The 57,545-nt window shown below is 31.9% G+C and carries 69 protein-coding genes (1 of these 69 running past the window's edge); 13 read left to right on the forward strand and 56 right to left on the reverse strand.

What is annotated here, in order from left to right:
• The 6 genes from A3GU_RS09810 to A3GU_RS0108545 form a co-directional block, all read right to left on the reverse strand.
• Positions 1–1,793: LysM peptidoglycan-binding domain-containing protein (locus A3GU_RS09810; RefSeq protein ID WP_040805696.1), on the reverse strand; the 1,793-nt coding region annotated here is incomplete at its 3' end.
• A gap of 583 nt (positions 1,794–2,376) precedes the next feature.
• Complete coding sequence (locus tag A3GU_RS10545) at positions 2,377–3,552, reverse strand: tyrosine-type recombinase/integrase (protein WP_018367113.1); 1,176 nt, start codon at positions 3,550–3,552, stop codon at positions 2,377–2,379.
• Entirely contained in the window at positions 3,545–3,733 is a 189-nt protein-coding gene (locus A3GU_RS0108530; protein ID WP_018367114.1) for a DUF3173 family protein, read from the reverse strand. Before A3GU_RS0108530 ends, A3GU_RS10545 begins: the two co-directional genes overlap by 8 nt.
• A 108-nt stretch (positions 3,734–3,841) precedes the next feature.
• Entirely contained in the window at positions 3,842–4,603 is a 762-nt protein-coding gene (locus A3GU_RS0108535; protein WP_018367115.1) for an LPXTG cell wall anchor domain-containing protein, read from the reverse strand.
• Positions 4,604–4,626: 23 nt separating this feature from the next.
• Complete coding sequence (locus tag A3GU_RS0108540) at positions 4,627–5,181, reverse strand: hypothetical protein (RefSeq protein ID WP_018367116.1); 555 nt, start codon at positions 5,179–5,181, stop codon at positions 4,627–4,629.
• A 2-nt stretch (positions 5,182–5,183) separates the two neighbouring features.
• Entirely contained in the window at positions 5,184–6,545 is a 1,362-nt protein-coding gene (locus A3GU_RS0108545; protein ID WP_018367117.1) for a phage tail tip lysozyme, read from the reverse strand.
• 180 nt (positions 6,546–6,725) lie between these two features.
• On the opposite strand from A3GU_RS0108545, the gene A3GU_RS10120 reads away from it, so the two are divergent.
• Positions 6,726–6,830: a putative holin-like toxin gene (locus tag A3GU_RS10120; RefSeq protein WP_018367118.1), complete on the forward strand. Its 105-nt coding sequence runs from the start codon at positions 6,726–6,728 to the stop codon at positions 6,828–6,830.
• A gap of 157 nt (positions 6,831–6,987) precedes the next feature.
• Here A3GU_RS10120 and A3GU_RS0108555 read toward each other — a convergent pair whose 3' ends face one another.
• The 18 genes from A3GU_RS0108555 to A3GU_RS0108650 all read right to left on the reverse strand — a co-directional run bounded on the left by A3GU_RS0108555 (position 6,988) and on the right by A3GU_RS0108650 (position 20,228).
• Positions 6,988–9,012 carry a hypothetical protein gene (locus A3GU_RS0108555; protein ID WP_018367119.1) on the reverse strand — a complete coding sequence of 675 codons (2,025 nt, stop codon included), beginning with the start codon at positions 9,010–9,012 and terminating at the stop codon, positions 6,988–6,990.
• 11 nt (positions 9,013–9,023) lie between these two features.
• Positions 9,024–11,525: an ATP-binding protein gene (locus tag A3GU_RS0108560; protein WP_018367120.1), complete on the reverse strand. Its 2,502-nt coding sequence runs from the start codon at positions 11,523–11,525 to the stop codon at positions 9,024–9,026.
• Positions 11,526–11,545: 20 nt separating this feature from the next.
• On the reverse strand, positions 11,546–11,956 hold the full coding sequence (locus A3GU_RS0108565) for a conjugal transfer protein (protein ID WP_018367121.1): 411 nt from the start codon (positions 11,954–11,956) through the stop codon (positions 11,546–11,548).
• Positions 11,957–11,959: 3 nt separating this feature from the next.
• A complete protein-coding gene (locus A3GU_RS0108570) occupies positions 11,960–12,226 on the reverse strand; it encodes a hypothetical protein (RefSeq protein WP_018367122.1) in 267 nt (88 codons plus the stop codon).
• Positions 12,227–12,246: 20 nt separating this feature from the next.
• The gene (locus tag A3GU_RS0108575) at positions 12,247–13,200 is read right to left on the reverse strand and encodes a conjugal transfer protein (RefSeq protein WP_018367123.1); all 954 of its coding nucleotides are present in this window, start codon (positions 13,198–13,200) and stop codon (positions 12,247–12,249) included.
• Positions 13,201–13,252: 52 nt separating this feature from the next.
• The gene (locus A3GU_RS0108580) at positions 13,253–13,507 is read right to left on the reverse strand and encodes a Txe/YoeB family addiction module toxin (RefSeq protein ID WP_018367124.1); all 255 of its coding nucleotides are present in this window, start codon (positions 13,505–13,507) and stop codon (positions 13,253–13,255) included.
• Positions 13,500–13,766, reverse strand: coding sequence for a type II toxin-antitoxin system Phd/YefM family antitoxin (locus tag A3GU_RS0108585; protein WP_018367125.1), 267 nt, complete (start codon positions 13,764–13,766; stop codon positions 13,500–13,502). Before A3GU_RS0108585 ends, A3GU_RS0108580 begins: the two co-directional genes overlap by 8 nt.
• A gap of 393 nt (positions 13,767–14,159) precedes the next feature.
• Positions 14,160–14,627, reverse strand: coding sequence for a hypothetical protein (locus A3GU_RS0108595; protein WP_018367127.1), 468 nt, complete (start codon positions 14,625–14,627; stop codon positions 14,160–14,162).
• Positions 14,628–14,636: 9 nt separating this feature from the next.
• On the reverse strand, positions 14,637–15,005 hold the full coding sequence (locus A3GU_RS0108600) for a hypothetical protein (protein ID WP_018367128.1): 369 nt from the start codon (positions 15,003–15,005) through the stop codon (positions 14,637–14,639).
• A gap of 4 nt (positions 15,006–15,009) precedes the next feature.
• A complete protein-coding gene (locus tag A3GU_RS0108605) occupies positions 15,010–15,234 on the reverse strand; it encodes a hypothetical protein (protein ID WP_018367129.1) in 225 nt (74 codons plus the stop codon).
• A gap of 30 nt (positions 15,235–15,264) precedes the next feature.
• Positions 15,265–15,705: a hypothetical protein gene (locus tag A3GU_RS0108610; RefSeq protein ID WP_018367130.1), complete on the reverse strand. Its 441-nt coding sequence runs from the start codon at positions 15,703–15,705 to the stop codon at positions 15,265–15,267.
• A 100-nt stretch (positions 15,706–15,805) separates the two neighbouring features.
• The gene (locus A3GU_RS0108615) at positions 15,806–16,078 is read right to left on the reverse strand and encodes a hypothetical protein (RefSeq protein ID WP_018367131.1); all 273 of its coding nucleotides are present in this window, start codon (positions 16,076–16,078) and stop codon (positions 15,806–15,808) included.
• 136 nt (positions 16,079–16,214) lie between these two features.
• The gene (locus A3GU_RS0108620; protein WP_018367132.1) at positions 16,215–16,736 is read right to left on the reverse strand and encodes an AAA family ATPase; all 522 of its coding nucleotides are present in this window, start codon (positions 16,734–16,736) and stop codon (positions 16,215–16,217) included.
• On the reverse strand, positions 16,736–17,119 hold the full coding sequence (locus A3GU_RS0108625; protein WP_018367133.1) for an ASCH domain-containing protein: 384 nt from the start codon (positions 17,117–17,119) through the stop codon (positions 16,736–16,738). The genes A3GU_RS0108620 and A3GU_RS0108625 overlap by 1 nt, the downstream gene beginning before the upstream one ends.
• Entirely contained in the window at positions 17,097–18,146 is a 1,050-nt protein-coding gene (locus tag A3GU_RS0108630) for a hypothetical protein (RefSeq protein ID WP_018367134.1), read from the reverse strand. Before A3GU_RS0108630 ends, A3GU_RS0108625 begins: the two co-directional genes overlap by 23 nt.
• A 127-nt stretch (positions 18,147–18,273) precedes the next feature.
• Positions 18,274–18,618, reverse strand: coding sequence for a hypothetical protein (locus A3GU_RS0108640; RefSeq protein WP_018367136.1), 345 nt, complete (start codon positions 18,616–18,618; stop codon positions 18,274–18,276).
• Positions 18,619–18,628: 10 nt separating this feature from the next.
• Positions 18,629–18,988: a hypothetical protein gene (locus tag A3GU_RS0108645; RefSeq protein WP_018367137.1), complete on the reverse strand. Its 360-nt coding sequence runs from the start codon at positions 18,986–18,988 to the stop codon at positions 18,629–18,631.
• Entirely contained in the window at positions 18,972–20,228 is a 1,257-nt protein-coding gene (locus tag A3GU_RS0108650) for a replication initiation factor domain-containing protein (protein ID WP_018367138.1), read from the reverse strand. The genes A3GU_RS0108645 and A3GU_RS0108650 overlap by 17 nt, the downstream gene beginning before the upstream one ends.
• Positions 20,229–20,362: 134 nt before the next feature.
• On the opposite strand from A3GU_RS0108650, the gene A3GU_RS09815 reads away from it, so the two are divergent.
• Positions 20,363–21,223, forward strand: coding sequence for an ImmA/IrrE family metallo-endopeptidase (locus A3GU_RS09815; RefSeq protein ID WP_018367139.1), 861 nt, complete (start codon positions 20,363–20,365; stop codon positions 21,221–21,223).
• Between the two features lie 19 nt (positions 21,224–21,242).
• Here A3GU_RS09815 and A3GU_RS0108660 read toward each other — a convergent pair whose 3' ends face one another.
• The 13 genes from A3GU_RS0108660 to A3GU_RS0108730 all read right to left on the reverse strand — a co-directional run bounded on the left by A3GU_RS0108660 (position 21,243) and on the right by A3GU_RS0108730 (position 30,172).
• A complete protein-coding gene (locus tag A3GU_RS0108660) occupies positions 21,243–21,614 on the reverse strand; it encodes a hypothetical protein (RefSeq protein WP_018367140.1) in 372 nt (123 codons plus the stop codon).
• A 2-nt stretch (positions 21,615–21,616) separates the two neighbouring features.
• Entirely contained in the window at positions 21,617–21,829 is a 213-nt protein-coding gene (locus A3GU_RS0108665; protein ID WP_018367141.1) for a type II toxin-antitoxin system RelB/DinJ family antitoxin, read from the reverse strand.
• Positions 21,830–22,374: 545 nt separating this feature from the next.
• On the reverse strand, positions 22,375–22,683 hold the full coding sequence (locus A3GU_RS10550; protein ID WP_245537493.1) for a hypothetical protein: 309 nt from the start codon (positions 22,681–22,683) through the stop codon (positions 22,375–22,377).
• Positions 22,684–23,616: 933 nt separating this feature from the next.
• On the reverse strand, positions 23,617–23,922 hold the full coding sequence (locus A3GU_RS0108680; protein ID WP_018367145.1) for a hypothetical protein: 306 nt from the start codon (positions 23,920–23,922) through the stop codon (positions 23,617–23,619).
• Complete coding sequence (locus A3GU_RS0108685) at positions 23,909–24,307, reverse strand: hypothetical protein (protein WP_018367146.1); 399 nt, start codon at positions 24,305–24,307, stop codon at positions 23,909–23,911. The genes A3GU_RS0108680 and A3GU_RS0108685 overlap by 14 nt, the downstream gene beginning before the upstream one ends.
• Complete coding sequence (locus A3GU_RS09825) at positions 24,295–24,705, reverse strand: hypothetical protein (protein WP_245537494.1); 411 nt, start codon at positions 24,703–24,705, stop codon at positions 24,295–24,297. Before A3GU_RS09825 ends, A3GU_RS0108685 begins: the two co-directional genes overlap by 13 nt.
• A gap of 47 nt (positions 24,706–24,752) precedes the next feature.
• Complete coding sequence (locus A3GU_RS10700; RefSeq protein ID WP_018367148.1) at positions 24,753–25,004, reverse strand: lipase family protein; 252 nt, start codon at positions 25,002–25,004, stop codon at positions 24,753–24,755.
• 409 nt (positions 25,005–25,413) lie between these two features.
• Positions 25,414–25,557 carry a hypothetical protein gene (locus tag A3GU_RS10705; RefSeq protein WP_245537495.1) on the reverse strand — a complete coding sequence of 48 codons (144 nt, stop codon included), beginning with the start codon at positions 25,555–25,557 and terminating at the stop codon, positions 25,414–25,416.
• Positions 25,558–25,997: 440 nt separating this feature from the next.
• Positions 25,998–27,341 carry a sensor histidine kinase gene (locus A3GU_RS0108710; RefSeq protein ID WP_018367149.1) on the reverse strand — a complete coding sequence of 448 codons (1,344 nt, stop codon included), beginning with the start codon at positions 27,339–27,341 and terminating at the stop codon, positions 25,998–26,000.
• Complete coding sequence (locus A3GU_RS0108715; protein WP_018367150.1) at positions 27,320–27,988, reverse strand: response regulator transcription factor; 669 nt, start codon at positions 27,986–27,988, stop codon at positions 27,320–27,322. The genes A3GU_RS0108710 and A3GU_RS0108715 overlap by 22 nt, the downstream gene beginning before the upstream one ends.
• A 1-nt stretch (position 27,989) precedes the next feature.
• Positions 27,990–28,724 carry an ABC-2 family transporter permease gene (locus A3GU_RS0108720; protein WP_018367151.1) on the reverse strand — a complete coding sequence of 245 codons (735 nt, stop codon included), beginning with the start codon at positions 28,722–28,724 and terminating at the stop codon, positions 27,990–27,992.
• On the reverse strand, positions 28,717–29,472 hold the full coding sequence (locus A3GU_RS0108725) for a lantibiotic immunity ABC transporter MutE/EpiE family permease subunit (protein WP_018367152.1): 756 nt from the start codon (positions 29,470–29,472) through the stop codon (positions 28,717–28,719). Before A3GU_RS0108725 ends, A3GU_RS0108720 begins: the two co-directional genes overlap by 8 nt.
• Position 29,473: 1 nt before the next feature.
• Positions 29,474–30,172, reverse strand: coding sequence for a lantibiotic protection ABC transporter ATP-binding subunit (locus tag A3GU_RS0108730; RefSeq protein WP_018367153.1), 699 nt, complete (start codon positions 30,170–30,172; stop codon positions 29,474–29,476).
• Between the two features lie 145 nt (positions 30,173–30,317).
• Here A3GU_RS0108730 and A3GU_RS10710 point away from each other — a divergent pair, with 145 nt between their 5' ends.
• Together A3GU_RS10710 and A3GU_RS10715 are read left to right on the forward strand one after the other, a co-directional pair.
• Positions 30,318–30,698 (forward strand): IS3 family transposase, encoded by a 381-nt coding sequence (locus A3GU_RS10710; RefSeq protein ID WP_371130779.1) that lies wholly within the window; start codon positions 30,318–30,320, stop codon positions 30,696–30,698.
• A complete protein-coding gene (locus A3GU_RS10715; protein WP_156812704.1) occupies positions 30,695–31,075 on the forward strand; it encodes an IS3 family transposase in 381 nt (126 codons plus the stop codon). The genes A3GU_RS10710 and A3GU_RS10715 overlap by 4 nt, the downstream gene beginning before the upstream one ends.
• Before the next feature lie 184 nt (positions 31,076–31,259).
• Here the strand turns inward: A3GU_RS10715 and A3GU_RS0108740 are convergent, their stop codons facing one another.
• From A3GU_RS0108740 to A3GU_RS0108750, 3 genes are all read right to left on the reverse strand, one after another.
• Entirely contained in the window at positions 31,260–32,087 is an 828-nt protein-coding gene (locus A3GU_RS0108740) for an alpha/beta hydrolase (protein ID WP_018367154.1), read from the reverse strand.
• Positions 32,080–33,279 carry a PTS sugar transporter subunit IIC gene (locus A3GU_RS0108745; RefSeq protein WP_018367155.1) on the reverse strand — a complete coding sequence of 400 codons (1,200 nt, stop codon included), beginning with the start codon at positions 33,277–33,279 and terminating at the stop codon, positions 32,080–32,082. Before A3GU_RS0108745 ends, A3GU_RS0108740 begins: the two co-directional genes overlap by 8 nt.
• Positions 33,280–33,551: 272 nt before the next feature.
• Positions 33,552–34,265, reverse strand: coding sequence for a trypsin-like serine peptidase (locus tag A3GU_RS0108750; RefSeq protein WP_018367156.1), 714 nt, complete (start codon positions 34,263–34,265; stop codon positions 33,552–33,554).
• 220 nt (positions 34,266–34,485) lie between these two features.
• Here A3GU_RS0108750 and A3GU_RS10375 point away from each other — a divergent pair, with 220 nt between their 5' ends.
• Positions 34,486–34,911, forward strand: a complete 426-nt coding sequence (locus A3GU_RS10375) for an LD-carboxypeptidase (protein ID WP_211205198.1) — start codon at positions 34,486–34,488, stop codon at positions 34,909–34,911.
• A 206-nt stretch (positions 34,912–35,117) separates the two neighbouring features.
• Positions 35,118–35,441 (forward strand): S66 peptidase family protein, encoded by a 324-nt coding sequence (locus A3GU_RS10380; protein WP_306676038.1) that lies wholly within the window; start codon positions 35,118–35,120, stop codon positions 35,439–35,441.
• 376 nt (positions 35,442–35,817) lie between these two features.
• Here A3GU_RS10380 and A3GU_RS0108760 read toward each other — a convergent pair whose 3' ends face one another.
• Together A3GU_RS0108760 and A3GU_RS0108765 are read right to left on the reverse strand one after the other, a co-directional pair.
• On the reverse strand, positions 35,818–36,117 hold the full coding sequence (locus tag A3GU_RS0108760) for a Spi family protease inhibitor (RefSeq protein WP_018367157.1): 300 nt from the start codon (positions 36,115–36,117) through the stop codon (positions 35,818–35,820).
• Position 36,118: 1 nt separating this feature from the next.
• A complete protein-coding gene (locus A3GU_RS0108765) occupies positions 36,119–37,324 on the reverse strand; it encodes a C10 family peptidase (RefSeq protein ID WP_018367158.1) in 1,206 nt (401 codons plus the stop codon).
• Positions 37,325–38,049: 725 nt separating this feature from the next.
• Here A3GU_RS0108765 and A3GU_RS0108770 point away from each other — a divergent pair.
• Both A3GU_RS0108770 and A3GU_RS0108775 read left to right on the forward strand, forming a co-directional pair.
• Positions 38,050–38,889 (forward strand): Rgg family transcriptional regulator, encoded by an 840-nt coding sequence (locus A3GU_RS0108770; RefSeq protein ID WP_018367159.1) that lies wholly within the window; start codon positions 38,050–38,052, stop codon positions 38,887–38,889.
• 259 nt (positions 38,890–39,148) lie between these two features.
• Positions 39,149–40,666 (forward strand): amidase family protein, encoded by a 1,518-nt coding sequence (locus A3GU_RS0108775; protein ID WP_018367160.1) that lies wholly within the window; start codon positions 39,149–39,151, stop codon positions 40,664–40,666.
• Between the two features lie 398 nt (positions 40,667–41,064).
• On the opposite strand, the gene A3GU_RS0108780 is transcribed toward A3GU_RS0108775, so the two are convergent.
• The 3 genes from A3GU_RS0108780 to A3GU_RS0108790 form a co-directional block, all read right to left on the reverse strand.
• Positions 41,065–41,859, reverse strand: a complete 795-nt coding sequence (locus tag A3GU_RS0108780; RefSeq protein ID WP_018367161.1) for a cation efflux transmembrane domain-containing protein — start codon at positions 41,857–41,859, stop codon at positions 41,065–41,067.
• A 166-nt stretch (positions 41,860–42,025) separates the two neighbouring features.
• Positions 42,026–42,553 (reverse strand): SA1002 family membrane protein, encoded by a 528-nt coding sequence (locus A3GU_RS10330; RefSeq protein ID WP_018367162.1) that lies wholly within the window; start codon positions 42,551–42,553, stop codon positions 42,026–42,028.
• A gap of 143 nt (positions 42,554–42,696) precedes the next feature.
• Positions 42,697–43,284: a DNA-3-methyladenine glycosylase gene (locus A3GU_RS0108790; RefSeq protein ID WP_018367163.1), complete on the reverse strand. Its 588-nt coding sequence runs from the start codon at positions 43,282–43,284 to the stop codon at positions 42,697–42,699.
• A 212-nt stretch (positions 43,285–43,496) separates the two neighbouring features.
• Between A3GU_RS0108790 and A3GU_RS0108795 the strand changes: the two genes are divergently transcribed.
• Complete coding sequence (locus tag A3GU_RS0108795; protein ID WP_040805703.1) at positions 43,497–44,969, forward strand: FAD/NAD(P)-binding protein; 1,473 nt, start codon at positions 43,497–43,499, stop codon at positions 44,967–44,969.
• Here the strand turns inward: A3GU_RS0108795 and A3GU_RS0108800 are convergent.
• From A3GU_RS0108800 to A3GU_RS0108825, 6 genes are read right to left on the reverse strand one after another with little or no spacing between them, the layout of a single operon-like run.
• Complete coding sequence (locus A3GU_RS0108800) at positions 44,930–45,199, reverse strand: hypothetical protein (protein ID WP_018367165.1); 270 nt, start codon at positions 45,197–45,199, stop codon at positions 44,930–44,932. The two genes, A3GU_RS0108795 and A3GU_RS0108800, sit on opposite strands and share 40 nt — an antisense overlap.
• 5 nt (positions 45,200–45,204) lie before the next feature.
• On the reverse strand, positions 45,205–45,609 hold the full coding sequence (locus A3GU_RS0108805; RefSeq protein ID WP_018367166.1) for a PTS sugar transporter subunit IIA: 405 nt from the start codon (positions 45,607–45,609) through the stop codon (positions 45,205–45,207).
• 1 nt (position 45,610) lies between these two features.
• Positions 45,611–46,429 (reverse strand): PTS system mannose/fructose/sorbose family transporter subunit IID, encoded by an 819-nt coding sequence (locus tag A3GU_RS0108810; protein ID WP_018367167.1) that lies wholly within the window; start codon positions 46,427–46,429, stop codon positions 45,611–45,613.
• The gene (locus A3GU_RS0108815; RefSeq protein ID WP_018367168.1) at positions 46,416–47,297 is read right to left on the reverse strand and encodes a PTS mannose/fructose/sorbose/N-acetylgalactosamine transporter subunit IIC; all 882 of its coding nucleotides are present in this window, start codon (positions 47,295–47,297) and stop codon (positions 46,416–46,418) included. The genes A3GU_RS0108810 and A3GU_RS0108815 overlap by 14 nt, the downstream gene beginning before the upstream one ends.
• Before the next feature lie 24 nt (positions 47,298–47,321).
• Positions 47,322–47,810 (reverse strand): PTS sugar transporter subunit IIB, encoded by a 489-nt coding sequence (locus A3GU_RS0108820; protein WP_018367169.1) that lies wholly within the window; start codon positions 47,808–47,810, stop codon positions 47,322–47,324.
• Positions 47,807–49,591, reverse strand: coding sequence for a glycoside hydrolase family 35 protein (locus A3GU_RS0108825; RefSeq protein ID WP_018367170.1), 1,785 nt, complete (start codon positions 49,589–49,591; stop codon positions 47,807–47,809). Before A3GU_RS0108825 ends, A3GU_RS0108820 begins: the two co-directional genes overlap by 4 nt.
• 158 nt (positions 49,592–49,749) lie before the next feature.
• Between A3GU_RS0108825 and A3GU_RS0108830 the strand changes: the two genes are divergently transcribed.
• Positions 49,750–50,469 carry a GntR family transcriptional regulator gene (locus A3GU_RS0108830; RefSeq protein ID WP_018367171.1) on the forward strand — a complete coding sequence of 240 codons (720 nt, stop codon included), beginning with the start codon at positions 49,750–49,752 and terminating at the stop codon, positions 50,467–50,469.
• Positions 50,470–50,504: 35 nt separating this feature from the next.
• Here A3GU_RS0108830 and lacD read toward each other — a convergent pair whose 3' ends face one another.
• From lacD to A3GU_RS0108850, 4 genes are all read right to left on the reverse strand, one after another.
• Positions 50,505–51,491: a tagatose-bisphosphate aldolase gene (gene lacD, locus A3GU_RS0108835; protein ID WP_018367172.1), complete on the reverse strand. Its 987-nt coding sequence runs from the start codon at positions 51,489–51,491 to the stop codon at positions 50,505–50,507.
• A gap of 10 nt (positions 51,492–51,501) precedes the next feature.
• The gene (locus A3GU_RS0108840) at positions 51,502–52,677 is read right to left on the reverse strand and encodes an SIS domain-containing protein (protein WP_018367173.1); all 1,176 of its coding nucleotides are present in this window, start codon (positions 52,675–52,677) and stop codon (positions 51,502–51,504) included.
• Between the two features lie 16 nt (positions 52,678–52,693).
• On the reverse strand, positions 52,694–53,425 hold the full coding sequence (locus A3GU_RS0108845) for a GntR family transcriptional regulator (RefSeq protein ID WP_018367174.1): 732 nt from the start codon (positions 53,423–53,425) through the stop codon (positions 52,694–52,696).
• A 228-nt stretch (positions 53,426–53,653) separates the two neighbouring features.
• Positions 53,654–54,085: a hypothetical protein gene (locus A3GU_RS0108850; protein WP_018367175.1), complete on the reverse strand. Its 432-nt coding sequence runs from the start codon at positions 54,083–54,085 to the stop codon at positions 53,654–53,656.
• Between the two features lie 330 nt (positions 54,086–54,415).
• Here A3GU_RS0108850 and A3GU_RS0108855 point away from each other — a divergent pair, with 330 nt between their 5' ends.
• The 3 genes from A3GU_RS0108855 to A3GU_RS0108865 are packed head-to-tail and all read left to right on the forward strand — an operon-like array spanning position 54,416 to position 56,957.
• Positions 54,416–55,372 carry a glutathione S-transferase family protein gene (locus tag A3GU_RS0108855; RefSeq protein WP_026216501.1) on the forward strand — a complete coding sequence of 319 codons (957 nt, stop codon included), beginning with the start codon at positions 54,416–54,418 and terminating at the stop codon, positions 55,370–55,372.
• Between the two features lie 19 nt (positions 55,373–55,391).
• Positions 55,392–56,300, forward strand: a complete 909-nt coding sequence (locus A3GU_RS09850; RefSeq protein WP_083906218.1) for a DsbA family oxidoreductase — start codon at positions 55,392–55,394, stop codon at positions 56,298–56,300.
• Between the two features lie 12 nt (positions 56,301–56,312).
• Positions 56,313–56,957 (forward strand): YczE/YyaS/YitT family protein, encoded by a 645-nt coding sequence (locus tag A3GU_RS0108865; protein ID WP_018367178.1) that lies wholly within the window; start codon positions 56,313–56,315, stop codon positions 56,955–56,957.
• 95 nt (positions 56,958–57,052) lie between these two features.
• Here A3GU_RS0108865 and A3GU_RS0108870 read toward each other — a convergent pair whose 3' ends face one another.
• Positions 57,053–57,545: the 3' portion of a glutathione S-transferase family protein gene (locus tag A3GU_RS0108870; protein ID WP_018367179.1), read on the reverse strand. It continues 464 nt past the right edge of the window; only the last 493 of its 957 coding nucleotides appear in the window; the start codon falls outside the window, past its right edge — the gene reads right to left on this strand; the stop codon is at positions 57,053–57,055.

Below are 57,545 nucleotides of genomic sequence, written 5' to 3' on the forward strand. Positions count from 1 at the left end.
TGTTGACCAGGATGAATAGTATTATTTCTAATGTCATTCCACCTTATCAAATCATCCATGGTTATTCCATTTTCATGCGCAATCTTCCAAACTGAATCTCCTGACTGAACCTTATAAATCTTATCCTTTGTACGAGAGTTTGTTATATTAGTTGGTCTTATAAAGAGTTGTTGGCCGGGATGGATTAGATTGTTTTGAATTCCATTCCATGCAATAAGATCAGTCATGCTAATTCCGTACTGATTAGATATTGACCAAACAGATTCATTTGGTAAAACTTGGTGCTTCGTACCATCTTCAGAAATTGTATCAGGTCTTACGAGAAGTTGCTGACCGGGATGAATTAAATTATTTTGAATCCCATTCCATGCAATAAGATCAGTCATGCTAATTCCATACTGATTAGATATTGACCAAACAGATTCATTTGGTAAAACTTGATGTTTTGTACCAGTCAAATTATAAGAAGGAATTAATTGACTACCATAACTATAAAATAGATTAGCTGCTACTTGTCCAAGTCTATTATACGTATTACCGTAATAACTTCCGTTACTAGCTAATTGGCTAACAGCTGAGTGTCCAGCAGGAGTTTTGGAATAATTTCTTGCCTGTGTTTGAGCCTGTTGTCTCGCCCTAGAACGCTCTCTGGACCTTGAAGCATTTTGAGCTCTAGTATGTTGTCTTTGAACAGCATTGGACTTTGCTTGTGAATGACTTACTTTATAATGATTATAAGCCTGATGCGCTCCATAAGCCGCAACACCTACTGCTGCTGCTGCCGCAATTACTTTACCAGTTGCCACAGCCGCGGCGACAATTTGTGGACCATAAGCAATAACAGGAAACACCAAAGCAGGTGCAAATCGCTTTCTTCTTCTAGATGTACTTGACTGATTGGACAATTCTTGAGATTTTTTTATTGATAGAGATTCAATTGTCTCTGCCAAATCCTCTTCTGACTTTGCATTCAAAAGTTGATTGTACTCATCTTCAGTACTTAAAACTATTAATTCATCAATTAACTCCTGAAGATTTAGACTTTGTTGATAATCAAAATAAATCTTCTTAAGTTTTGATTCAAAAGCTTGAGTTGAGTCACCTTCGTAAAGGTCACGCAGTTCTTCATCTGTTAATTGTTTCTTTAAATCATCTAACTCCCCAAGAGCATATTGTTCGTCAATTTTCTTATTTAAAATTCTTTCTAGTAAAACACTTCTTTCTTCAAAACTTTTAGCATTTTTTAATGCGTTAACTTCATCAACAGTTAAACTCGATAAGTAATAATTGATAGAGTCTTCAAAATTAGGAATTAAAGGCTCCATAACATCTAGCGATCTCTTCATTCTCATTTTTGAGGAGGTGTTGCCTTCTAATGTATCAACAGAGTCATTCCCCGAACTTACTTTCTCTTTAGAATCATCACTTTGATTATATTTTTTAACTTCATTGACATCATCTTTAGAATTATGCTCTATTTTTACATCATCAATAGTATTTTCTACTTTAACATTTGAATCACCTTGTTTATCAACCACTTCTTTATTAACAATTTTCTCCGATAGTTCCACTTTATTTTTCAACTCTTCATAGCTGTCATTAATAAACTTATCATCTTCTTCATTGATTAACATTTCATTTAGTATAACATCAGCTTCCGTACCTAATACATAGCTATCTATTTCTTTTTTTATATTTATCTCTTCTGCTAAAATTGCACCACTTTGCAAAAATATAGTTGAAACCAGTAAAAAAGTACTTGCACTAATTACTAATTTAAATGATTTTTTCATAAAATAAATCTCCTTTTAAAACCAACAAGTTGTGAAAGCGTTTTACTCTTGTGACTACATTGTAATATTTTTGAAATGAATTTGCAACCATTATTTAAAATTCATTATTTCAAATTTATTTTATAATCAACAATAATTTAAATGTGGATAGTGTAAAATATCTTGTGTAAACACAAAAAGGAATAGATTTAGTAACTCCCTATCACAAAAATCATATAGTTGCTCTCTGCAAGCAGCTATATAGAGAGCTATGAATGAACTATTACAGACAGAATTGTCAGCTTTTTTAGACTGAAAATCTACGAAAAAAATCTCCATTATAACAAACATATTTTACACAATAATCGAATTAAATTAATTACTCTGTAAAATATACTAATTATACAATTAAACTTTTGTTCTAGATTTGTTCTAAAAAAAATAAATTATATTAATCAATATAAAAAATAAAATCGATAAATCCCTTGATATTACTAGATATTTTTGTTTATAAATTAACTTTAATTTGTTTTAATTACTTGTAGGGGGCATAGTGCGAAAACGAAAAGAAGCCTTTAAAATAAGGCTTTTTTGCTTGTCATTTTTAGGTTTGCCCGCCGGTTTGCCCGCCGATATTTTTTTCTTTCTCAAACCACTCATTTTTTGTTTCATCCAGTAAATGTATATATATACTTCTTAACATTGCAGTATCTTTATGACCAAACCATTTAGCAAGTACTTCTAACGGCACTCCTTCTTGAACTTTAACACTTCCATAAGTATGTCTTGCACCATAGGCTGTAATAACTGGTGTAATAGATAATTCTTTAATAATTTTTTTAACACGTTTATTGACAGTTGATTCGTCAGGTAATTCCCATTTTGAACCTGCTTGAAAAAAAACATAATCATTATCATTCTTAATTCCTAGTACTTTACATATCATAACCTGCTGTTTTTTTAATTTTTGTAATACTTCCTTTACTTCTTTATCAAATGGTACATATCTAACAGAAGGATTCGGTCTATTAATTCTTTTATAGTAATGATCATTCTTAGGAGGTACAATTTTGTGATGAACAGAATTCCATCTACTATTTGTGAAAATTTCTTGATTCTCAAAATCAACATTTTTCCAAGTTAAAGCGATACATTCTGCTGGTCTAAAACCAACCTTAAACAATATGAAAATAATAAAATCTACTACTGTTTTCCTATAATCTAAAAACATTAATAAATAATCTAAAACTTTATCATAATCAGATTTACTTTTTAAAAATTTTAATTCATCCTCTTTAGGTAATTTTTGTGAATTTAATTTTATATTCAACAAAAATCTATCATCTATCATTAGTCTATCAGCTTTTGCAAATTCAACCGCCTTACTTATATTAGCATTCATTCTGCCAAGTTCATTGATTTCATAAGATTCACCATACCAATTAATAAAAGACTGATATTTTGACCTTACAATATCTGAAGCCTTCATATCTCCAAAAAATTCCTCTATTTTTCGTTTACGTTTTTCATACTTCTTTTTTGTCTGACTTTGGATATTTTGTGAAAATATTTCAACATCTAACCAAGACTGAAATAATTCAACCAAACTCATTTCAGGTTGTAACCTATAGTCTAATTTACTATCCAATTGAACTTCTATTTCTTTGGCTACCTTATCTGCTTCTCTCTTTGTTTTAAAGCCACTGTCATGAGCTACAACTTTTCCAGCCCTTTTTATTTCATAAGAATAAGTTTTACCACGCTTTCTAACTCTAGCCATTCTCTATTTTTCTCCCTAAAATTTTAAATATATATTCTTGTGGTATTTCCACATTTCTTTGGTTCTCATAAATAACAAAACCGTCTTCTACTAGTTTTTCTTTAGCAAGTTTAATAACTTGACTAGCTTTATATGAACTCATTTCTTTTAATAAATCACCTTTATTTACTGTATCTCTCATAACTTTATTCCTTTCTATCTCCAATTATTCTTTACTTTTATATATAATAGTCCCCAATAAAAACAAAAAAAGCCATGAAATTAATCATGGCTAAATTTATACTTACTTTTATTTTTTCTTAAAAAGAGTCAGAAACTTTTTGATATTATCTTTAAAGCCTATCCAAATAGCACCTAAGATTGCAATTCCACCTAAAATTGTTAAAAGGGTCTTGGTAGTTTCTCCTGTTGAAGGTAATACTTCTAATTTACCTTCTGAAGTCTTTATAGCTACAGTACCGTCTTTTTGTTTAACAGCACCTACTTCATCCGCAGATTTTAAAACAGTCCCTGTTTCTGTTTGCACAAAAACTGCTCCATCTTGTGTACCAACAACTGTATGACCTGTATTTGTAACAATAGGAACCTCTACTATAGGAATTGTTATTGGCTTAGGAGTTTCTGTTGTACTTGCACCTGTATTTGTTTCAGCCTTTTTAATATCTTCTGATTTAGGAACCTCTGGAACTTCTTTATTAGTTTCTGTTGGTACTTCTGGTTTTTTACTAGAATCAGGTTGCTTAGGATCCGTTGTGTTATCTATAGGATCTGTACTTGGTGTTGGTACTGGAATACTTGGCGTATCAGGTTCTGACTCTGGTTTTGGTTTTGGCGTTGGTACTGGAACACTTGGTTCGGTTGTATCAGATATTGGATCTGTACTTGGTGTTGGTACTGGATTTTTCGGAGTATCTACTACAGGATCTGTCACATTTACTATAGTACCATTCGTATCTGATACAGTATCTGATACATCATTCGCAAATACTGTACCTCCTAACAAAACCATTCCTGAAACTGTGATTAAACTTACAATTTTTTCTTTTTTCATTTCTTTTCTCCTCGTAAAACTTTTTAAAACATGACATTTACTGGAGTCCCATGCAGACTCACAAACTCAAATTGATTAGTACCTATAGCATAATTACCTACAAGACTTAATTTATCATTATAATCTGTCACTAAATTAATAGTAAACTGATAAACATTAGTTGCGTCACTTTCATATACTTTTAAAGTATCTATTTTAAAATGGTATCCTGCTAAAAGCATTGTCTTAATAGATTCTGCTACAACTTGACTAGTAATAGACAACCTATTATCATAAGTTACTTTAATGTCGGCTTGACTTTTAACATTAACCAAATAGTTTATAGGTATTTGGATTTGTTCCTTAACTTTCTCATAATTATCTTGAGACACCTTTTTATTACTTTCTAAAGTATCTCGTGCCTCATCTTCTATATTATTTTGTTTCTTAACTGTTTTCTGCCTTTTATTAATTCGTTTAACAATTTCACTATTATCATTAGTTCCTTTTGTGACTTTATGATGGTGATGATAATAGTTATAAAATAAAACAGAAACTAATATAATTACTAGTATTGCAACTATTTTTCTTACTCTCATTATTATCCTACCGTTCCGATTGTTTTTGATAATTGATAACCAACTTTTGATGGATTATAAAAAGTATAATTTTCTTTAGCCAACTCTATTGTTGTTACATATCTATAATTCCAGGAATATTGGCCAAAACCACCATTATCTCCAGAATAGGTTGAAAAATTCTGTTCAACAATTAATATATCGCCATTTTCAAATACGTGACTGACAACTCCTGTGTGACCATACTCACTACTTCCTTTACTTGAAAAAACAGCACCTGAGGAAGGCACCCTATCAGCAGAACCTCCAAAAACTTTAACCCAGTTAGAGACAACCATATTCCCATTACCCATACGTTGACTAGGGTGTACACCTCCTTTTAACCATAGGCCATACATAAGACTTGCTGAAAGATCTGTACATTGTCCACCCGTAGAAGCTATAGCATTCCACCCTTTAGAATTACGATATGATAAACCTATGGATTTAGGGTCAATCGCATATGGTTTTAAATCTGCAGGTAAATTATCTGGTCTCCAAGCATTGTAAGCTCTATAATTAACTCGACCTGTTCTATCTTTGCCAAATAAACCTTGGACTGCATTACTAGCTGAATCACAAAGTGATAAAACAGTAGAATCAGAAGTTATATCATTCTTACTAGATGAAGTTGTTTTTGAACTACTATCAAAACTCTTCAAAAACTTTTCGGCATCAAATTGATGTTTTGAACCATTAAACATGTCATAAGCTTTTTGAGCATCTGATTGTTTTTGAGCTTGATTGATATGAGCAACACTGCCTCTTTCATAAGCCTGCCAAACTAAAGTAGCTTGTTTAGGATCAGTCATTTGAGCCATTTGCTGAAAAGTATGATTACCACCTGTTAGATCCATTAAAGCATTCCAATCACCATCCTTTATGGCTTTCATTACAAATGCATTCATAGCATCTGCATCTTCCCACTTCGAATCATTTAAGGGAGCATATTTTGTATAGGGTGTAAACTGATAAATACCCCCACCCGCTTCTGTTTTATAATAAGCTAGGCCAGTTGGTACTACACCATAAGCTATTGAGTTAGTCTTTAGATCACTTCCATAATGGCCTTCAGCACGGCCTATCATGGCGAAACCACCTTCCGAATTAACCCAACCAACTATTCCTGAAGCAGAAGCACCAGACAAACCTTTACTAACCCACGCTTTAAAGACCTTTTCAGCTGTCTTATTAGCTACAGATCCCTTATATGTCCAGTCACTGTTCGAGGCATTCTCACTTGTTGTTTCAACTTGAGAAGATACATCTGGTGTAACTTGACAATCCCCTTGACCACCACTAAAAACAACAATAATTATTATTACAATAAAAAAAGGAATGCTCATAAGCACTCCTAAACAACCTAATTTTTTCTTAATAACTCTCCCTCCTTTAACTAGTCAGCAATAAGCCTGATATGTTATAATGATAGAGCAGAAAAGTTAAGACGGTGGCTACTTATTCTGAAAGGTGGTGAGGCCTATGGGCAATTCATCAAACTCTGACAGAAAGGAGGTAGCCTAATATTGACAGCTTTTAAAGTTGTACAAACCCTTTTAGGCTTTAGTACCTTTACTATCGCACTTATTGGCTTGTGCTATAAAATCTTCAAAAATGACAATAAAAAATAACCGTCTATAACTTTGGTCGAGTTAACGGTTATTTTTTTAACTAATTACAAAGCCACCGTCTTAAACGGTTTTGCATTGGGTAGTTGTTTCCAGCAACTGCCCTTTTTCTATTACTATTATATCCCAGGTAACTAAAATATGCAACTTTTTGATGACTTTACACATCTCCTCTTAACCTTGCTAATTCATCTAAAATTTCTGACTTCCTGTTTAAATTATGTTTTAAGCGAACATCTTTTGATTTACTAGCATTAAAACCCTTTTGAAAAGCATTTTGTCCATGAGCTTTAAAATAATCATTATCACTTGAAAAATGTGTTAATTCAGTCTCTGAACGATTAACTTTTCTATTTTTAAAAGATGATAATTTTTGTCTTTTAAGTCTCTCATATTCTGTCTCTACATCAAAAGCTTGTTCAGGTTTCTGATAATTACTATCATTTTTCTCTTGTTCAATAGATGACTGACCACTTCTATAGTCTATTTCCTCAAAACCACCACTTTCTAATACATTATCTGATACATCAGAGTTTTTATCATCTATTAAAATAGCCTTATCATAATCCTTACTTAAAAATACTTGATTTTCAATATCAGTATCATCACTTATTTCAGATAAATCTAAATCATTTTCATACACTGGATCATTCTGACTAGCTACAAAATTATCAGATACCTCATTATTATCATAATCTAACTCAGTTTCATTATCCTTTCTTCTATCTTCTTTAAGTGCATTCCAATTGTCCTGCGCATTTAACAAAGTTCCTGCTCCAAAACCCGCTCCCATCATAGCAATACCAGATAAGTCCTGTGCCTTTTCATACATATTTTGCGGAGACATACCAACACTATTAGCTTTATCCGCAATCATATCAACTGTATGATTAACAGACTGTGCAAGTTGAGAGCCTAAAACTAAGGTCAAAAATTTTTCTTTATGTTTCCATAATTGCCAAAAAACTAAACCTTGAACAACAATCGTAATAAATAACATAAATAAAATGGACTGACCCTTTAGATTACTACTTCCAACCAAACTATCATTTGTAAATTTAGATTTAATGAAGTTAGCAATCATAGACTGTATATAGAAAACAATTAAAGTCAAAAAACCAGTCAAAGCTGGGAATGAGACTGCTCCAAACATTACCTTTAAGACATTAAACACTACGTGTTGCATTTTAGGTAAAAAAGAGATTAGTAGTGCCAATGGAAATAAAAACATCAGTAGTATAACAACAACATCTGCTAAAAAGGCAATCAATTGAATTAATAACAAGGGAATCGCAATAATCACTGCTTCTATAATCTTCAAAATAACATAAATTGATTTCAACCAAAGATAATCACTAACGGCTGACACCCAGCGATTCCGTTCATTACCTTTTAAAGCACCATCTCCCAAATAATCTGTATAATCCAAAATTTTATTACTCTTAGGAGTAATAAATTTCCCATTTTTGTCATACTCTCCTAAAATTTTTTGATTATCTAAATTTTCATCCTTATCTGTTTGATTATTATGATATTTGCCATTTAATTGCCCTGTATTGACAAATAAATATGCCGTATAAGACGTCTTCATAATATAATCATCTGCCACAGAAGTCTTTTGAGATAGCTTCTGTTTGCTATTATCTGGATCCGTAATCGTTAAATGAGTAACAGAACTACTAAAGGAATTTGCCACATTGTGCACCGTATCTAATATGTAAACCCCACCAGACGTTGATTGGACTGAACCAAAATAACCAAGTCCTAATAAGATCACAAGAAATAAATGTATCAATCGCTTTGAGAAATCACCTTTTGAAAAAATAAAAGAGATAAATATTGAGAAAGCAGATAAAGCAATTAAAAGATAAAGTAGGGAATTGCTATAATTGCCTGATCCTGAAATATTTTGCCACAAGTTTTTAGATGTATTAAAAACAGTCTGCTTATAAGCATCATACAAACTAAAATTTTCAAAAAATCGAAGAATTATTGAAAAAAAACCGACAATCAAATTAAGTAGAAAGAAAGGAAAATTAACAAAAATATGTGTTAAGGTTACTTGTAATTCTGTACCTACTGACATTTCATTAGTTTGTTCCATATACGCCTTCAAGGAAAAAATATCAACATCTTTGACTTTTTGAAAGGTAGAAGCTATTAAAGTATCATTTATTTTATCCATAATAACTCCTTTCACGAAGCATATTTATTTTCTAATTGACTTGAAACTGTTGCTTTCATTGGTTTTAATAATAGATCAATATCTGGATGAATATTATGTACCGATATCATATTTAAATTACCGTAGACGTCATAATAAAGACATTGGCCTGAAATCATGTTATCTATCCATTCAAGATTTTTCTCATTAACATCAAGTCCTACATGTTTCAAAATAGCTTCTCTCTCTGATTTTTCGTAGAAAGCAAATACTGTACCAAAACCAGTTGTATCATCATCATTTTCTGCATCATGAACTGATTGAGATACTAACATTAATACATTATACTTAGAGCGACCAACACGACGCATAGATTTAATAACAGCTTTACCTTCTGATGATTGCATAAGAATCCATGCTTCATCAAAAATTTCAACTGTTTCATCATCTGTCCGTTCTCCAAAATGTTTACAAAAAGCCCCTAAGGCAAACATAAGAGCAATAGAATTATTTTCATGATCAGATATATGTTCAGAGCCATCTTTTGGCAAAGATAAGTCTGCAACTTCTAAAACCGTAACACGTTCTTCATAAGAAAGTCCTTTGACATTACCATCTGAAAAAGCCAATTCCAAAATAGAATTTTTAATAATGGCTTTAAAATAATTTCCTACATCTACAATATCTTCTTTTTCACTTTTACATAGTGCTTCAATAACCTGATTAAAACCAACAATCTCTCCTGCTTCTCGTCTAGCTATAACATCACTTATTGCTTCTGTAAGGGCTGTAGTCTGTATAATCTTAACTTCAGTCGCATTTTTTAAAAGATAAAGCAACATATTTTTCGCAGTTGACGAAGCATCTTCCTTATCTAAAATAACAATAGGATCTAACACACCATGATTTTCCTTAAGAGAACTATCAAGTGTAACAAAGTTTATTTCCTCAATCTGCTTCTTTCGCAAAGGAAACTTTTTAGCATATTCAGGATTAGATACCACTTTTAAGTAATGTTCCCTCAATTCCCGTTTAGGATCAATATAAAGCACCCTAACGTCTTGTTGTGCTGTATGTAAAAATATCATCTGTGCCAAATAAGACTTCCCTTGTCCTGTCGCTCCTGTGATAATAATATGTGGATTTTTGGTTACCTTACCAGCAACATCTTCTTTATTTGCGACTGTCGCATTGAATAAGACAAGATTTTTAGAACCCATAATAGCTTCACCAATTGAATCCCAAGCAGTTAAACGATTATCCACTCTTCCAATATACCAACCAACTTTATTACCTGATTGAGTATTGGTAAAGAGCATTAATTCTGAAAAACCACGACTAGTGACTAAATGATTCCACTTTCGGGTTGTTTTTTGTAAATCTTGACCATAAAGCAAAGCTTGAAATAAATAAGGTGTATCGTGACTTGCTTCATGCACAGCAACTTTCATATCTGCAAAATAACTTAATATCGCATGCTTTCTTTGCTTTAATTGTTTTAAACTCGAAGCAGAAACAACTAGAAAACAACCATATTCAATAATTTCTTCTTTATTTCCTACCTTTTTCATCAGGTCTTTTAAAGAGTAAGCTCCCATTAAAATATCATCTTGTTGAACAGTATTAGTTGAATGGGCTTCTCTCATAATTTGATCATAACGTGTATTAGAACGACCCATTGTGCCACCTAATTTAGTACGATCAATAAACTCTGCTTTAAAACGTAACTCTACAGGGAAACTCATCCGTTGTACTAATTCTCCTAGATGAAAACCATTAAAAATAGTGTTAAATTTTCCCACAGGTAAAATGGTTACAAACGAACTTCCGTAAGGACTTGCTAATTTTAAAAACCCACCTGCCATAGGTTTTATTAAAGTATCTGTAATATTTAACATTGTCCTATTTGCAGTAACTTCATTTTTAGCATGTGGAATATAGCGTAAGTACTGCATGCGCTGATAATAAAATAAATCTTCATTAGATACTTTCTTAGCTTTTAAAGTATTTAAAAGACTATAAATAAGTTGTTCTTCTTCAAGGTATTCTTTATACCAATCCTCATCAATTTCAACAGTATATCCTAAAAGTCCAGCAACATTTGAAGCAACAAAATCAAACTGTTCTGATACATAATCTTTTAAATTTCCAGTAATCTTACCTCTACCTAAATTGACTCCAATTATCCAATCAAATTGATAAGGTATTTCCATTTCTGATGTTAAAACATCAACCGTATTATTTAATGTCTCAATGCCTAATTCTTTAACATCATAGGCCAAATCATCACTAAAATCAGACATTTTTTCACCAAGAAGATAATCTTTTGGTATCAGTGAAATATCAAAATTCTTGTATTTAGCTAGTTTTTTAATAACCTGTGCTACTTTTTCTTTATGATTATCTTTTTTATCACTATCTGTAATTGTAATTGGTGTGTTCGGAATACGATAGTAGGCAACAACAACTTTATCTTTTCTTAAAGCTAAATTTTCATGAATTCTATCAATAGGATATTCCAACTTTTTTACCATTCAATCTCCTCTCTGTACTTTCAAATATTTGTCTTTTCAAAAACAATTTCTTCTATAATTTCAACACGTTCTCCCTGATAAATGCCTTTTTTATTAAAGCCAAAATCTTTTAAATAAACCAAATAATCCCATAAAAAAACGTGCATTTTCTTACCTTGTGGTTCATACTCGACATAAAATTTTGATAAGCGATACGGTACAAACCAATACAAAATAAGGGAAATAGAATGGGTGACATGATTTAATATTTGCATTATGGGAGATAAAAAAGTTAACATTAATACTAAAATTAAAAAGAAAACAACAAAAAAAGAAAGTTGCATAGGTGTTGAAAAATACCACACCAGCTTTCCTTTCGCTGTTTTTATCTCTCGAATCCAATAAGGCGCATTTAGACCCCTAGCATAATCAAAATATTTTTCTTCTTCCATATCTCACAAACCCGTTTCAATACCAAACCAACGAAGCAATCCACCTACAAAAGATAAAATTTGTTGTCCCTTAAACAAAGATACAACAATTGCATAAATAGCTAATATAGAGCCAACTTTTAGCCAATCCGCATTTTTCCAACTCTTAATAACCATAAAAGCACAAATAACACTGATTAAATAAATACCATCCCCCTGAAAAAATTGTTTTAGCCCAGAAACGTCTGGACCACTTGCTAAAGCTATACTGTTCATTCTTACTAAATCCATTTCTTTATAACCTCTTTTTCTTATTTAAAATAATGATATAATTTTTCAACATACCAACCATTATCACTTTTAACTAAATACAATGTAAAATTTTCTGATCGTACTCCACCAGTTACCAAATCTTCAAAATTAACGGTAATTTGTACAGCTTTTTTATTTTTATCTTGATAATAAATCGCATTGCTTGTATCTAGCTCCTTAACCTTATAATTATTTCCCATAAGTTCAGGATCTTTCATTAACAATTTCAAATCTGTTTTACTGCTTAAAGCGTATTTATCAAAAAAGATTGGTAAAAATTTTTGAATAGACGAGATATCTTCTTTAGACAATGCCTTGACTTTATCAAGCGTTTTTCTTTCAAAAGTCTTTGATTTTCCTTGATATAAGTCTTCTGCAAGTGTATAAGGTGGACTGACAATTGCTAATAAACCATTATTTATTCTAAAGGGTATTGCAAGAATCATTTGATATGGTTTTGACTCGACTTCATAACCAATTCTCATTAAAGCTACTTTATAATTACTTTTAGTCTCAACACTAATTAAACGCTGTGTCTTTAAAATACGGGGTTTTTTAATTTCATCTGTTAAAGAGGCAGTTGAAAATGAATAATAGTTATCTAGTTCCTCTTTGCGCTTTTGTGCTATGTCATCAGAGTAATTAATATAAGTATAAACAAAATTATTCATGTAATACTGTATTCTTGATAGATCTAGCGAATTTTCAGATGATTTATTCTTTGTATTTTCCTTAACAGAAATAACTGTTTCCTTTAAGCTTTTAACCTGACTTGATAAACCAATAGCTCTTAAAGATCCAAAAAATCCTACAATAAATAATAACCCTAAAATGCCATAAACAACAAAATTTGCGGTCTTCTGTTTAACTTCTTTTGTTTTTGGTTGCTTCCCTCCTTTTTCTTTTTTTGTGTATCTCAATAGCAACTTTTTTATTTTAATTACAATATTCATTTAACTCCTTTCTAGTTAATAAAAAGCAGCCACTATTTTAAAGTGACTACTTCTACTTATAATGGTCTCTAAAAGATAAAAAATAGATTTCTCCATCTTCTACCATATAAACCAACCTATGTTCTTCTGTAATTCTTCGAGACCAAGCACCTGAATATTGGTATTTCAATGGTTCTGGCTTTCCAATACCTTCAAAAGGTTCTCTCTTAATATCTTCTATCAAACGATTAATACGTTTCAAAACTTTCTTATCTTCATGTTGCCAAGAAACATAATCTTTCCATGCTTCATCAGTAAAATTAAACATCTTCTACCTCAATCAAATGATGTTTGAGAGTTTGTTTCTCTTTAACTTGTAACATGCCATCAATAACCTTATGAGATAAATAATCATTCTCCATCATACGAATAGTTTCTTGTAAACTTTCCCAACTTTCTTGAGATAAAACAACAATATTTTCATCAGGATTTTTATTAACTACAATCAAAGGTTCAAATTCATCATTTACCTTTTTCATATAATCTTTTAAATTATTCCTGAAAGTTGAATAAACAACTGCTTCCATAATAACTAACTCACCTCTTTATAAAATATCTTTATATCATTATATCATTTGACAATATATTGTACAAGTTTTTATTTTGATATAAGAAAATCATGAATTAGCAATATTTACATAAAGTTCTTTACGAATAATAATTGATAAATTAATAACTTTTCAGTAATTGAAAATTCTACAGATTATAAATATAATATTATAAGCTATTGATAAACAACCTATATAAAATATAAACAAAAATGGTCTCACTTTCTGATCATTTTTATTTTGTGGAATAAACATCTTTTCAAACTTTTTAAAAATACTATAAACATAATCAATATCTAAAGATAATATCAACAAACATAATATGATCAAAATAAATGTTATCTTTGCTACAATTCCCACCTTTACTCCTTTCTATTTTCTTACATAAAAACCTTTTGCTGTATTCAATAATAGACCATCTTCAATATAAGCATTAACTGCATTAACCCATGTTCCTGACTTATGGAAAAAATCAATAACAGAATTAAAATCTGCATGCTTTAATAAAGACTGCATTACTATAATTTCATCATTACCTAAATAAACATAATATTGAGTAATAATTTCAGTTACAGATAAACCCTTTTTTAAAAGATGACAAATAATATAATCATCATTATCATATAGTTCACATATGCATTTTTTTAAAAGGTAACATTCACTTAAAGTTACGATTCTATCAATTCCCCAGTCAGTAAAACCACAAACAAAAAAAGTATCATCTCTGATACCTCTCTCTTCCATACGATCTCTTACTTGACTTTCGGTAAATTGCATAATATCTAACTCACACAACCGTTGACTTATTCCATTTTCACGAGTTCTAATAGTCGCAATCATTTTCCCTCCCTAAATAATTTCTAAAACAATACCATTATCAGCAACTTTCAAACAATCATCATTTTCAAAAATAATATTAACATAATCTTCTTTAGACTTATAAAAAGTCACATTCTCTAACAGATAATATTTTTTTAAACCGTAACAATAATTAAAAGCTTCAAACTGTTTCTCTGTTACTTGACTACTCTGACAGATACTATATAATTCATTGACCTCTGCTAGAGTTAAAGCAACATTTTCATATGTCTTATCAAAAAATTTAACGACAGGTGTTATTAGATCATTTAATGATATCTCCTTTAAACCAAGTTCACTAAGTTTATCATCTGTAACTGGTAAATCTAACCATCTTTTCTTAACTAATACTTTTGCCAATAATTCATTCCTCCTTATTCAATTTTTCAGCAAGTCTATTAAGCTTTTCCAAATCTTCCAAATCATATAAACCAAGTGAAATATTATCAAAACCTTCAACATTTCTGATTTCTACATAATCATTATAATTTCCGGTATGACCAATTCTAGTTAATTTCCCAAAGTACAAAGGGAATGTAAACCATCCCCCTTTATTATTCTTTGGATTAATAATATAAGCTCTTAACATCCTTCACCCTCTTTCATTTTTGCTATTTCTTTAACTCAATTTTTCTGTAATATAAAATTCTAAATATTTCAAATCAACGCCAAATGATTTTTCTAAATAACGTTTACCTATAATATCTAAGTTTTTGGTAAAAATATCTTGAACAACAGATTTATTAATCTCATCTAATTCACTATCAAATCCATAGTTAGTAATAAATTCAAATAACATATCAACCGACAAATCATTATAATAATAATTAATTTTGTTATTAATCAACAATGTGTCATAAATCTTAGATACATCACTATATGTAAATTTTGTACTATTTGGTTGGTCTAAGTATTTTATATCAGTTAAAAAATTATAAATTTCATACTCCATTTCCTCCTTTAACCAACTTGATTCTTTAAAAAGCGATAACATTAAATCTTTATCCGCTAAAATAGAATTAACCAAAGATCTTAAATGTTTTTTTCTAAAAATATTCATATCTTCTCCTTTTTATCAAAAAATAAAGATAAAACCTTTCTTATTGAAACTCCTCTCTAAGTAACAAAAAAAGAACAAGCTATAAACTTGTTCTTGACCCTTACTTGAATTCTTCCAATTTATGACCAATCGCAGACATTGACTTATGCGCCTTACTGACAACATTGTTTTGATAATAATAAGATTTTAAATGTTGAGCAATCATATCAATCATATACCCTGGCAACGTCAAGTCATCTCGTTTTTTCAATAAACTGTTTAATTCACCAGCCTTTTCCCATGAAGCATCATAACTATGAGTTTTAAGCAACTCTGAAAATTCCTGTGCTACTTTTAATAATTTTTTATCTGACTCTGAACGTACATTTTGCATTTTTTATTTTCTCCTATCTTCTTTCTTTTGCTATCTAATATTAAATTAACTTCCTAAAATTGAATATTTAATTTTCATAACTTTCTCCAGTAAAAAAGAACTCCAAAGAAGGAGTTCTAATTACCTTAAATATTTTCTACTCAGAAATAAACGAAGTAAGTTTTTTTAATTGATTCTTGTTCTCATAAATAAACAGCGGTATGTTATGTTCCTTAGAAAATAATTCCGCTCTGGCTTTTTCAACTTGCTGGAACTTTGTAATTAAATCAATATTCCATTTCTTTCCATCTCGACTGCAAAGTCGCTCTTGAATTAATTCTGATTTCTCACACTTTAATATGATTTTTTTTATTTTTATTCCGTTAAAAGTTGAAAGAGGAAGTTCATTAATAACTCCTTCCTGATTTAATAAAGACAAATGTCCGTCAAGAACAATCAAAGCCCCATCATTAAAAGTTAATGCTTTCAATTCTTCTTTCCACAGTTCTTGATTCTCTTCAATGTTATAAACTAATTTGTTCCCACGATCAATTTTTTTACCTGAATTTCTAATTAGATCACTGATTGAAATTTTTTGTAAAGATATTGATTCACTAAGTTCATTTAACAAATAAGATTTCCCTACTCCATGAACACCAACTAATAATATAAATTCCATTAATAATCCTCAATGTAGCAGAAAGACTGTGGAGCAACTTTTATACTTGAATTATATTCTGTAAGTTCTAAATGCCTATCATATTCAATAAAATTCTTTATATGAATTGCAAATCCGCTCTCTCTATCTTTAAAATAATCATAGAAATAATCTTCAGAAATTCCTGAAAAACTACACGTTTCTTCCCATAATTTTTCAACTTGTTCTTCAATAATTTCACCTACCTCAATTTCACCTACTACTTTACCATATGGCTTTGTAGCATAAACTACGATATTTGTAATATCAGTTCTTTTAAAAATTTTTTTTCTATATTCATATTTTTTTCCTCCTTCTATTATTTCTCTTACAAATTGCGGTTTAATCGATAATAAAGCTTTCACAAACTTCACCCATTTCTAAAATATCTTGAAATTGTTCTCTGGACAACTCAATACATGACCAACGTTGATCTCTTTCTATACCAACTTCATTTATTAACTTATTTCTAGTTAATCGTTTAGTTAAAGATACATTATACAACATTTTGATAATAAATTTAGGATATTGATCTTCCCAAAACTTATTAAGTTCAATAACAGAAAATATTGAACCTTTTGAACAATATTTAAGAAAGTCCTCTTTGTTTCTAAACGAACTAATATTTTTTACTTCTTTAACTGTACAAATCGTAGTAGCAACCGAGCTATACTCTGCTGGTCGTCCCATCTCAGCAGTCCTATATATGACAAGGTTATCCCCACTAACAAAATTACGGATTTGAGGTATTGAACTAATATAAATCTTCTCACATGTATTTGTAACAGATAGATCCTGAACCACATGGGTTCTCTCAGTATTTAACTTTGAATCTGGAAACATATTTGTATGATATACTGGTTTGATAGCTAATAAATATTGCTTCGAATCACCTGAAATATTTATTCTAGGAAAGTCCTTATAGATGTCATTAAATATTGTGAGATCTTTGAAAAATACTAATTCCCCATTATTATTAGTCCCCCACTGTTGAAAACCAAATTTTGCAAAAAGTTCAATCAATTGCCTTTGTTTATAAAAAACAGTAACATAGACAAAATCATGCCCATTTCTTAACATCTCTGTTAAAATTATTCTAATAAAATGATGACCCAAGGTTGTTCCGTGTGCCAAAATTTTAAAAGTACCCACTTTTAAACGTCTTTTTAGAGAAAATTGTGGTGAAATCAAATTATTAGATTCTGTTTCATCTTTTAAATATAAGAAGCCTGTCAATAGCCCTAAATTATCAAACTGTACATATGCTTCTTCAAAGCCTTTTTTTGTTAACCAACTGTCAAATCCAGCATAATCACTTCGCAATGAATCAAAAAAAGAATCTGCAATATCTAAATCTCTAATTTCCATTTTTTTTATAGAGTTTTCAACCATCGTTCTTCTCCGTTTTTATTTTATTTTAACATAAAATCTAAGAGCATGTTTAAATAATATTAAGATATTAACCTTTTGAAAAATATCATTACTTTTATCATCAACTCTTCTATAATAAGTTGGACTTCTAATCATCATGAACCACCTCAACTATATTCACCTTAGAAGCAACATAAAAAACACGTAATCCTTCTAATCTTCTAGGCTGAACAGAAGAAACTTTCATATCCTCAAAATTAACTATCAATTGATTACAATTAACTATCATTTCATTAGTAATTGAACGATTATACCCATCTACACGTACTGTTAAATGTTTTTTCTTAAACTTACCATCTAAGACCTTAACATCATAATAATGACCTATAATTTCTCCTGTTACTTTGTCAACATTATCTCTAACCTCTTCCAATTCAAACTTAGAACCAATTTCTGTTAGATCAAAGTCATTTACCACTAAAAATTTACCCATGAATACCTCCTCAAATCACTATCTCACATAATTTTGCTCTATAAAGTATTTGAGCAATTAACTTCAATTCCAAAGACATATCTTTTATTTTTCGTATCTCTAAAGCATTAAATTCTTTACTTCTTAATTTAATACGATCTTGTTTAATCAATATCCTTTCTGCTTTTTGTTTTTCACTAACTTTTCGTTTTCTCATAAAATCAATTAACTGACGATTATCAACTTTAGGCTCTCCTCTATAAATCAATCCCCAATAATCAATCAATTCTTTAATATCCTCAAAATTCTTAAATTCCAAATGATACTCTTGAAAATAATCAGGGAGATCACGATAAAACATACCGTTTTTATTCTTAATATCCTTTAGCAATATCTAACACCTCCTCATAATTCAATTTCTTTTTTTCTGCCATCATACGTGCTACTTTTTCCTGTTTTTCATTGAATACTGCTTCTTCAAGGACATCACTAACCAAATCCCTTTTTTCTAATACAGATTCAAATTTCATAAGAAGTAATGTCCCACCAGCAGAACGTGAAATCCATTTTTTAGAACGTGAATAATCATATCTTCTTGGTTTAGTTACAAATTTATAACCGCCATACAAACCAACTAAAGACTGCCATTTTAAATCTAAACTGTCATCCCAATTGTAAACATCTAAATAATTAATCAAAATCCTACAACCCATTACTGCTAAATCTTCACCCAGCATATAATCATATACAGCTTGAAAAGCTTTTTTAGCATGCAGTTCAATTTCATAACGATTTTTCAGACCTAATACTTCATGAATATATTCAGGTACTACCTTCAATGCTAAAGACTGTTCCAAATCTTTTTCATAAAATCTGATAAAAACATCTGATTGACGACTACCTAAATAAATAGTTAAACCACTATTAACAAATACTCCTTTAACTCGTTTAAGACCTTCATCAAATAAAATGTTATCGACAATATTTACTTTTATCTTTCCTGCACTAATCCGTTTTCTTAAGTCATGTAGATCTACATTTGAACCATCTTCTTTATATAATTCATCTAAAGCAATATCAAAACGATTAAAAGCTAGAAAATCTTCTAACTCTAGAAAATTTCTATGATTTTCTGCATATTCAAATACCGATTGAAAAAATTCCCACCACTCCCTTTTTTGTTCTAATAAAATAGATTCAAATTCACGACAGCCAAGACCTGTAAATTCAACCAATGTTCCTTCATTTATTTTTTCAATATCATGCGAAAATAAAATACGAATATTCCCAAAAGTAATCATATCTTGATAACCATAAAATGTTTTATCACTATCATAAAAATCAGATACCTTCATCTTCATAACTTCTTTTATTATTGATTCATAATCAAGAGTTTTAAACCTTATTTTTAACCAGTCGATAGAACCTTCTAAAGAATGACCTGAACGACGAGACATAATCATAAAAAAACGCTCAATTACCTCCTTAGGAAGTTTCCTTTTTTCTTGTTCATACATTTTATATGTGCTAAGCTTTATATCAAGTAATCCTGACATTTGTTTTTGATTAAAATCAAGTTCCTTACGTATCTGTTTCATTTCTTGCCCTGTAATCTGATTTTTTTCTATCAAACCTTATTTCCTCACTTTGTGTCTTTTTTGCAATTCCCTAGGTTCCCTACAAATAAGGGTTCTAAGGAGTGTGTCCTATATTACCCCCCTATTATTAGTTTCTAAAAGAACGAGATAAATTATTTGAAGAATAAATGAATTATAATAATATTTGGACTACTGCAAATAAATACACCTACAACTACTTAAAATGTACAAACTCAAATTTCAATAATTACAATATTTCAGAATTTCTTGATTATATTATCAATTTTAAAAAAATCAAAATTTCACCTTTACATTTTACTAAGTCCAATATTTCGGGAATGACTATCACCAATTCAAAAGGTACTTCACTTCATTATGAAAAAGTAAATCCAATATCTAGACAAAATTTTACAAAATGTCATGAATTAGGTCATATTCTTCTTAAACATAAGGGCAATATTTTTTTAGAATCTAAAGATAATAAGAATCAAGTCGAAATCGAAGCAGATATTTTTTCAGCTAGTATTTTAATGCCAGATATTTTACTTATTGATTTTATTTACTACAAAAAAAAACATTTCCAAGATATTTTTAAACTATTAAATGTCTCTGCAGAAGCATTAAATATAAGATTAATTGAATGGCTTAATTACTATTCAGATGCTCCAAAGTCTTATTTAGAAACTATATGTTTACAATATCTTACACGTACAAATGAAGAAAATATCAGATTAGAAATAGAGAAATTTAAAGATTATATTGAAACTAATTATATAAATCTCAATATTGATCCAATTCTACAATTTTCTTACTATATCTCAAAGTCAAATTTTGTATCAAATGTTCAGATTCCCAATCTAGCTGATATAAAAATTCAAAATAAAATAAAACAAAAGTTTCCAAATATAAAAATTTGGGCTTATTATAATAAAGGCATGACTCTTTGGTATGCTTGGAACTCAAACACTATTACTGATAAACAAGCAAAAGAAATAGCAAAAATTAAACTATTATTGATGACAACATAAAAAGACTAGAAATTATTATCTAGTCTTTATTTTTTAAAGCATCTTTTAAAGCTTTACTACCTTCTTTGTAATATGTCTCCTTACCAGATGCATTATTATAAAAATTTCCTAAATCAACATTCAACTTGCCATCATCTTTTATATCATATAAAATAGTATATTTAGTAGAATTACCCCCGAGTACAAAACTTTTATTTTTAGTATCAATATTACTTACTTCAAAGTTTCCATCATTATGATAAATTCCTGAATCACCTTTAATTTCCAATACTAATGTTTTTTCACCATCATATACTTTATAATATTTTCCATTTAAAGAGTTATTTGAACATGCAACCAAAAATATTACTGATAATGCTAAAACAATTAATCCTAATAATTTCTTTTTCATACTTAGAGCTCCTTTTCATACTTAGTAGTTAAACTATCTGGATTATTTGCTTTAATAGATGACTTATTCCTTATCTCAAAAGGAATACTTTGAGTTTTAACCGATTGTATCAAGAACATTTTTACTGCTGTACTCATATCCAACCCTAAGGATTGAAAAAGTTCTGTAGCATCATCTTTTAATTGATCATCAACTCTTACTGCTACTGTTGACATTATATCACCTCAAATCATCTTTGTATAACTAAATGCAATACAACGCAAACAAAAAAGAAAGTCGTATTTCCCAATGAAGCATAGTGATATCTCACAGGATTTTTCTTTTATTATACTCCTGAAGTCAGCAAAAGAGTCCTTAGAATTTATTTTCTAAGGACTTTGTCTTCAGTCTGAAACAACTTGATTTTCCTAGTCGTTTATTCTCTTTTTTTAAGACAATAAATAGCAATAAAAGAAATTAGAAAGATTAAAAAAATTATGATAGCAACCATTAAATTAATATTTATTTTAAAAAATTCTTTGTCAAAAAATTTACTTAAGATATAACTTAATATTAGCAATAAAATATAAAATATTTTAATATTAAGTATGTTAGAAATTTTCTCAGAATTAAAATACAAAATGCTAATTATAAGTAACACAAACCAATTTAATTTAAAAGTATGTTGGGAACCAAAAATGTAGAATGATGTACCTAGAAATAATATTGCTACTACAAAACAATACGCTTGTAACAATTTATAATTTTTCATTTCATACTCCTAGAGTGTTTTATGAAGGTACACTTCCACTGGTCCATTAGGATACCTAGCTGCAGCACGTTTATATAAACCAATCCAGCCGTTCCCGTTTGCATCTAAAATATTTGCTAAAGCACTACCTGTTGAAGCGTAAGAAGCTCCCATATAAGATAATAGAAAAGAAGCAGCATATTTTGTAATTCCAAATGCAGCAGCAACGGCACTTGCCATAGCTCCTACCCCAACATTAGTCAAAGCAGCAAAAACATTTTTACCAACAGCAATTCCAGTATATTCCCAAGGTGCTATTGGATACCAACCTCCTATCATCTCAGTAGCTCTCTTCACTCTAATAGGTGGATCCACAATATATTCTTTAGAAAAAACCTGAGTTTCTGTATTTCCCTCAGCAGTTACTTTTAAATATACAAATTTTTCATCGGAATATATTTCTGTTATTTTGTTACTATTCTGATCTTCTATAATAGTTTTAGTAATAGTTCCATTACCATCAATAAAATCATGGGTAATAACGTTATTTTCATTCGTTACTTATTGAGTAACTGTATTATTCACTTCACTTGCATATGCAATTGATGGAGCTGTATGAGCTAATACTATTAACAAGGTTCCTAATAAAACAGTAAAATATTTTATACTTTTCATAAATTTCTCCCTTTGATTGATAATGAATTATTGCTTTATTTAGGAAATATATATTTTATAAAAGAACCCCCTTTCTATCCCTAAATAAATTGTTTGCGCTTTCATTGTACTACTAAAGAAATTTTTTGTCTATCTATTTTTCAAAAATAATCTAATGTTATAATAAAATAAAAAACTAGTCTAATAGCAGGCTCATACTAATCCTTTATTTTTGCATTAAGGTAATCTGACTTATATCCTATCATAGTAATTTGTAAATATTTTTTATACAATAACTAACTATTTTAAAAATTCTATAAAAAATACTTTTGTTCTAGATTTGTTCTAGAAACAAGAAATAGCTTTAACTTTTTTAAAACAAAAATCGATAAATCCCTTGATACTACTAGATATTTTTATTTATTAATTAACTTTAAAGTCCTTTTGTTACTTGTAGGGGGCATAGTGCGAAAACGAGAAAAAGCCTTTAAAATAAGGCTTTTTTGCATATCTAAAGAGGAATTTCATTTGTCCCTAAAAAATGTAAGTTTTGGTTATTAAAAAGAGCTAAGCTGTTTAGCCCTAACCATTTTAAATTATCTTTTTTAAATATGTTTCTTAAATCGCATCATATTTTGTATTGTTTGTTTCAAGCACAGTTTCAACTTTGGTTCTAAATTGTCCTTTGATAGCTGTGTCTATTTGTCCTGATATGGATGTTATACTGGCTTTTGCGTTAGTTGCAGTAGTCGTTATCTCTTCATCATAAGTAGAAGCAATGCTTCTTCGCTTACTTTTTATTTGTGGCGCATAGACATCTGTCACTAGCATTTTATAAAGTTTCTTTTTAAGAGCCTTGATATCTTTTTTGCCAGTGATATAATCCGAGGCTTCTGAAAAAATATAATCACTAGCAATTCCCATTGTCTCTCCTTTCTGACATCAGTTGATCTATCTTACTCTCAAGTACTTGTCGCTTTTTGTAGTACTCTTGATTAGTTGCTTCTTCTAAGGCTGTTAATCTACTATGCTCTTTAGCATATTCCGTATCGAAATCACTTTGAAAGGAATCAATAATGTGATTCATAGTCATAAAAGCTTCTTCATTAAGTACATCATCTTGGCGTAGATTATGACTAGTTGCTTCGTAAGTATCCTGAAGCATCATTTTAAATTCAGAACGTTTAACTTCTAGTTCAAAGAATTTATCTGAGATAACCATGATTTTATGATGATAATCATCTTCCAACTTTTCTAACTCCCTTTGACTAGTCATGAGTTTATCATCTTTAGAATCTAATTTTCCCATGCTTTGAAATCCCCAGCTAGTTCACTATCCTTAGACAACATAGTTTCAACACCAGATTGAATATCACTCTTAAGAGTTGTATAAGTGGTTACTAATTCTTCTGCCTTTGTGACTTTCTTGTAAAAATGACTATCTGTTTTCATAACTATACTATCATAAATGACACCACCTTCTGCAAAAGCTTCTGCCAGTTCTGCTTCAGTTAACTCTATCACCCTAAACGGCATTGATTTAGTGGTGTTCCAAAGTTCTTCAGCTTCTTCTACAGCTGTTTTTGCGGATGATTTAATCTCTTCTAAAGCAGTTTCAGCAGTTGATACTAGACCACTTGCAATAACTGTAGCCTGTTCAGCATCCAAGAAGATTTGTTCGTTGGAACTTAATCCTCCTTGTGTCACTTTTTGCTTCAACTTACTAATATGAAAAATTTTTACTGTTGTTCGTGCTACGGAAAGTACCATACCAGTTGTAATGCAACATATAAAGCCTCTGATTCTCCCAAGGAGTGGCCAGTTGTAGTAATTTCTGAATTAGGATATTTATGTGATATTTTTTCAGCATATTCTAGAGCGGATTTTCCCTGAGACTTCCTAAAAGTCTTTGTTGTAGGGTCGGCTAGTAAATAGGTATCCCCACCAGCCGCCATTTCAACATCTGTATTTCTATCTAATCGATCACCTGAATTAGTTACCTGCATAAGCAATCACTATCTCACTTGTATCAGGCTCAGCTTTTGTACCTTTTTTTATTGGAGCAACTACCATTGCTTGCATACCATTTGATGTATTATCTCAAGGTGGTTCAATAACAATAAATTTATTATTACCTACAATATCCCCTGATACGATAGGATGTTATTCCTTTTTATTATCTACACTATATATATCTCTAGAGAGTTTATTATAATCTTTCTCAGAAACCATTATTTCTCCCCATAATAGATTGTTGAAATGTCATTACTGTTTTTTTCACTTATTTCACTTACTATTTGAAAATACTTTGGTGAATAATTCGATAATTCTAGTTCTCCACCTATTTTAGATTCTTCAAACGAAACTTTTTTGCTGTCATTAATTTTTGTAGATATTCTCCAAAAACCCGTCATCTCATTTTTTCAAACTCGATAAACTCAACTTTTTTATTTGTTCACCATTCGTTAATTCAACATGTTGTTTTATATAATTTACGATTCTATCTTGTTCCCGTTTTTTTGAGGATGCTTCAGAATCTGCAAAAAGATTTTTCATCACTAGCCCTCTCCTAAGATTAGTATAATTACTATTAGCAAATACCATATACGTTTTTTCATAATCAAACAAACCTCTGTTTTTCTTATATCAACTTAAATAGTTAGCTTCTATATCAAGTAATGAATATACCTCATTTCATTATAATAAAATTTTAAAGTCTATGCTTTCTTTTTTATTTCATAACTTAGATTAATTTATATAATTATAGGTATCGTGATGAATTATAAATAAATTTTCGATAGACGTTATTACTATTTGCCCACCAAAATTTTATTTTTAGATACTGTAACACCAGTAAACAATTAAAAAAGGTTCTAAGTGCCTCCTATCATAACTTTTCGCACTTTATTAACGATCTTTTATTTTACCCGTAGGGGCATTAAACTATACAAGAAAAAGCCTTTTCCCAAAGGCTTTTTCTTGTATAAAGAGGATTCATATTATTTTTGGAAAATCATTTCAACAACAGCACCTGTCTTCAAACTTTCATTTATATTATTAATACTTAATCTTCCATTATTTTGTTCAACGATATTTTTTACAATGTACAACCCTACTCCATTTACTGAACAATCATTATTTTTACATGTTACATATTTTTGTGTTGCACTCGCCAAAATATTATCATCAAAACCAGGTCCTTCATCAGAAATAGTAATTATGTATTTGTCCTTAAAATCAGAAAATGAAGCTGTAATTTTTGTTCTTTCTTGTGAATTCTCAACTGCATTAACAATAACATTTTGTAGGGCCACTGAAATCTCTTCTTTATCTAGTTGAATGTTACTTATGTCTTTATTAAAAATGTAAAGTTGTCTATTATAGGCTAAACAAATATTGTTAACTATCGAAATCCAATAATCTAGAATAGTATCATCTAACTTTTGTTTCTCAGCTTTAGTGTTTTCAGAGAATTGACTTAATTTATCAATATATTTTTCAAGCCTATTTACTCCACTCTCTAGTTGCAGAATATATTCATTAGAATGGTAATTGGTTTCTTCCTTAAAAAGTTCAATATTTCCTTTTATTAGAGTAATAGGAGTACGAACATCATGTGTGACAGAATCGATTAAATCTTTTTGTCTTTCTTGCATCTCCCACTGATTTTGTAATGATTCCTTTAAACTTTTTGCTAGTCTATCTAAAGACTTCAACACATTATTTATTTCTTTGTATCTAGATTTTTCTCTAGGAAAATCCAATTTCATCTCTTGTATATATGAGTTGGCAGATGAAATTTTTTTTATTTCTCTAATTAATAAATTGTAAAATCTACTGATAATAATTATAAAACCTATTATCCATATGACTAATAGAAGGAATAAGTAGAATATTTCAAAGTTTCCAACGACATTATATATCTTCTCGGAGGCTGGAATTACTGTCATTCTATAACTAAGAATAAGTTCTTGATTCCCTGTTGAAAAATATCTAAAAATTTTATTACCAATTATGTCATTGGTTCTTGATTCACCATTCTTTTTAGCACTTTTCTCTAAATTTTTATACTTTTTGTCGATGGTTGATTTAATCACTCTATTATCTTCAATGAATGTATAATCATAATAATATGGTATATCATCAAGTTTCAACTTATATTGTTTAAATTTCTTCTCAATTTTAATAGAGTTTTTTTCTGAATAGTTAGCAGGGTATAATATCTTATTATATATAAGGTTATTAAGCAGTAAATAAGCGAATACAATAATGAAAAATGTGTAAATTAATTCATAAATAGAAAACTTAGCTATTAAATATTTTAAACCTTTTCTATTTCCCACTTATAACCTACTCCCCAAATTGTTTTTATTGGATTTATTCCCAAACTTATAAATTTTTTTCTAATTAATTTAATTCTCTCGGTTATGGATGTATTACTATTGCCGTTTCCATCATAACCATATAGTTTCATATAAATTTTTTCTTTCGAAAAAACCTGTCCTTTATTTTTAAGTAATAACTCACAAATATCGTATTCACTTGATGTAAGTTTAACTTCACTATCAAAACAAAATAATTGTCTGGATAGAATATCACAAGAAACCATAGAGTCAATGATACGAACATGTTTTTCACGATGTTCTCTTCTTATATGGGCATCTACTCTTGCCCTAAGTTCATTGATTGAAAACGGTTTGGTTATGTAGTCATCAGCACCCAATGCAAAACCTTCAACTTTATCTTTTTCAAAATCTTTTGCCGTTAATAGTAATATGGGGGCATCTACATAATTTCTATATTTTTTTAGAAAATCAAAACCACTAATTTCTGGCATCATAATATCTAAAATAATCAAGTCATATTCTTTTAGTTTATTTGGATCAATATTGCTAGGTATCAATAATGTATCAACGAGATAACTCTTATATAGTATGGTTTCAATCATTTTCAATAAGTCAATATCATCATCAATTACTAATATCTTCATATTATTCCTCCAAATAATTGATTCCTTCCCACTTATTATACCATTCTGTAGCAACATAAAGTAAAACTAATGTTAGTAGAATAGATAATAATGAATAAAGCATTATTATCTCTGTACCACTTTGACCTTTTCCATAATCTAATGCTAATTTTACGGACCAAACAAAAGGTAAATATCTCCAAATAATAATACCTAAGTCTGTTGTCCCTAGTAGAATAGATGCCAAAGTAGTAAAACAACCAATTAGTATGCTACCTGTATAGTTATATTTTAAGGTAATAAATTGATAGCAAATAATCATTGGACATAATGATATATTAGTTAAAAAAAAGAATGTTATAAATTGAGTCAAACTAATTTGAACAGAACTAAAAACCATCAAAAACGTTACAAATAAAGTAATAGCTATAATTTCAATACTTATTACAATTAATAGCATCAAAAAAAATTTACTAAGAAATATTAACCTTCTGCTTATTCCTACTCTTAATTCATTCGCGTAGTAACAAGCAGCTTTATCAGCCTCATATAACATCGGAACAAAAAAGCTAACTGCAAACGTTGCTACAATAATAAACAGTCCAAAAAATGAAAATACTTCAACTCCTTTAAGAACATTTCCAACTGATAAATAGCTACAAAAAATAAAGGTAAAAGTAATTGGACAAATTAATAAAAAACTTCTTATAGGCATCCTTTTTGTTCTAAGCCACTGAGAATAAATACTTTTAATCATAAGCCTTGCTCCTTTTAAAAATAAGCAGAATAACTACTGACATAATATAAACTCCTATACTTAGAGCTATACCAATATTAACACTATTCATATCCAAAAATGGAGAGCCTTTTTCTAAAAATGTTCCATTTGGATGAACTTTTATAATTGGTGTCAATATACGTAAATTATAGGACCAAGGAAAGAATACCCATGCTTTATTTACTGCTAGGATTGCTGAGGGAAAGGTTAAAAGAAAATTTATAAGCAGAAGAAAAAATTTCTTTCCAATAAGTCTATTGATAATGAATGATATTCCAATTACAGGTAGACTTCCAATAAATAGAATCAAAGTCGCTAAAATTATATTATTAAAATATATCTCTTCGTGTAAAATAGTAGTTCCAAAGAAAAAAATTAATAATGAAGAAATTACCAAGATAATGAACAACTCTATAATGACAACTATATTTTTCGCTATAAACATTTTTTGTTCATTTAGTCCTAAACTACGTTGAAAAATATAATGGTAACTTTTCTCTTTATTATTAATATTTATGACTAGTAAACTTAATATAATAGGTAAAACCATAATTGGGTACCAATTAAAAGCTGTAGCCATCAAATAGCTTTTCCCTTCTGGGCTTTTCCCCATTAACATCCCCATAATAATATTGAAGATAATAAAAATCGGGGGTACTAACATCATTAATTTAATATTAGCCGAACGCTTTTCTTTAATAATTTCTGATTTGATTTCATCAAACATTTTATACTCCTTCCCTTTTTATGATTTCCATAAATAAGTCTTCTAAATGAGATTCCTTCATATCATTGGGCCCTTCATAACAGAATCGTCCTTTATTGATTATTCCGACTTTATCAGCCACTTGTTGGACTTCACTTAAAATATGACTTGATAGAATAATTGTTATCCCTTGATCTGCAAATTTCCTAATCAATTTTCTCAACTCCTGTATACCTATTGGATCTAAACCATTAGTAGGTTCATCAAGAATTAATAATTTAGGACTATTAATAAGAGCCATTGCAATCCCAAGCCTTTGCTTCATCCCAAGGGAGAATTCCTTTGCTCTTTTATTTCCCGTGTTTTGAAGAGTAACAATATTTAAAACCTCATTGATTCTTGTCTTATCTATATTCAATAATGTTGTTAATACTTCTAAGTTTTCGGTTGCTGTTAAGTTTGGGTAGATAGCGGGATTCTCAATAATAGCTCCCACCTTCCTTAAATCATTACCTTTTAGTTTATTTCCTTCAAATAGTATTTCTCCTGAATTAGGTTGAATGACTTTAGTAATAAGTTTTAACAGAGTTGACTTTCCTGCTCCATTCGGTCCCAGTAAACCATAAACTGTACCCTTTTCGACATTTATAGATACTTTATCCAAAACGATCTGTTTTCTATAGATTTTTGTTAAATCTTTTGTTTCAATAATATTCGTCATTTTAATACCTCCTATTTATAAGATGTATTCTAAACAATAAAAATAACTAAATTATAACTTTAAATTATCTTCACTTAAAATAATTGCTTATTTAAAATATCTTCTCAAAGCAGTAAATCTAGCTAAATCAACCTATTATTTTGAGATTGGCAAGAGAGATGTCGTTGCTTTAAGAAACGAAGATTTACTTAAAAGTATTTTTGAGTCAAACAAGTGTAGATATGGTGTTAGACGAGTCTATCAAGAACTGATTAACCGTGGATACAAAGTGAACCATAAGAGAGTTCAACGTCTCATGCATGAAGAAGGATTAATAGGCAAACGTCCGAAGGAAAAATATCATTCATATAAAGGAGAGGTAGGAAAAATTGCCGACAATATAATTGCTAGAAACTTTAACACAACTGCGCCTTTACAACAATGGACTACAGATGTATCTCAGTTCAATTTTTCATGGGGAAAGTGTTATATATCGCCGGTTTTAGACATGAATACAAATGAGATCATATCATATGATTATCTATGAGTCCTAATCTGGAACAGATAAGAAGAATTCTCAGTAGAGCTTTCAATAAGTTCCCTTCAATAGAAGGTCTTATATTTCATACTGATCAAGGCTGGCAGTATCAACATCCCTATTTTAGAAATACATTACACAAACATGGTATTATCCAGTCTATGTCGCAGAAAGGAAACTGTTATGATAATTGTATAATGGAGACATTTTTTGGAAGGTTAAAAAATGAGATGTATTATGGCTATGAGAAAGACTATTCTTCATTTGAGGAATTCTCAAGAGCTCTTGAGGAATATATAGATTATTATAATAACAAAAGAATTCAGGTAAAAACAAAATGGATGCCTCCTGTACAATACAGGATAACATCCATGGGTTCCGCCTAGTTTATAAGTATGTGTCCAGGATTCTGGATACATATTAAGGGTTATTTGGGTTATTTTTAAATAATCAAACAACAGCTATCGTCTTAAAAGGTTCTGTTGGGGAGTTGTACTTGCAACTGCCCTTTTCTTTTAGCATTATATCCTAGGGAACAAAATAAGCAACTTCAAAATATGAGTTTCACCTTTATTTGGGTCTTCCTACACTTAAGATTTTTTCAGCTACATACTGAATAACTTCTGGGTTACTAGGTAGGTCTGAATGACTAGCATCAATACCTGTTACAGTTACTTGTGTATAATGTTTAACAACCTTCTGGAAAATGAATTTGCCTGTCTCAACACTTGCAAAGGGAACAATTTTATCATCTTCATATGAGTCTGTTCCCGCTAAATTGTAGACTAACAAGCTACTAGGAATGGCTTCATGATCATCAATTAAGTCTTTTAACATTTGCGTTCTATTGGATGGATTACTTTCTTCAAAATTATAGGGTGTCCCAATTGTTATTAATTTTTCGATGTGAAAATTTTCTGAAGAATAATATTTCTCTAAAAAGAGAGTCCAATTCAAGCCACCATTTGAATGTCCTATAGCATTAAATCGTTTAAAATGATACTGCTTTTGTAGATCCGTCATAGCTAGACTTAACCACTTAGCTTGTTTTTTGATATTATCGTACCCATCTTGATTATTTTCAAAGGCAATGACAATAAATGGATGATTATCGTTACTTGTAATATTACCACTATAAATCAATTTGTCTGTTTTAGAAACAACCACTTTTAAAATACTGTATTTTCTGTGAACACTGTTTAGAGCAGACAACATGTCATTAAAACGTTCTTTCGTCGCACTAGAACCTGGAACAAAGATACTTGGCTCCATTTGAGAGCGCACAAGGGCTTTTTGTTGATTACTTACTTTATTAACATAGTTTTTTCCTAAAATACTTAAGAAAATAAAAGCAATAAGTGTCAGTCCAAAAAGAAACCAGTATCTCTTTTTAATCATATAAGGCCTCCCTCTGGAATGCCCTTTTGATAAAAGGCAAATAGATCAAGACTGAAACTACTAAAATAATACCAATAACAATAAAATAACGCCAATCACCATTGCTGGCTAAAAAACCCATTAACAGATTAGGAGTTCCCACAGGAACACTATAAACTGCTGGATGTAACCACTTCAACCATAAAAATAAGGCGCCTATAGCTTCCGCACCAAGGCTAACTAGAATCATTGGTATCAGCAAAACTGGCTCTAATATAATGGGTAGACCTAATAAGAAGGCTAGCTGTTGATCACATAAAACGGGAACTAAACAGATTAAAGATAGCTTGAAATGATAAGACTTGTTTAATTTCTTACTTTCGATCAAAACAGCAATCAGAAGTGGCAAAATCATTCCTAAGCCCCCAAGCATCGCAAAGCTATCACGCAAGGTATAAAATGTAAACAAGTGAGGAATAGTCGTCACATGCTCTGTGAGCGTTGCGTTTAAATTATCTGTCGTTGTAGAAAGGTCAAGTGACGGCGTCTGCAAGATAAAGGGAACCAAAAAGCCAAAATTTTGCAAAAAAATAGCTAGGCTTGTCCAGGCAAATATCATTGTCAAATGAGTCGGACCCATTCCTAAAAGTGACAATGTTGCTGTTTGAACCAGTAAATCCGGACTAGAAGTTAGATGTGCAGCTAAGAAATTACCCAGACTATAAGTAAGATAGGTAGTTAAAAGAATTAAAATAAATTTTTGATTTGGAGTAAGATGCTTAATAACCAGCCTTATCACAATAAGAACAAGTCCCAGGAGCCCAAGCAGTAACCAAAAAGGAGTTTGAGCAAAATAATTATTAAAATTATTACTCCTTGTATAGAGAATCCAGATCAAAAAAAATACAAACCAAGGTAAGCGCGATACCTCATGCTCCTTTGAGCTTAAATAATCAGATAAGATACCATAGATAAAGTAGCCTGTCATAATCATCATGACAAGTTTTGATAGTTCAGTTAATTGACGTGACAAAAGATGCATCCATTTTTGAGAATAAAATGTCACATTACTAGTTTCTGCCAAAAAAGAATTAGGGGATAAAAAAATATCTTGGCTCAGCTCTAACCAAGAATAGACTAAAGCTAAGGGTACTAATTTTCGTAAATTATTACGGAAAACAGAGGTAAATGAATTGATATAATTGGCTATCATAAAACCTACTTCCTCTCTATCAGGCAAAGAAAATCCATGTTTATAGGTTAGTAACTATTCTAACACAAAGTACCCCAAGTAAACTAGAAAAGATTAAAAACACAAACTTCTTAATCTTTTTCTTGAAAAAATCTGCACAAGCTATCGTGGCTTGATTAAGAATAATCCATTCAGATATCAACAATTAGTTTAAACAATTGTCTAATAGGCTATAAAAATATATAACTTTTTAACACATTAATTAAGTATCGTTTAAATAAGTAGCTTCTTTATTATTTATTTTTATTAATCCAATCAGCTAACCTTTTATCTATCGGTGTTACTATACTCTCATTTTTAGATTGACCCTGTAAAACTCCTAGGAATTTATCTCCTTCTTCTAAGAAAACTCCTGAGCCAGATTGTCCAGGCCTAGATGGCATATTGGCTGATATCTGACGAGTTATTGGATTGTAATTTGTAATAATACCTCTACTTTTATATTGTTTATACCCAGTCAAACTTCTATCAGGGTAACCATAAGAATATACTCTTTTCCCCTTTAACATTTTTAAATCTTCTAGTGAAAACGAACTTATATCAGTAGTAATATCTTTTAAATACTTCCTATAATCAGAGCTCATATCGCTATCTGTCCCTTTTATAACTGCTATGTCTTCAGCATTATCCGGAATATATGAACTAATATTCATCATACCAAATGGTGTCTGTAACCCAGATTGCCCAGGATAAACAGCACCTATATATCCTTCCTTATTCTGATTCCCCACACAATGCCTAGCAGTTAAGCCAACTTTACTTGTTATCATCACAGCAGAACAATAGTTTGAATAAGTTGGAACATACCTTGCGGCAGTCTTACTCTTAGGATCTATTTGCGTATCAGTTATTAAAGTTGAAGTCCCTTCTTCTTGTGCCTGTACAGTGTTTAATAAAAGCAAAGATAATGAAGCGCCTACTAAAATTAATGTAATCGTCTTTCTCATGGAAAAACCTCCTATTCATAACATAAGTTTTTTAATTTCATTAATATATATTAACATATTCTCATATAATTAAATTTCTTAAGAGAGTTTATATACTAGTTCTTATTCACTTATTGCTTGAAAGAATTATAAATGATAGATTGGAACTTAGTTTAAATTATTATTAACTTAGTATACAATAGTGATAAGTAAGCTTGACAAATTAGTAAGGAGATATGGTATGAAAATTCAAAATCTAAAAATTGGAGATACAATAGGTATTTTTTCATCGTCCTCCCCTGCAACTGAATTTGGTAAAAAGCGTTATGAACGAGCTAAAAAGTTTTGGCTTGATAAAGGTTTTAATATTAAAGAAGGTAAGCTAACTGGTAAGAGTGGCCATTACCGTTCTGGCACTATCGAACAAAGAAGTCAAGAATTAAATGAACTTATCTATGATTCCAACATAAAATGTATTATGGCTACAATTGGTGGAGTAAATTCCAACTCTCTCTTACCATATATTGATTACGATTATTTAAAACAGCAGCCCAAAATTATCATTGACTATTCAGATATTACAGCAATACTATTTGCTATTTACGCTAAAACCGGACTGAACATCTACTATGGTAGCATCTTTTGGAGAGTTTCCTCCCTTAGTTAATGCAACATCTGATTACTTTTCAGATATTTTAATTAATCCCCAACCCCTTCCTTATTGCCTACTCCAAGTTATTGGACAGAAGAAAGGATTGATTGGGAAACACAAGATCGGGCTAAGGTAACATTGAACAATACTTTAATAACTGTAAATCCTGGAAAAGTGACTGGAAGACTTATTGCTGGTAATTTAAATACAATGACTGGAATCTGGGCACTGAATATATGTCAGAAACAAAAACTGGTGATATTTTATTAATAGAAGATTCTATGAAAAATCCTGCTATTATTAAAAGAAGCTTTGCACTTTTAAAAATAAGTGGTGTATTTAATCGACTTGGTGGATTAATTTTAGGAAAACATGAAGGATTTGATGATCTTGGTACAAATAAAAAAACCTATCAAATACTAGAAGAAGTTATGGGGAATGTTTCCTTTCCTGTTTTAGCTAAATTTGATTGTAGTCATACCCATCCTATGTTAACCGTCCCCATAGGTAGTCTTGTTACATTAAACAGACACTTACCCTATTAGCCTATTAGAATGTTATTCTACCTTATTCTTACCATACTATCTAAAATTCCCTGACATCGCTGTCAGGGGAATTTGTATTTACTTACACAATTTCTATTTAATTTGGATAGTAAAAGTGTTGAGGTTCTTATTTTAATCTTATTTTTTGTATATTAAAGAAATAGCAAAAGGACCGAGTCGGGTCTCAGAAGACTCAGTCCTTTACTAAGAAAGCTTTTTGAAGCAAGACTAGTAGGTTGTAACTACTGCTTGTAAAAGTGAGTGGCTTTTTTTGTAAACAATATCCTCTAGATAGGTAACTATCAGCTTTAGAGTATTTGCGTAACTATTTTTAAAAGTATGGTTGAATGGCTTGAGAAACTTACTATCTGAGGGGTTAATCAATAGTTTTTATTTGTTCCTGATAACTTTCTACCATATCCCGTACACTCTCTTTTTTGAGATCAAGGTTATTATCAAAAGAATAACCTAAAATAGTGTAGGCTCTAGTGTCACCTGATACTATAATAAAGCCTGCAGGAAACAGAGCATATATATATAACTCGCCATCTGCATTATCTCCAACTAGAGGATAAATCAACTTGTCTACATCTATGCTACTTTGTGATTGTTCTTCACAAAATTTTTTAGCTATTGTATGTGCTTGCTTTTCTGTTCTAACGAAATCCATATTCATATTAAGGTTTGATTCCGATTACAGCACTCTGATAATTATTGAAACCACCAGCGCCTCCACCAGTTCCTAATGCTGCAGGATTTAGAGCCTCTAATCTAAAGAATCCATCAGAAGATCCACCCCAGCCCCAGTTAACATGGTAGAATCCTCTTCCATCAGAGCCATCTATTACAAAGGCATGTCCACCTGCTTGACCTACACCTTGGTAATATACCGGTTGGTTTTGTTGAAGTTCATTATCAATTTGACCTTCCCAGTCTTCTTTGCTAAAGTCACTTCGAGTTATTTGACGAACAGTTTGTGAATAACCAAAGTTTTCCTTTAAGGCTTTTTGAACAAATGGACTACCTGCTGAGCCACTAGATGGTCCATAATTCATTTCTACTGAGATGCCCACATCTGCCATTAACCCTGATATAGCATCTTTTTGAGCCTCACTTTCTCGTCCTGAGTAAGCAGGTAAAATATTATTCCAGTTATACTCTCTAGTAGAAATTGCTGCCCATAAGTTAAGAGGATTATTAAAGTATTCATTAGTCATTGTGTAAGCGTGATCCTTAACACCTTTATTAGGATAATTATGATACTTCATTATCTGTGCAGTTGCAGTAGCAACACACCCTGTTGCTGCATGTTGTCCTACATGAGATTTTTCTCCTGCTTTTACTTTTTCTATGACAGGTGTCAATAAATTGTAGGGATAACCTTGATTATAATGAATTCCTTTTGCATCTAGTAGAGACCTAACAGCAGGTTGTTTAATATTATCGGAATTATTGTATGTGACACTTATTTTTTTATTTTCTTTAATCTCATCTGCATAATTCTTAATAAAGGAAGAAATGTTTTCCTTACCTTCTGCATCAAATGTTCCTTTTGGAGAATATCCTAAAATCTCTGGGGAGCGTGTATCTGCTGAGACAATGATAAAACCGCCAGTGGATATATTGTAGATATACATATTAGACTCAGTAGTTTGATCTCCAAGAGACACTTTATTAAGTTTAATATCTTGAGCGTTTCTTTCAGAACCTAGCTTAATAGAGTCATTAAGGCCTGATGTTTTTTCAATAAATGTAATGGCAGTATCTTTAGCTTCTTTTTCATTACGACTAAAGTTTTGATCAGCAAAAACTGGATTAGAAAGAATGAATCCTCCTAATGCTAGAAGACTTAATAACCTGATACCTAATTTCTTTTTGTTCATTTTCTATACCTCCTTAAAAATAAGTTAACCTAACGTCCTCACTTCTATCAGTACATTAGACACACCCCCTTACTTAAACATAAGCTAGCTTACTGTATTCCTTTTTTGAAAATACACTCTAGCTCATATCTTCCCTTACAAAATTAACGATAATAGATAATGCCTGTATCCCTAGAAATCTTAATTAAATAATGTAATCTTATTGAAATTTATGTAATTCTTACTATTTCAAAAGAAATTTAGCTTGTATTTTAACTTATCAATACTTCTATATTGAAAGTCTAATATCTTACTGCTCTTTCTTAAGGTAATTAGAAATAACTTTCTATATCAAAGGAAAGTTTTTCCTACAAATTAGATTTAATTATTTTGAAATCGCTTTCTTTTGATCTAGTCACTGACTCAAAACTTCTAAAATGAAAAAGCTCTAAAACTAATTCTCGTTAGAATTTAGCCCATTATTTACCTTTACAGTTGACAAGACACTTAAAAATACTGATAATATAAACAAACTAATCAATATAATATTGAATATTTTTTAATTTCTCATTCTTATCTACTATCATTTGGTACAAAATTATAAAAATAGCAATAACAACCACATAGTATTTGCTCCCTTCTAATCTTTTAACTATATGATAATTTAATGCTGTACAAAACAAACACTTTGTTACGTATTAGGTACATTGGTAACGTATCTGTAACATAAATTAGAAAGGCGAAAAATGGAACTTGGTGAAACAGTTGAATTTATTAGGCATTCAAAAAACATTCCTATAAAACAGGTTTGTGGTGATTATTTAACCAGACAAACTTATTATCGCTTTATAAAAAATGATCTGGATATTTCTTCTAAAAAATTACTTTATATCTTAGATAATTTAAATGTAAATGTTGATGAACTGTTATTTATCAGCAACAACTTTAAACGTTACCAAGAGTTTATTGATATGGACACAGCTAAAAATTACTTTGAATGCAAAGATATACAAGGGTTAAATAGGATTCTTACATCTTATAAGGATAGTAACTCTACTAAAGAGAAAAACCTGTTTGCATTAGTCAAGGTTTTGTTAGCTACCTTGACTAACGAAGATTGCTGCAAGGAACGCATTTATCTATCAAACTATCTTATTAATATTGAAACTTGGAGTCATTATGAAACGGTACTATTTAATAACTGTATGTTTATTTTTGACTCCAGTTTCATAGAAATTGTTTTTTCAAAAGTTATTTTAAATCTAGACAAATACAATACTTTAAGATATTACGGAAATGAGTCTATTAGAATGTTCGTCAATATGTTAATTCTTTTTATCCAAAGAAAGGAATATGACAAGGCAACAGAGCTTCTAAAACAAATTAAAAATTATCAGTTAAATGATGATTGTTTGTATGAAAGGAGTTGTATCTCCTTCTTTGAAGGGATAATTGGTATGATACAGGGTCAATCAGATGCTGAAGAAAAATGCCAACAAATACTAGAAATTTTTCAATTACTAAATTGTCAAACAGTTTATAAAATGTTTAAAACTTACTTACAGGCTATTAAAAATGGGCTATAGCATCTTTAAAGCACCAGCTTATGGCTGAAACGACTTTAAGGATTAAACCTACTAAAAAATGCATATATATTTTAAAAATCATCACAGATAGTAAGAAATAGCATTTTAAATAAATAACATGCAATCTTTATAGTGGGCTTAAGATTCATACACTAGTAACTATAAAATTGACAAACATTATTATTTAAATTAAAATTATATTGCAAAAATAATAAAATTATTAGCGTGTCAGCTACTTCCTAAAGAATAAGGAGAAATTATGACAAGATCCCTGAAAATTATCTTAGCTATTCTTTTCATTATAGCTGTCATAGGTATTGCACTTTTTATTTACATAAAGATGCATTTACCTGCCAATGAAAAACGCGTGTCCTTCAATAATGCAACATTAATTAATAAAATTGATAAACAACTTACAGATGTTGATATTAAGCGTGTTCATTCTAAGGAACACTATATCTCTCAAAAATCAGTGGCTGAAATTCAGCACTATTTAAAAACAAAAATGATTACCCATGAGGATTTAGTTGCTTATTACTTACTTCGTATCAAAAAAGTTGACCAAGCAAGTAATGGTAACAACGCAGTCAGCGAAGTCAATGACAATGCAATTAAGGAAGCAAGAGAATATGATAAGCTAAGTAATGATAATCTAGCTTTAAAAGGAATTCCTATTCTGGTCAAAGAGAATATCAATACAGATGATATGCCAACCAGTGCAGGTACTATTGCTTTGAAAGACTTTATCCCTGACCAAAATGCTCCCTTGATTGATAAACTTAAAGAGAATGGAGCTATTATCCTAGGTAAAACTAATTTATCAGAACTATCTTTTTACATGTCCACTCATAATCCCCTTGGCTATAGTGCTAAAAAAGGACAGACCCATAATCCTTTTAATCCACTGAAAATATCACCTTCAGGCTCTAGTTCGGGTAGTGCTGTTGCGGCGGCAACAGATTTAGCAACCATAACAATTGGTACAGAAACATCAGGTTCTATCGTCTCACCAGCTAGTGTAAACTCCGTTGTCGGCTTCAAACCAAGTCATGATAAGATTAATGGAGAAGGTATAATTCCAATTTCTTATCATTTAGATACTCCAGGACCAATAACTAGGAATGTAACAGATGCTGCCCTTACCTATAAGCTTGCTTCTTATGACACTATGAACTTACCTGTTGATAAGGATTATATAAAAGGAAAACGCATTGGTTTAATCACTGAGTTAACAACTAATGATGACTTCTGGAAAGACCTCAAAACATCATTAGAAAAAATGGGAGCCGAAATAGTTGATATAGATATTAAGATATCATCACTAAGTCACCTCTTTATTTTGCAAAATGATTTTGAAAAAAACTTAAATCATTATCTTAAAACCTACAAGGCACCTGTCAAAAGCTTGAAGGAGCTGGTTAGCTTCAATAAAAAAGATAAAAAAAATCGGATGCGCTATGGCCAAGGACTTTTAGAAGATGCCCTAAAGTTTGAACAGCATGATAAGCAAAAAGTGGAGATGAATATTCAGCAGGCCAAAGATCTCTTAACTAAGACTATAAGTAAAAATAAATTAGATGCCCTTGTCTTTAAAGATAATAAGGGGGCTGTATTACCAGCGATAGCAGGGGCACCAGAAATCACTGTTCCTTTTGGAATTTATAAAGATTCTCCAGCTGGAGCAACCTTCTTTGGTCTAGTTAATGAAGATGAGAAAATTCTAAATATTGCTTATAGTTTTGAACAAAATACCTTAAAACGACAAATTCCAAATTAAAAGATTTATAGAGGCTAAGATAAAACAGCGTCTAAATTTTAAGATATCTAAATAAAAAACGAACAAAAGTAGAAATTAACTTTTGTTCGTTTTTTATGGTTTAAACTTCATGTAAGATTATCTTGTTATATTATTTCTACCCTTCTTAAACTAATGATTACTAAAACTATAATGTAAACTTAAGACAGGATTGACTTTTAAGAGTAATGACAATACTTATTTTCTCTCTATAATTTCTTACCTTTGCTTGTTTATTTCTTTTTACATATACTAGCTGTATTTTATGAAAGTCTTCTTGTGTTAATAGTTTCTCAATTGTAACAAGTATGGCTGATGCTAGACAATATAAAAAGCCATTCAACTGAATGACTCTAATAACTTCTATAAAAAATTACCTCTTAAAATGTAAACTCTAAACTAATTTGTTCAAATTCTTTACGTAAAAGGTTAAGGAGATTTGCTTTTTCTTCAGCGAGTTCTTCAATAGTATCCGTATTTTCAATATCTATCACAAAAACTCTGACATTAATATGTATGCCTTGTTTATGAATAAAGACATCTAAATCATGCTTATATTCATGTAAATTTTCTCGAAAAACTTGCATAACTCTATCTTTTATATCTTGATTTTGAACAGTAGAATAAGCAAATTCTTTAAAAGAATGAACTAAGATATCGATAGGTTCTTTAATAGATAGTATCACTAAGACTACAGTAATAAAGAAATCTCCTGTATAATGTAAAAATCCTAAATTACTATTTATATTAACAAAAGTAAGCATTAACACAGTTGCTCCAATACCAATAGAAATCAACCCATCAATAAGATTAGCTTTACTTTCTGCTTTAATAATAGGATCTCCTTCACCTTTTGTAAAATAAGCATAGGCTACAGAACTACTTTCTAAAAATGCTATGATAAGTAACATTAAAGTAGCTATGGATTTTAAAACTCCAAATAATGGTTCTAAAAAGTACATGCCATTTGGAAACTTTTCAGTTTTTTTATGACTATTTTTAGCGATGTAAACAGCTGCTATAGATGCTATAAAACCTATAACAGAGAATATACTATCTAGTAAAAGTGAATTTAATCCTGTAATAATGTAAATAACAATACCATCAAGTGTATTAATAAAGTTTACAATTGTTGATACAACTAAAGATCTGTGTTCTATCCTTCTATAATTCACTTTCCCTCCTTAAAATATATCACTAACTATTACAACATAGGAAAAGAATTTTTATAAAAGTGACCCTACTTATTCCGGTGACAAGTGGTTACTTTTTATATAAGGATTTTGTCTAAAAAGGAGATACCTATTATAGCTATCTTTTGGAATTTAAGCATATTCTCTTTTAGATAGAGTCTCTTTTTACTTTGTACAGGATAATAGCAATCCATACAGAGATTAATGATGGTAAGACCACCAGAACTAAATCAACTGGGTCTGCCACATTCAAATGGGATGTTTCTAAACTACTTAGCTTAAATGATTTGAATGAGTTAATAAGGTTATCAAACATGACTTGATACACTGTTATATATATCAAAGACCATTGAATAATGTACTCACAAAGTGTTTGCACCTGATCTGTAATCTTAAATTTAGGGATAACTAGCCTGTTTAACCAATACAGTATAAAACCATTCATCACTGCAATCAAGAGTACTAGTACAAATAAGGAATCTACCCCTGTTAATAAAATAGGTTTTAAAAAGCTATTGACGATACATAGTATTATTATAAAAAATAGAAAAGAGCCAATAAGTACCTCTATTCCAACAATCATGCTTGCTTTGACTAAATTAAACCTCTTATTTTTCTCCAAATGAGTTAAAAATCCTGAAAACAGGATAATTGCTAATAAAATATAAATTGCCAATTCTTGTTTACCTCTATTCCACAATAGTTTTTAATATGTAATAACAGATTATTTGTTTATAGTTTATCATATTTTTTAGTCATCAGGCAGTCCTTAAAGAAGGGAATTTCAATTGTATTATCAACCTAGTAAATCCTTATTTATCATTTACCAAGAGTATTTTTCCAGGTCTCCTTATCTGGGAGCAACCCTTTCTTTCTAATCTTGGAGACATGTCTATTTCCTAGCACATAAAAGCAAAGAGGAACATCTCTCCAAAAATCCCTACAGGTGACACCAATCCTAGCTCGACTTCCGATATCCTTTGGTTTAGGTCCTCTTCTCAATTGAAGTAGACTACTCTCTATGTTTTGGCCGTCAAACACTTTGGTGATATTTGCTAGACGGGTCAATTTCCCTGGTCCATTAGCTTGGGGATTATCACTATCTATTTCTAAAGCTCGGATTAAAACGGCTTCTGGAATATCCTGATCCCGGGTGACTAGATTTAACATGTAGTGTCCATGAATCTGATAAACATACCAATGGCCTGCTGGTAAATACATAGATTCATTTTTAGGGGTTCGTCTACCTTGTGAACTATGACAAGCACTATCTTGGGCCCCTAAATAAGCTTCTGTTTCTACAATTCTGCCAATTCTTACATCTTCCAAGTATAATTCCATGCCTAGAAGTTCTTTGGCACTAGCTTGCGTATCAGTAAACAGTAATTCTTTAAAGGTCTCTTTCATATCTTACCTCTTAAACTAGTCAGAGTTTTGTGTATTGAAACTTACTATATCTTATTCATCAACAGAAATGCAAGTATCAGCTTCGCTTTTTTCAAAAAAAGATTAGCCTTTATCTCTTTCTTTTGATATAGAAATTTCGCTTTTTCTAAACAAAAGGATATAATAAAAAGAGCTAGTTTACTGTCATTGAAGGCAAGTTCTACAGCTTTTGGATGATAGTAGCAAGGAGGAGAAATTTGTTTATCAAAAAAATTGGGATTGTGGGAATGGGTGTCAGTGGTTTAGCAGTTTTACTGGCCATTTCTCATAAAAAACAAGAGGAATTAGCTCATTTGGACATTTATTGCTTTGATGACTCAGACCACTTTGGTAGAGGCATACCCTTTCAAAAAGATGATAAATCTGCCTTGATCAACTCCCCCATCGATGATATTTCTTTTGATTATCGACATATGGCTGATTTTAAAGAATGGTTGCAAAAAAATGGTCACGATACACAAGTTAGCTATGTATCGAGGTCCCTCTATGGAAAATACATGTCCGAAAGAGCCAAGACGCTTATAAGCAAACTACCTGTTACTATCATTAAAAAAAGGGTAGAAGAAGTAGTCTATCTTCCTAAAAGTCACACTTGGCAGTTAAAGATTGAGGGACAAAGCTTCTCACAGAATTTTGATGAACTTCATCTTGCCTGTGGAGAACTTCCTGTCAGTGACCCTTATCATTTAGAAGCTCGTCCAAATTATATCTCAGACCCTTATCCTATTCAGAATTTGGCTAAAGAAAGTTGGGCTAAAAAGACTGTTGGTGTCATTGGAACTGGACTAGCTGCTGTAGATGTCATCAAATGGCTATTACTCAATACTGAAGCTACTATTATGGCTTTTTCACGGTCCAATTTTTTTCCAACTGTTCGTATCATTGATGGACCAGCTATTGACTGGCAATTTTTTACTGACAAAAAACTAGAGGAAGCCTTAAGACGAGACAAGCAAAGATTTGACATGTCAAGCTTTGAAGCCTTATTTTTTGGTGAACTACAGGCTCTTGGCTTCAGTGACTGGAAAAAGACCAGGAAACAATTCTTAGCACCAGGAATAAAGGGAATAAGTCTTTCTCTGGAATATTCTAGACAAGTTTATTTCTTACAGCAACTAGCTTCTAGAGTAACGGAGTGGTTTACAGATTTATGGCCGCTGATGACTCTGTCAGATCGTCAAGCTTATCAGAAGCGTTATAGCAAGGCGATTGTGAATTTACGCAATCCTATGCCAGCTGAGTCTGCTCACATTATCTTAGAAGCGGCTAGCAATAAACGCCTTACTGATGTTGAAGGCGTTTCAGACATAATAGGCCTAAAAAAGGGATTCTCTCTAAAGAGAAAAAAGGACTCAGATATAAGCCTTGATAGTGTCATCAATGCAACAGGTTATCACCTAAAGCAAGATAATCTTGCTAAGGCCAGCCCAATCATTCAATCTTTGATTGACCAAGCTCTTTGTCAGATTGACATTCAAGGAGGGTTCACCGTCTTAGTGGAAAGCTCACAAGTTATCTCACCAAGATATGGTGTTCTTCCTAACTTATATGCCCATGGAGCTCTAATCAATGGTGTCATCTACCAGAATAACTCTACTATTAAAATTCAAAAAATGGCAGAACGCGCCTTTTGTCCTCGAACATAAGAAAGCAATCTAAAAAATCTTCTTAACTCTCTTTTGATAGGGAATTTAAGAAGATTTTTTTGAAGGTTTGAAATTAAAATGATTACTTGTTTTAAATTAAAAATAAGATTATTCGAAAAAGCAGTTTCTTTTTCGAATAATATAAGTGAGACTACTTTTCTATTCACATTTAAAAAGACTTGGTTTTTAGCCAAGTCTTCAGTAGATGCTTTTTCTTGTTTTACTTGCAAGATGGTCAGTCTTCTTCATCATCTTCAAAACTTACAAGTAAATCATTAACTTTATGAGTATTTTCAATAGCGAAAGCTTTGTAGTCAACTGTTTCTCCCAGAAGTTGACTGTTTAAAAAACCAATTACCATAGGCATACTCATTCCTGCATAGAGATCAAATTGAGCTCCTTCTAGAATCAGTCGGGAGACAATATTACAAGGAGTCCCTCCCATTAAATCAGCAAATACTGTAAATTCCTTCAAATCAGCTACTGCTTCTAAGAATTTTTTCTTAAAGTCTTCTGCTCCTTCTGATGGTAATAGTCCCACTGAAATAATGTCTTCTTGAGGGCCCATAATCATCTCTGTGCTTTTCTTTAATGCATGGCAAAAATCACCATGACTAACTAATATCAACTTACTTGCCATATTAAACACCTAAAACCTTAAAGTAGGACATTAACAAGGCAAAGATAATAATAAGGAAAATAGCTTTTGTAGGAGTCATCCCTTTACGTCCTAATAGCCAGAAGATTGCTCCTGTAAAGATGGCTGGTAAGAGTTGCGGGAAAATAGTATTTACTAAGTCTTGAATATCAATAACTTTTTCCCCAATTTTTGGGGATGCTATAAAGTGGAAATTAATCATTGTTGCAATCAAGGCACCTACCATAAAGACACCCATGACAGAGGCTGCATCAACAAGTGAGGTTAGCTTATCACGCATAGTTGTAACTAATTTTGTACCTTCTTTATAAGCAATTTCTAACTGCTTCCAACGAAAAACAGCAATAGCCATTTGGACACATATCCACATAAGAATTCCTGTGACCCCTGACCAGATCCCTTCTTTAGCCAGACCAGCTGCAATAGAACCCATAATAGCTGGAACTAGGGAAGCAAAAACAGAATCGCCAATAGGGGCAAATGGTCCCATTAAACCTGTTTTGACACCATTAACAGCATCTTTAGAGGCTAGCCCTTCATTTTCTTCCAAAGCCAAGTCAATACCAGTAATAATCGTATGGAAAAAGTTAGAGGTATTAAAGAATTGCGTATGAACCTTCATCATTTCTTTTAATTCAGGAGTGTCATCTCCGTAAATTTTCCGTAGTTGAGGAAGAATCATATAAAGGTAACCTGATCCTTGCATACGCTCATAATTCCATCCCCATTGGAAGGTAAAGAGACTTCGCTTATTGATTTGTTTAAAATCATCTTTATTTAAATGGTAATTAGATTTCATCATCTTCAATTTCCCCACTTTCAGCTACTTCTACTTTTTTCTCTACTACTGTTACTTTTTGACCATTTTTATAATGAAGAGTTGCTAGTGCAGCACCAATAACGGCAATCCCAATCATTGGAAGCCCCTTAAATGGGGCAGCGTTGAAACCTTTAGATAAGTTTGCAAGAGCTCCACCAGCTGTTTGTAAATTAGCATAGACTGTTGTAAGCATAGCAGTAATTGCAAATCCCAATGCCAAATAATGCAGGTTTCGTTTAACTGGTAAGTAATGAAGTAAGATAGCAAATCCTAGCCCTGGTAGCATTTTACCTGCTAGCGTAAGACCATCAGCTAACCATTGTACGTGTTGAATTTCATTAACTAGTGTTTGAACAAAGCTACCACCTAGCGTAATTGCTAAAAATACTGGTAAGGCTCTTGATAAGGCCCAGGGAAGAGCCCCCATTATGTAATTGCGTTCAATCCCCTTATAGTTAAAGTTGTCAACATGTTTATCAATACGGTGTGCGAAGTAGGTTGTTGAAAAGCGACCAAGGATATCTGTGTAGACCATCAAAGCAGCTACCGGGACAGCAATTGTTGAAATGGCAATTTCAGGCTTGATGCCTTGTGCTACTGAAAAGGCGGTTGCAATTACTGCTCCTGAAGTCGCATCAATACGAGAGGCCCCGCCAAAAGTCCCAACACCAAGTACCATTAATTGTAAGCTTCCTCCAATCCAAAGACCAGTTTTCACATCTCCCATAATAATACCGGCTATAAAGCCAGCAAATACTGGTGATCCAGCTGATGAGTTAATGGTTAACTCGTCAAGAATTTGATAAGCAGAGTAAAGTGTTAAAAATAGGATTTGCCACCATTGAATCATTTTTATTTCCTCCTGAAAATAGCTTTAGTTTCTTACCTTGTTTAATAGTGTCATAAAGTCTGATGGACTATCATTTGGAACCATTTGGGCAATAAGCTTGGTACCACTAGCTTTTATGGCATCAAAATCTTCTATATCTTTATCAACTACGTTGATTGAACGGGTTACTGATCTTGTTTCTGAGGATTGAGACATATTGCCAACATTTACTTCTGAAAGGTTTAGGCCTGCTTCAATCAAACGACGGAAGTAACTTGGTTTTTTAGCAACAATCATTAAACGCTGGGAATCATATCGTCCCTCTAAAATATTCTTAGCGGCTTTTTCAACTGTCAAAATAGAGAGCTTAACTCCTGTTGGAGTTGCTAATTTCAAGGCTGTTTTTTCAAGGTCATTGTTAACGATAGTATCATCTATGACCATAATCCGACTAATATTCAATTTTGTAGTCCAAAGGTTAGCTACTTGGCCATGAATTAAACGACCATCTATACGTGTTGCAACAATTGTCATAATTTTTCTCCTATCATTTCTTTAAAGATTGGTTTTGTAACTAAATTAAGTGTGTCCGACACAAGTCCTTCTGTCTCAAAAATAACAATTCTATTTTTTCCCAACTTTAGGAAATCTTCTGGTATATAGAGCGACATATGTGGTCCTTCATTCCAAAATCGACCTAAATTGATATTATTGATAAAAGCTACCCCTTTTCCAAACTCCCTCACATCTAAATAAGAATCTCCAATTTTATCACACTTAAAATCAAAAGCGTAAAAGCTTGGTAAGCCTTCTTGCCAGTTACCTGAGTAATCGACTCTTTCAACTGTTTCTAAGGGTAGACAGTAATGTTGCCACTGACCAATAAAATGTAAATCAGCCATTAAGCCACGGCCCAACCCTTTTCTTTGACTTGCTGCAGTTAGTTTATGGCCGTAGCTAACACGTCCCATGTTTTCCACTAAAATATCAACTTGACCTGCTTCATGCTTTTGTTCAATGAAGATATCATCACCAATCTCAAATTGGTATTGGCTGGCAACCAAGTGATTGTCAAGGAAAAGCTGGGCTCTGTCTCTGGCATCTATGAGACGTAGACGCTCCTTGGGGCTATCCTTTGCTAGCTTGGTACGATAAAGAATATAACCTGTATTCTGTCCTAAATCCTCCATATTCTGAGGGTAGAAATCTTCGTGTACTTGACTAATACTGTCCAGGGTGCCAACCAGATTAACTTTTTCTACTAAGGGAATAGCTTTTATCTCAATAGGATGATTGTAGAGAGGGCCACTATAAGACAAAGCTGGAAAGGCTTTTTTGAGACACTCTTGTAAAAGGAAATATTTGGCTGTTGGATTACCTGCTTCATCTAAAATAGCATCATAATCGTAGGAGGTAACTTGAGGTAAATCTTTTTGTAAGCGTGCGGAGGCTCCGTTCATAAAGCCAAAGTTGGTTCCACCGTGAAACATATATAGGTTAATGCTTCCTTGTGCTAAGACCTCCATAATAGCATCCACCATCTCTTGTGGATCACGTTTAATAATTGGTTCTTTCCAGCGGTTAAACCAACCAACCCAAAATTCCATACACATGAGGGGCCATTTTTTATTATGGGCCTCAAAAAATGCTTGCATGCTTGAAAAATTAGCCTTAGATTTTGAGCCAAAATTTCCTGTAACTAAGATGTTCTCATCAATCAAACTACCAGCACGTAGGGTTGCCTGCCACGGTCCGTCTGATGTAAAAAGTGGAGCTGTAATCCCGAAATCTCGCATCAGCTGCATCAATTTCTTAAGGTAAGTTTTATCTTCACCATAGGAGCCATATTCATTTTCAAGTTGAAACATTAAAATATTTCCACCTTGACTAAGTTGTCTTTTAACAAGCTTAGGCATTAGTACCTTATAATAATTGGCAACTAAATTGAGGTAGTTTTGATCAGAGGATCTGACCCTAACATTTTCTTTTAAAAGCCATGCGGGTAAGCCTCCAAATTCCCATTCAGCACAAATATAAGGTGAAGGTCTAATAATGGCATAGAGGCCCATTTCCTGTGCTAAATCTAAGAATCTTTCTAAGTCAGCAATACCTTCAAAGTTAAATTCTCCTTTTTTGGCTTCATGCAGGTTCCAGGGAATATAGGTTTCAACAGTATTAAAACCCAGTGCTTTCAAGTTATAAAGTGATCGGTACCAACTACCTGGTGCTAGTCTAAAATAATGAATGGCGCCTGATAGTATTTTGAAGGGCTTATCATTTAAGTAAAAATCTTCCTTTATTTCAAAAGAGGGCATTTTCAACTCCTTTAATACTTTTGGTGTAGACGCTTACTTTTTAGTTTTTGTAATACTTCCTACCATGCTTGTTTCAAGGTATTTTTAGTTTTATCCTAATTTTAATTTATTTTTTGATATAATGATTTAATGAATATGTCTAGTCAAGGAGAAGTCGTATGGAGGCTAATAAGATTCCTAAATACCAACACATTAAAGACAACCTAAGAAATAAAATCCTCTCAGGTCAGTATAAAAAGGGTGATCGTTTTTTTACTGAAGCTGAGCTTATTCAAGCTTTTCAGGTCAGTTCTATTACCATCATTCGTGCCCTTAAGGAACTGGAAAAAGAAGGATATATTACTCGGAAACAAGGGGTAGGAACCTTTATTTCTCGGACTAGAAAAGAGAAAATTCTTGCCTTTGCTTCTTTAGATACCCAATCTTTTCAAAGTGAGCTAGTCAATGTCGTCTCGCTGACGAGAGGAAATGACCCTCACTATTTGAAAAAATTAGGTTTACATCAAACGGAATCTTACTATCAGATTTGTAGGACACGCAGTCTCAATAACCAGCCTTATCTCTACCAAATTTCCTATATTCCACATGATTATATTCTAAATCCTAATAGTGAACTAGATGCTTACCAATCCCTTTATAGGAGGTTTTACAAAGATTTTGGTATCCAATTAATGGATGAGCATTTTCAATCACATACAGATTTAACAGTAGACTTTCCAGATGAAGCCAAAAAGTTCTTAGAGCTAGGAAGTAACAATCCCTGTGTACGGCAGATAAAAATTACTCAAGATAGAAATAGTGGCAGGGTTCTAGAGTATTGTGAACTCTACAAATCTTGGAAATACTTTACTTTTAGTATGTCCTCAGTTGGTTATTAAAACAATTACTCGTGTTTATGGGATTACCATAGGCACTATTTTGCTATCTTACTTTCCCATGATGTCGCTGTCTTCTCAAGAACCTTGTTAAGTTCATCAATATTGTGGAAACCTTCTGTTCTTAACCACTCACGTGCTGCTTCTTCTCCTTGGGAAATGTAAACTGGTACAGATCCTGCCCAGGTTGCCCGACCACATAAGACACCATTAAATTTTGCTCCAGACTCTGCTGCAAAGACTAATGTTTCTTGGAATAATTGTGCTGAAACACCTGCACTAAGATAAATATATGGCAAATGACTTGCTGCTTCTTGCTCTTTGAAGGCTTGTGCTGCTTCTTCTTTTGTATAAAGCACTTGACCATCAGAGAAACCCTCTACATACTTCATATTGACTGGAACTTCAACCTTAAGAACATCCACACCAAATCGAGAATCTGAAAATACCTTCATGGCTCCATTGACCTTGTGTGCTTTTACTTTTGCAAATTCAGGACTATTAGTATCAGCTATCTTCTCATCATAACTTAAAATTTCAAGAAAGAAGGGAATATCCTCAGCTACACATTCCGAACCAATACGTTCAATATAGGCTTGTTTTTGAAGGTTAACATAATCATCACCATCTACATCATAGTAAAGTAAGAATTTAACTGCGTCAGCTCCTGCTTCTTTAATGCGTTTAGCTGACCATTCTACCAAACAGTCTGGCAAACGGCTTGTAGTTGTTGCATCATAGCCAGTTTTTTCATAGGCCAAAAGAAGGCCTGCTTTCTCATCTCGTACCTTAGTTGCAGGAAGTCCATATTCTGGATCTAGAAGGATTGAAGAGGCATAGGGTGTCAATTCTTCTGAAACTAATGATTTGAGTGCTTCTATTTGTTCTACAGTGGGCTCAGTAGTCTGGTGAGCAGCCATCATTCGTTTCAAAGCTCCACGCTGATCAAATGCTAAGGCTGAGATGATGCCTTCATAGCTAAGTTTTTTAAGGGATTTTCTTTTTACTTCTGTTAATTGATACATATGGTCCTCCTTAGGCTTGATAGGGATGTATGCTGACACCTTTAACAACACGGTTTACAGTACCAGTTGCTGATGGGGTATCAGGTAAATTTTTTAGTTTAACTGAAGCTAATAAAGCAAGGGTTTGTGCTGCCAAAATAATCGGCAAGGCAAGGTAAGCATCTGGTAAGAGGAAATCCGAAAGCATATCAAAACGGTCTCCTGAAAAATTAGTCTCTCCTACTTGACCAAGGGCAAGGGTTTTCAGGGCAATTCCGTCCGCATGGACTTCCTCTAGAATATCAAGGTCATACTGCCGCACATAAGGGTCATTATTGACAAAGTCGATTACCATAGTTTTGTTATTAACAAATGATTTAGGGCCATGTCGAAATCCCATTGAAGAGTCGAAAATAGTTGCCACTTTACCTGCTGTTAGCTCTAGAATCTTCAGCTGAGCTTCACGCGTCAAACCTGTTAAGCTACCTGATCCTAAATATACCAAACGCTCAAAGTCTAAATCTGTAATGGCTTTTAGCTCATCTTCTCTTTCTATAATATCCTTGGCCATAGCCTTCATTTGGTCTACAATATCCTTTTTTTGCTTATCAGATAGGTGTTGATCAAAAATAAGCAAGGCTGTTAACATCATACAAGAAAAACTACCTGTCATGGCAAAGCCTCTATCATTTGAGCGGCTTGGCATTAATAACAAAAGGTTACGATTATCACTTGCTGCTTTCTTAGCCAACTGCCCTTCTGGGGCACAAGTAATGGTCAAGTGATAGACATTTTTAACGATTTGATTTGCTAAATCAACCGAAGCTACGCTTTCTGGGCTATTGCCACTCCTAGCAAAGGAGACAAGAATAAGTGTGTCTTCTTCATACAAGTAATAATGGGGAGCAGCTACTAAATCCGTTGAAGCAAGGCTAGAAAAAAGATAGTGATCACGATCTCCATAAGTTTGTAAATAATTACAGATACTATTTCCTACATATTCAGAAGTGCCTGCTCCTGTAAAAATGATTTTTACTTTTTTACCGTTAGCGCTTTCATTCACGCTTTTTAAAAAAGCATTAATACTTTCTTTATTTTCAAGAAAGTATTCAAAGGCTTCTTGCCAAAGTTCTGGCTGTTGTTTGATTTCACGGGTTGTTAGTTCAGCTCCTAATTCTTCAAGTTCTGCTTTTGATAACTTAAACATTTTCTATCCTCCAAAATTAACTTTTTACAAGGGTCGGCTGATGAGTAATGCGATAGCGGAATTGGTCTGCTCGGGCAATACTAAAGGTATATTCAATCATCAGATTTTTATCATTATAGGTTTTACGAAGTAAATGTAAGACTGGATCTCCCTTTTTTATTTCCAATAAAGAAGCTTCATAATCTAATGCAATACTGGCATAGAATTCTTCTTCTGCAAAACGTATAAGTTCCTGATAATCTTCTGAAAAAATATCATAAAGAGGTTTGCGACTTAGTTGTTCCTCGGATAAGCCAAAAAAGGTCTCAGAGGGTAAAAAAGTACGTTCTAACATCAAGGCCATGCCATCAGCAAGTCGTAGCCTAACAATCTCAATAATCTCTCTTCCAACTTCTACACCTAGTAAACTTGATAAGTAAGGAGTTACCGCCATTTTTTCAAATGAAATAATTTTCGTTTGGGGCTTACGTCCTTGTTTTTGCATTTCTTCAGTAAAACTATAAGCTGATGATAAATCTGTTGCTGGTTCTTTAATTCCTGAAACATAGGTTCCTTTTCCTTGTTTCTTATAAATCAAACCTCTAATTTCCAATTCCTTTAAGGCTAAGCGTACTGTAATACGACTAACACCATAGGTCTCACTTAGCTCACGTTCTGATAATAATTTGTCATTAGGAGCCATAGATTTCCTAATTTTCATTTCCAGAAGATCAACCATTTGCATATATAAAGGTTGTTGATTTGTCATGCACTCTCCTTTCAACTGGTTATAAACACTTTAGAGTATATTATAACATATTATATAAGTCAATAGTATAAGTAAGAAATTTTGAGAAAATTTAAGAATTTTTCAGGATCTGTAACTTAGCCATGTAATCCTTAAAAATCTTGGTCTATTAAGCTACAAAAAAAGAGCTGGTAAATCTACCCACTCCTTTCGTCCAAACTTATATTCTTATCCTTATTTATCTAGGAACTACTTGGTCTTAACTTGTCTCAATGCTTCCTTAATTTCTCCAATACTTGCTGCATCCTCACTTCTGGTATCAAGAATAAGCTGGCTACCATCTGGATTAGTGATTACTCCTACTTCTCCTAGATAATTAGGGTCTGTACTGGTTACAAAACTACCGTCTGGTGCAGCAATAACTACTTGGTAATCTGGATAATCTAAATAGCTATTACTATAATCTTGATCCTTATCCTTTAATGATTGGACCAAGGCCTTGATTGTCTTGTTTTCGCTTCTAGAAGAGGCTGAGGCTTGGGGACTATTTTCTTTCTTCACAAGTTGTTTTGTGTCATCCTTAGCTGTGTCAAAGGCACTAACATTACTTAAACCTTTGGCTAGTATCAAGCCTACCATTATTGTTCCAAGGCTTACTATAACTATAGCCTTTTTCTTCATTGTATTAGCCTCTTACTTTCTTAATATTGTTACTATAACTGATATTTACTCTATTGCCCTATATTTTAAAAGCCTATTCTTCCTTTATAAAATATAAACATTTCCTAATTTTTACTATAATATTTTTGCCATTAAATAACAATTTTTATCTCATTTTATTGCTATTTAAAAGAGTAAGCCAACCTAAAACAAGGTGTTTGACATTACTAACTATTACTATTATTATCATCTTATAAATTATAAAAAGGAAAGCTCATTTCAAAAAGATAAGCTTGAGAAATGTGTTCAAAGCCTTCTATGGCTTGTGTTTACCCAAAAGAAGAAAACAGAATGGGAATTCTAATTGATGGCAAATGGCATGCTGGCGAAATTGATACTAAAAAAACAGGTGGACGTTTTATCAAGAAAGACTCACAATTTAGAAATTGGATTACAAAAGATGGCTCGGCAGGTCCAACAGGAAGCTCCGGCTTCAAAGCGCAAGCTGGCAGATACCATCTTTACGTTTCCCTAGCCTGTCCTTGGGCTAACCGGACCTTGATTGTCAGAACATTAAAAGGCTTAGAAGAACTTGTCTCTATTTCTATTGTTAGCCCTTATTTGCTGGATAATGGCTGGTCTTTTGATTCCTTCAAAAAAGTGACTGCAGACCCTGTAATAGGTGCTAAATATCTTTATCCACTCTATACTCACGTTGATCCTCACTACAGTGGCAGTGTTACTGTACCTGTTCTTTATGATTTAGTTGAAGATAAGATTATTAACAACGAATCTTCTGAAATTATTCGTATCTTTAATACTGCTTTTGATGATCTTGGAGCAAAACCTGGCAATTATTACCCAGAAGAACTCCAAAAAGAAATTGATGAGATGAATGACCTTATCTATCCCAATGTCAACCTAGGAGTCTATAAAGCAGGATTTGCCACCAGCCAAACGGTATATGAAAGAGAAGTAAAGAGAATCTTTACAGTCTTAGATCAATTAGAAGAGCATTTGGCTGATCATGACTATCTCGTAGGCGACAGGCTGACTGAAGCAGATATCCATTTATTTACAACCTTAATTCGCTTTGATTCTGTTTACTATGGACACTTCAAATGCAATATCAAACAAATCGTGAACTATCCAAACCTTTGGAGATATACCCGTAAAATTTATCATTTGCCTGCTATCAAAGAAACCATTGATTTTGAGCATATCAAACATCATTACTATGGTAGCCATAAAAAAATCAATCCAAATGGCATTATTCCTCTTGGACCAGATTTAGATTTAAGTTTATAACAGAAAAGAGTAGAAAACGATAGAAAAATTAAGATTAACTGTTTATTCAGATCCTGTATGTATTTGGTGCTGGGGCTCTGAACCTCTCATGAGAGCTTTGGAAACCCACTATGGAAAGCTCTTATCTGTTCAGTATGTCATGGGCGGACTTATCAAACATATTGATGACTTTTATGATCCTCAAAATGCCATTGGTGATGTAGCCAGTGAGGAATTTAACAAACAGGTTACTAGACACTGGGAAGAAGCCCAGCATATTCATGGCATGCCTGTCCGCGCTGATCTCTTCGATCTCTATTCAGATGAGTATCCTTCAACTTATCCGCAAAACATTGCCTACAAGGCAGCAGAGCTAGTAAATCCTGATTTAGCTCCAATCTACCTTTACCGAATGAGGAAGGCTGTATCAACGCAAGGAAAAGCTATCAGTCATGAGGATGTTCAAATTGAGCTTGCCAGCGAGGTTGGCTTAGAGATCAGTGCCTTTATTCAACATCTGAAAGATGGCAGTGCTGAAAAAGCCTTTCACAAAGATTTAGCAAAAACACAAGCTGCTGGGGTAACAGGTTTTCCAACTTTAGAGATAGCATATAAGGATCAGTCTTTACTTTTAAATGGCTACAGGTCTTTTACTGAAATCGCATCTGTCATTGACTATATCTCAAAAGGTGCTGTTAAACCCAGGGAAGTCCACTTATCAAAAGATAATCTGGTTGAGCTTTTACGTAAACATCCTGTCATGACCCTAAAGGAAGTCCAAATTGCTTTTGATATCCCAACTATTGCTCAGACAGAGGTGCTACTGGAAGACTGGTTTAAAGACAATACCATCTCAAAAGAAACTGTTGGTCAATCATACTTTATCTCTTTAAGTCACCCTCAAAAGTCTTACAGCTGTGATCCCGAAACAGGTATCTGTCATTTTTAATTAGGAGAAGAAATGTTTACCACCCAAATCAAAAAATACAGTCTTCTAGTCATTGGCATTACCATTGTTTGTCTAGGAATTGCCTTTGCCATTATTTCAGAAATTGGCGTAGCCCCTATTGGGAGCCTTCCTAATGCCCTTAGTTTTACCCTGCCTATTACTACAGGACAATTAACCATAGCCTTAAATATTATTTTTGTGCTTCTTCAAAAATACTTATTAAAATCTGACTTTAAGGCTATTCAGTGGTTGCAAATCCTAATCAGCTTTTTCATGGGTATTCTGATTGACTCCTTTGTAAATGTCCTCATCTTCTTAAAGTCACATAATTATGTACTAAACCTATTATTTGCTCTTATCGGAATTATCCTATTGGGATTAGGGTTAGCTATTGAATTAGCTGCTAAGGTTGATTTGATGATTCCAGCTGATGGTCTAGTAAGAGCTATCTCAGCTACTAAAAAGATAGCCTTCTCCAAAGTCAAGATTGGCTTTGACTTAAGTTTAATGATCTTAGCCTTGCTTGCAACCCTCATATTTAATCATCAGCTTTTAGGGATTAGAGAGGGAACTCTCTTGTCTGCCCTATTAACAGGTCTATGTGTTAAATACTTTCAAGCTCTAGGCCGCTATTACCAAACAAATTCTCATACGTGATATTTAAAAATAGATAACAAAAAGAAGTAGTTCACTTAAGTGGCTACTTCTTTTTTATCATATTAGGCTAAGGTATCTCTTTTTTACCAACTACGTTAAAGCTTCCAATCAAGGTCTGGTCCGACTGGGACAATTCCGTTGGGATTAATGGTTTTGTGGCTACCGTAATAGTGGGTCTTAATATGGTCAAAATCAACAGTGCTTGCAATGCCATCATAATTATACAGAGCTTTTGTATAATGCCAAAGATTTGGATAATCCACTAGGCGTTTAATATTGCATTTGAAGTGTCCATAATAAACAGAATCAAAACGTACTAGGGTAGTAAACAAACGAATATCTGCCTCGGTCAGCCTGTCGCCTACGAGGTAGTCATGGCTAGCTAAATGCTCTTCTAATTTATCAAGAGCTGAGAAAAGGTTTTTTACTTCTTCTTCATACACAGATTGCTCTGTTGCAAATCCTACTTTATAGACTCCATTGTTAATATTGGAATAGACAAAATCGTTCATCTCATTGATTTCTTCCTCAAGTTCTTTAGGGAAGTAGTCATCTGTATTTCCTGTGATATGGTTAAAAGCTGAATTA

Source organism: Streptococcus didelphis DSM 15616 (assembly GCF_000380005.1).
Lineage (GTDB): Bacteria > Bacillota > Bacilli > Lactobacillales > Streptococcaceae > Streptococcus > Streptococcus didelphis.

Bases quoted from the DNA above. Each gene is read 5' to 3' on its own strand.
- A3GU_RS0108790 (WP_018367163.1), bottom strand. From the start codon at position 43,284: ATGAAAGAGACCTTTAAAGAATTACTGTTTACTGATACGCAAGCTAGT.
- A3GU_RS0108760 (WP_018367157.1), bottom strand. From the start codon at position 36,117: ATGAATATGGATTTCGTTAGAACAGAAAAGCAAGCACATACAATAGCT.
- A3GU_RS0108585 (WP_018367125.1), bottom strand. From the start codon at position 13,766: ATGGAAGCAGTTGTTTATTCAACTTTCAGGAATAATTTAAAAGATTAT.
- A3GU_RS0108765 (WP_018367158.1), bottom strand. From the start codon at position 37,324: ATGAACAAAAAGAAATTAGGTATCAGGTTATTAAGTCTTCTAGCATTA.
- A3GU_RS0108745 (WP_018367155.1), bottom strand. From the start codon at position 33,279: ATGATAGCCAATTATATCAATTCATTTACCTCTGTTTTCCGTAATAAT.
- A3GU_RS10545 (WP_018367113.1), bottom strand. From the start codon at position 3,552: ATGGCTAGAGTTAGAAAGCGTGGTAAAACTTATTCTTATGAAATAAAA.
- lacD (WP_018367172.1), bottom strand. From the start codon at position 51,491: ATGTATCAATTAACAGAAGTAAAAAGAAAATCCCTTAAAAAACTTAGC.
- A3GU_RS0108775 (WP_018367160.1), top strand. From the start codon at position 39,149: ATGACAAGATCCCTGAAAATTATCTTAGCTATTCTTTTCATTATAGCT.
- A3GU_RS0108540 (WP_018367116.1), bottom strand. From the start codon at position 5,181: ATGAGAGTAAGAAAAATAGTTGCAATACTAGTAATTATATTAGTTTCT.
- A3GU_RS0108530 (WP_018367114.1), bottom strand. From the start codon at position 3,733: ATGAGAGATACAGTAAATAAAGGTGATTTATTAAAAGAAATGAGTTCA.
- A3GU_RS0108770 (WP_018367159.1), top strand. From the start codon at position 38,050: ATGGAACTTGGTGAAACAGTTGAATTTATTAGGCATTCAAAAAACATT.
- A3GU_RS0108720 (WP_018367151.1), bottom strand. From the start codon at position 28,724: ATGATTAAAAGTATTTATTCTCAGTGGCTTAGAACAAAAAGGATGCCT.
- A3GU_RS0108605 (WP_018367129.1), bottom strand. From the start codon at position 15,234: ATGTTAAGAGCTTATATTATTAATCCAAAGAATAATAAAGGGGGATGG.
- A3GU_RS10700 (WP_018367148.1), bottom strand. From the start codon at position 25,004: ATGCAGGTAACTAATTCAGGTGATCGATTAGATAGAAATACAGATGTT.
- A3GU_RS0108595 (WP_018367127.1), bottom strand. From the start codon at position 14,627: ATGATTGCGACTATTAGAACTCGTGAAAATGGAATAAGTCAACGGTTG.
- A3GU_RS0108855 (WP_026216501.1), top strand. From the start codon at position 54,416: ATGGGAATTCTAATTGATGGCAAATGGCATGCTGGCGAAATTGATACT.
- A3GU_RS0108850 (WP_018367175.1), bottom strand. From the start codon at position 54,085: ATGAAGAAAAAGGCTATAGTTATAGTAAGCCTTGGAACAATAATGGTA.
- A3GU_RS0108865 (WP_018367178.1), top strand. From the start codon at position 56,313: ATGTTTACCACCCAAATCAAAAAATACAGTCTTCTAGTCATTGGCATT.
- A3GU_RS0108610 (WP_018367130.1), bottom strand. From the start codon at position 15,705: ATGAATATTTTTAGAAAAAAACATTTAAGATCTTTGGTTAATTCTATT.
- A3GU_RS0108535 (WP_018367115.1), bottom strand. From the start codon at position 4,603: ATGAAAAAAGAAAAAATTGTAAGTTTAATCACAGTTTCAGGAATGGTT.
- A3GU_RS0108560 (WP_018367120.1), bottom strand. From the start codon at position 11,525: ATGGTAAAAAAGTTGGAATATCCTATTGATAGAATTCATGAAAATTTA.
- A3GU_RS0108830 (WP_018367171.1), top strand. From the start codon at position 49,750: ATGGAGGCTAATAAGATTCCTAAATACCAACACATTAAAGACAACCTA.
- A3GU_RS0108565 (WP_018367121.1), bottom strand. From the start codon at position 11,956: ATGGAAGAAGAAAAATATTTTGATTATGCTAGGGGTCTAAATGCGCCT.
- A3GU_RS0108570 (WP_018367122.1), bottom strand. From the start codon at position 12,226: ATGGATTTAGTAAGAATGAACAGTATAGCTTTAGCAAGTGGTCCAGAC.
- A3GU_RS0108615 (WP_018367131.1), bottom strand. From the start codon at position 16,078: ATGCAAAATGTACGTTCAGAGTCAGATAAAAAATTATTAAAAGTAGCA.
- A3GU_RS0108750 (WP_018367156.1), bottom strand. From the start codon at position 34,265: ATGAGAAAGACGATTACATTAATTTTAGTAGGCGCTTCATTATCTTTG.
- A3GU_RS0108575 (WP_018367123.1), bottom strand. From the start codon at position 13,200: ATGAATATTGTAATTAAAATAAAAAAGTTGCTATTGAGATACACAAAA.
- A3GU_RS0108640 (WP_018367136.1), bottom strand. From the start codon at position 18,618: ATGGGTAAATTTTTAGTGGTAAATGACTTTGATCTAACAGAAATTGGT.
- A3GU_RS0108805 (WP_018367166.1), bottom strand. From the start codon at position 45,609: ATGGCAAGTAAGTTGATATTAGTTAGTCATGGTGATTTTTGCCATGCA.
- A3GU_RS10550 (WP_245537493.1), bottom strand. From the start codon at position 22,683: ATGATAGGAGGTTGGTATCCAATAGCACCTTGGGAATATACTGGAATT.
- A3GU_RS0108740 (WP_018367154.1), bottom strand. From the start codon at position 32,087: ATGATTAAAAAGAGATACTGGTTTCTTTTTGGACTGACACTTATTGCT.
- A3GU_RS0108840 (WP_018367173.1), bottom strand. From the start codon at position 52,677: ATGTTTAAGTTATCAAAAGCAGAACTTGAAGAATTAGGAGCTGAACTA.
- A3GU_RS0108620 (WP_018367132.1), bottom strand. From the start codon at position 16,736: ATGGAATTTATATTATTAGTTGGTGTTCATGGAGTAGGGAAATCTTAT.
- A3GU_RS0108825 (WP_018367170.1), bottom strand. From the start codon at position 49,591: ATGCCCTCTTTTGAAATAAAGGAAGATTTTTACTTAAATGATAAGCCC.
- A3GU_RS0108630 (WP_018367134.1), bottom strand. From the start codon at position 18,146: ATGGTTGAAAACTCTATAAAAAAAATGGAAATTAGAGATTTAGATATT.
- A3GU_RS0108680 (WP_018367145.1), bottom strand. From the start codon at position 23,922: ATGGGAATTGCTAGTGATTATATTTTTTCAGAAGCCTCGGATTATATC.
- A3GU_RS0108730 (WP_018367153.1), bottom strand. From the start codon at position 30,172: ATGACGAATATTATTGAAACAAAAGATTTAACAAAAATCTATAGAAAA.
- A3GU_RS0108715 (WP_018367150.1), bottom strand. From the start codon at position 27,988: ATGAAGATATTAGTAATTGATGATGATATTGACTTATTGAAAATGATT.
- A3GU_RS0108685 (WP_018367146.1), bottom strand. From the start codon at position 24,307: ATGGGAAAATTAGATTCTAAAGATGATAAACTCATGACTAGTCAAAGG.
- A3GU_RS10715 (WP_156812704.1), top strand. From the start codon at position 30,695: ATGAGTCCTAATCTGGAACAGATAAGAAGAATTCTCAGTAGAGCTTTC.
- A3GU_RS0108545 (WP_018367117.1), bottom strand. From the start codon at position 6,545: ATGAGCATTCCTTTTTTTATTGTAATAATAATTATTGTTGTTTTTAGT.
- A3GU_RS09815 (WP_018367139.1), top strand. From the start codon at position 20,363: ATGAATTATAATAATATTTGGACTACTGCAAATAAATACACCTACAAC.
- A3GU_RS10375 (WP_211205198.1), top strand. From the start codon at position 34,486: ATGAAAATTCAAAATCTAAAAATTGGAGATACAATAGGTATTTTTTCA.
- A3GU_RS0108665 (WP_018367141.1), bottom strand. From the start codon at position 21,829: ATGTCAACAGTAGCAGTAAGAGTTGATGATCAATTAAAAGATGATGCT.
- A3GU_RS0108810 (WP_018367167.1), bottom strand. From the start codon at position 46,429: ATGATGAAATCTAATTACCATTTAAATAAAGATGATTTTAAACAAATC.
- A3GU_RS0108580 (WP_018367124.1), bottom strand. From the start codon at position 13,507: ATGTTTAATTTTACTGATGAAGCATGGAAAGATTATGTTTCTTGGCAA.
- A3GU_RS0108815 (WP_018367168.1), bottom strand. From the start codon at position 47,297: ATGATTCAATGGTGGCAAATCCTATTTTTAACACTTTACTCTGCTTAT.
- A3GU_RS0108555 (WP_018367119.1), bottom strand. From the start codon at position 9,012: ATGGATAAAATAAATGATACTTTAATAGCTTCTACCTTTCAAAAAGTC.
- A3GU_RS0108725 (WP_018367152.1), bottom strand. From the start codon at position 29,472: ATGTTTGATGAAATCAAATCAGAAATTATTAAAGAAAAGCGTTCGGCT.
- A3GU_RS0108820 (WP_018367169.1), bottom strand. From the start codon at position 47,810: ATGACAATTGTTGCAACACGTATAGATGGTCGTTTAATTCATGGCCAA.
- A3GU_RS0108660 (WP_018367140.1), bottom strand. From the start codon at position 21,614: ATGAAAAAGAAATTATTAGGATTAATTGTTTTAGCATTATCAGTAATA.
- A3GU_RS0108795 (WP_040805703.1), top strand. From the start codon at position 43,497: ATGATAGTAGCAAGGAGGAGAAATTTGTTTATCAAAAAAATTGGGATT.
- A3GU_RS0108845 (WP_018367174.1), bottom strand. From the start codon at position 53,425: ATGACAAATCAACAACCTTTATATATGCAAATGGTTGATCTTCTGGAA.